This is a genomic window from Promicromonospora sp. NPDC060204, from assembly GCF_042728455.1.
Lineage (GTDB): Bacteria > Actinomycetota > Actinomycetes > Actinomycetales > Cellulomonadaceae > Promicromonospora.
On the sequence record NZ_JBHWZO010000006.1, the window covers coordinates 1 to 55,939 of the forward strand.

Annotated in this window: 52 protein-coding genes and 1 pseudogene (1 of these 53 cut by a window edge); 35 read left to right on the top strand and 18 right to left on the bottom strand. The window is 72.7% G+C overall.

The window, feature by feature from the left end; genetic code table 11:
• The 4 genes and pseudogenes from ACFWEJ_RS01455 to ACFWEJ_RS01470 form a co-directional block, all read left to right on the top strand.
• A pseudogene (locus tag ACFWEJ_RS01455) lies at positions 1 to 511 on the top strand (exodeoxyribonuclease V subunit beta); the annotation flags it as partial.
• Positions 508 to 2,352 (top strand): exodeoxyribonuclease V subunit alpha, encoded by a 1,845-nt coding sequence (gene recD, locus ACFWEJ_RS01460; protein WP_377227422.1) that lies wholly within the window; start codon positions 508 to 510, stop codon positions 2,350 to 2,352. The pseudogene ACFWEJ_RS01455 and the gene recD, both read left to right, overlap by 4 nt.
• A gap of 79 nt (positions 2,353 to 2,431) precedes the next feature.
• Entirely contained in the window at positions 2,432 to 2,737 is a 306-nt protein-coding gene (locus ACFWEJ_RS01465) for a hypothetical protein (protein WP_377227423.1), read from the top strand.
• 33 nt (positions 2,738 to 2,770) lie between these two features.
• Positions 2,771 to 3,349, top strand: a complete 579-nt coding sequence (locus tag ACFWEJ_RS01470; RefSeq protein ID WP_377227424.1) for a DinB family protein — start codon at positions 2,771 to 2,773, stop codon at positions 3,347 to 3,349.
• Between the two features lie 28 nt (positions 3,350 to 3,377).
• On the opposite strand, the gene ACFWEJ_RS01475 is transcribed toward ACFWEJ_RS01470, so the two are convergent.
• The 3 genes from ACFWEJ_RS01475 to ACFWEJ_RS01485 form a co-directional block, all read right to left on the bottom strand.
• On the bottom strand, positions 3,378 to 4,319 hold the full coding sequence (locus ACFWEJ_RS01475; protein WP_377227425.1) for a cold-shock protein: 942 nt from the start codon (positions 4,317 to 4,319) through the stop codon (positions 3,378 to 3,380).
• Positions 4,320 to 4,423: 104 nt separating this feature from the next.
• The gene (locus tag ACFWEJ_RS01480; RefSeq protein WP_377227426.1) at positions 4,424 to 7,660 is read right to left on the bottom strand and encodes a BTAD domain-containing putative transcriptional regulator; all 3,237 of its coding nucleotides are present in this window, start codon (positions 7,658 to 7,660) and stop codon (positions 4,424 to 4,426) included.
• Between the two features lie 31 nt (positions 7,661 to 7,691).
• Complete coding sequence (locus tag ACFWEJ_RS01485; protein ID WP_377227427.1) at positions 7,692 to 8,567, bottom strand: C40 family peptidase; 876 nt, start codon at positions 8,565 to 8,567, stop codon at positions 7,692 to 7,694.
• Between the two features lie 160 nt (positions 8,568 to 8,727).
• On the opposite strand from ACFWEJ_RS01485, the gene ACFWEJ_RS01490 reads away from it, so the two are divergent.
• The 5 genes from ACFWEJ_RS01490 to ACFWEJ_RS01510 all read left to right on the top strand — a co-directional run bounded on the left by ACFWEJ_RS01490 (position 8,728) and on the right by ACFWEJ_RS01510 (position 15,441).
• Positions 8,728 to 9,486, top strand: coding sequence for a YdcF family protein (locus tag ACFWEJ_RS01490; protein WP_377227428.1), 759 nt, complete (start codon positions 8,728 to 8,730; stop codon positions 9,484 to 9,486).
• 78 nt (positions 9,487 to 9,564) lie between these two features.
• Positions 9,565 to 12,279, top strand: a complete 2,715-nt coding sequence (locus ACFWEJ_RS01495) for a hypothetical protein (protein ID WP_377227429.1) — start codon at positions 9,565 to 9,567, stop codon at positions 12,277 to 12,279.
• Positions 12,280 to 12,362: 83 nt separating this feature from the next.
• Positions 12,363 to 13,199, top strand: a complete 837-nt coding sequence (locus tag ACFWEJ_RS01500; protein ID WP_377227474.1) for a carbohydrate ABC transporter permease — start codon at positions 12,363 to 12,365, stop codon at positions 13,197 to 13,199.
• A gap of 11 nt (positions 13,200 to 13,210) precedes the next feature.
• Positions 13,211 to 14,092, top strand: a complete 882-nt coding sequence (locus ACFWEJ_RS01505) for a carbohydrate ABC transporter permease (RefSeq protein WP_377227430.1) — start codon at positions 13,211 to 13,213, stop codon at positions 14,090 to 14,092.
• A 20-nt stretch (positions 14,093 to 14,112) separates the two neighbouring features.
• Entirely contained in the window at positions 14,113 to 15,441 is a 1,329-nt protein-coding gene (locus ACFWEJ_RS01510) for an ABC transporter substrate-binding protein (protein WP_377227431.1), read from the top strand.
• Here ACFWEJ_RS01510 and ACFWEJ_RS01515 read toward each other — a convergent pair.
• Entirely contained in the window at positions 15,422 to 16,279 is an 858-nt protein-coding gene (locus ACFWEJ_RS01515) for a helix-turn-helix domain-containing protein (protein WP_377227432.1), read from the bottom strand. The two genes, ACFWEJ_RS01510 and ACFWEJ_RS01515, sit on opposite strands and share 20 nt — an antisense overlap.
• A gap of 156 nt (positions 16,280 to 16,435) precedes the next feature.
• On the opposite strand from ACFWEJ_RS01515, the gene ACFWEJ_RS01520 reads away from it, so the two are divergent.
• Positions 16,436 to 17,632 (top strand): Gfo/Idh/MocA family protein, encoded by a 1,197-nt coding sequence (locus ACFWEJ_RS01520; protein WP_377227433.1) that lies wholly within the window; start codon positions 16,436 to 16,438, stop codon positions 17,630 to 17,632.
• 55 nt (positions 17,633 to 17,687) lie between these two features.
• Here the strand turns inward: ACFWEJ_RS01520 and ACFWEJ_RS01525 are convergent, their stop codons facing one another.
• From ACFWEJ_RS01525 to ACFWEJ_RS01545, 5 genes are all read right to left on the bottom strand, one after another.
• Positions 17,688 to 18,218 (bottom strand): DUF1269 domain-containing protein, encoded by a 531-nt coding sequence (locus ACFWEJ_RS01525; protein WP_377227434.1) that lies wholly within the window; start codon positions 18,216 to 18,218, stop codon positions 17,688 to 17,690.
• 156 nt (positions 18,219 to 18,374) lie between these two features.
• Positions 18,375 to 18,827, bottom strand: coding sequence for an Hsp20/alpha crystallin family protein (locus ACFWEJ_RS01530; RefSeq protein WP_377227435.1), 453 nt, complete (start codon positions 18,825 to 18,827; stop codon positions 18,375 to 18,377).
• Positions 18,828 to 18,976: 149 nt separating this feature from the next.
• Positions 18,977 to 19,912 (bottom strand): hypothetical protein, encoded by a 936-nt coding sequence (locus ACFWEJ_RS01535; RefSeq protein ID WP_377227436.1) that lies wholly within the window; start codon positions 19,910 to 19,912, stop codon positions 18,977 to 18,979.
• A 68-nt stretch (positions 19,913 to 19,980) separates the two neighbouring features.
• The gene (locus ACFWEJ_RS01540; RefSeq protein ID WP_377227437.1) at positions 19,981 to 20,244 is read right to left on the bottom strand and encodes a GlsB/YeaQ/YmgE family stress response membrane protein; all 264 of its coding nucleotides are present in this window, start codon (positions 20,242 to 20,244) and stop codon (positions 19,981 to 19,983) included.
• A gap of 120 nt (positions 20,245 to 20,364) precedes the next feature.
• Positions 20,365 to 21,255, bottom strand: a complete 891-nt coding sequence (locus ACFWEJ_RS01545; RefSeq protein WP_377227438.1) for a LysR family transcriptional regulator — start codon at positions 21,253 to 21,255, stop codon at positions 20,365 to 20,367.
• Between the two features lie 9 nt (positions 21,256 to 21,264).
• Between ACFWEJ_RS01545 and ACFWEJ_RS01550 the strand changes: the two genes are divergently transcribed.
• Positions 21,265 to 22,383, top strand: a complete 1,119-nt coding sequence (locus ACFWEJ_RS01550; RefSeq protein WP_377227439.1) for a serine hydrolase domain-containing protein — start codon at positions 21,265 to 21,267, stop codon at positions 22,381 to 22,383.
• A gap of 7 nt (positions 22,384 to 22,390) precedes the next feature.
• Here the strand turns inward: ACFWEJ_RS01550 and ACFWEJ_RS01555 are convergent, their stop codons facing one another.
• Positions 22,391 to 23,434, bottom strand: coding sequence for an iron-containing redox enzyme family protein (locus tag ACFWEJ_RS01555; protein ID WP_377227440.1), 1,044 nt, complete (start codon positions 23,432 to 23,434; stop codon positions 22,391 to 22,393).
• A 303-nt stretch (positions 23,435 to 23,737) separates the two neighbouring features.
• Between ACFWEJ_RS01555 and ACFWEJ_RS01560 the strand changes: the two genes are divergently transcribed.
• The 9 genes from ACFWEJ_RS01560 to ACFWEJ_RS01600 all read left to right on the top strand — a co-directional run bounded on the left by ACFWEJ_RS01560 (position 23,738) and on the right by ACFWEJ_RS01600 (position 30,396).
• Positions 23,738 to 23,959 carry a CDGSH iron-sulfur domain-containing protein gene (locus ACFWEJ_RS01560; RefSeq protein WP_377227441.1) on the top strand — a complete coding sequence of 74 codons (222 nt, stop codon included), beginning with the start codon at positions 23,738 to 23,740 and terminating at the stop codon, positions 23,957 to 23,959.
• A gap of 69 nt (positions 23,960 to 24,028) precedes the next feature.
• Positions 24,029 to 24,427, top strand: a complete 399-nt coding sequence (locus ACFWEJ_RS01565) for a CBS domain-containing protein (RefSeq protein WP_377227442.1) — start codon at positions 24,029 to 24,031, stop codon at positions 24,425 to 24,427.
• Positions 24,428 to 24,548: 121 nt separating this feature from the next.
• Positions 24,549 to 25,739, top strand: a complete 1,191-nt coding sequence (locus tag ACFWEJ_RS01570; protein ID WP_377227443.1) for a zinc-dependent alcohol dehydrogenase — start codon at positions 24,549 to 24,551, stop codon at positions 25,737 to 25,739.
• Positions 25,740 to 25,777: 38 nt separating this feature from the next.
• Positions 25,778 to 26,251, top strand: a complete 474-nt coding sequence (locus tag ACFWEJ_RS01575; RefSeq protein WP_377227444.1) for a hypothetical protein — start codon at positions 25,778 to 25,780, stop codon at positions 26,249 to 26,251.
• Positions 26,248 to 27,477: an NRAMP family divalent metal transporter gene (locus ACFWEJ_RS01580; protein WP_377227445.1), complete on the top strand. Its 1,230-nt coding sequence runs from the start codon at positions 26,248 to 26,250 to the stop codon at positions 27,475 to 27,477. The genes ACFWEJ_RS01575 and ACFWEJ_RS01580 overlap by 4 nt, the downstream gene beginning before the upstream one ends.
• Complete coding sequence (locus ACFWEJ_RS01585; RefSeq protein WP_377227446.1) at positions 27,474 to 27,851, top strand: hypothetical protein; 378 nt, start codon at positions 27,474 to 27,476, stop codon at positions 27,849 to 27,851. Before ACFWEJ_RS01580 ends, ACFWEJ_RS01585 begins: the two co-directional genes overlap by 4 nt.
• On the top strand, positions 27,848 to 28,270 hold the full coding sequence (locus ACFWEJ_RS01590; RefSeq protein ID WP_377227447.1) for a PRC-barrel domain containing protein: 423 nt from the start codon (positions 27,848 to 27,850) through the stop codon (positions 28,268 to 28,270). The genes ACFWEJ_RS01585 and ACFWEJ_RS01590 overlap by 4 nt, the downstream gene beginning before the upstream one ends.
• Positions 28,267 to 28,713: a DUF6098 family protein gene (locus ACFWEJ_RS01595; RefSeq protein WP_377227448.1), complete on the top strand. Its 447-nt coding sequence runs from the start codon at positions 28,267 to 28,269 to the stop codon at positions 28,711 to 28,713. Before ACFWEJ_RS01590 ends, ACFWEJ_RS01595 begins: the two co-directional genes overlap by 4 nt.
• A gap of 237 nt (positions 28,714 to 28,950) precedes the next feature.
• Positions 28,951 to 30,396, top strand: coding sequence for an MFS transporter (locus ACFWEJ_RS01600; RefSeq protein WP_377227449.1), 1,446 nt, complete (start codon positions 28,951 to 28,953; stop codon positions 30,394 to 30,396).
• A gap of 66 nt (positions 30,397 to 30,462) precedes the next feature.
• On the opposite strand, the gene ACFWEJ_RS01605 is transcribed toward ACFWEJ_RS01600, so the two are convergent.
• Entirely contained in the window at positions 30,463 to 31,263 is an 801-nt protein-coding gene (locus tag ACFWEJ_RS01605) for an alpha/beta fold hydrolase (protein WP_377227450.1), read from the bottom strand.
• A 101-nt stretch (positions 31,264 to 31,364) separates the two neighbouring features.
• Between ACFWEJ_RS01605 and ACFWEJ_RS01610 the strand changes: the two genes are divergently transcribed.
• Complete coding sequence (locus ACFWEJ_RS01610) at positions 31,365 to 31,778, top strand: MarR family winged helix-turn-helix transcriptional regulator (RefSeq protein ID WP_377227451.1); 414 nt, start codon at positions 31,365 to 31,367, stop codon at positions 31,776 to 31,778.
• A 28-nt stretch (positions 31,779 to 31,806) separates the two neighbouring features.
• Here the strand turns inward: ACFWEJ_RS01610 and metH are convergent, their stop codons facing one another.
• Positions 31,807 to 35,337, bottom strand: coding sequence for a methionine synthase (metH, locus tag ACFWEJ_RS01615; RefSeq protein WP_377227475.1), 3,531 nt, complete (start codon positions 35,335 to 35,337; stop codon positions 31,807 to 31,809).
• 142 nt (positions 35,338 to 35,479) lie between these two features.
• Here metH and ACFWEJ_RS01620 point away from each other — a divergent pair, with 142 nt between their 5' ends.
• Together ACFWEJ_RS01620 and ACFWEJ_RS01625 are read left to right on the top strand one after the other, a co-directional pair.
• Positions 35,480 to 36,259, top strand: coding sequence for an SDR family NAD(P)-dependent oxidoreductase (locus ACFWEJ_RS01620; protein WP_377227452.1), 780 nt, complete (start codon positions 35,480 to 35,482; stop codon positions 36,257 to 36,259).
• A gap of 243 nt (positions 36,260 to 36,502) precedes the next feature.
• Complete coding sequence (locus tag ACFWEJ_RS01625) at positions 36,503 to 37,342, top strand: DUF554 domain-containing protein (RefSeq protein ID WP_377227453.1); 840 nt, start codon at positions 36,503 to 36,505, stop codon at positions 37,340 to 37,342.
• A 33-nt stretch (positions 37,343 to 37,375) separates the two neighbouring features.
• On the opposite strand, the gene ACFWEJ_RS01630 is transcribed toward ACFWEJ_RS01625, so the two are convergent.
• Positions 37,376 to 38,317 (bottom strand): LacI family DNA-binding transcriptional regulator, encoded by a 942-nt coding sequence (locus ACFWEJ_RS01630; RefSeq protein ID WP_377227454.1) that lies wholly within the window; start codon positions 38,315 to 38,317, stop codon positions 37,376 to 37,378.
• 160 nt (positions 38,318 to 38,477) lie between these two features.
• Between ACFWEJ_RS01630 and ACFWEJ_RS01635 the strand changes: the two genes are divergently transcribed.
• From ACFWEJ_RS01635 to ACFWEJ_RS01655, 5 genes are read left to right on the top strand one after another with little or no spacing between them, the layout of a single operon-like run.
• Positions 38,478 to 39,299, top strand: coding sequence for an ABC transporter permease (locus tag ACFWEJ_RS01635; RefSeq protein ID WP_377227455.1), 822 nt, complete (start codon positions 38,478 to 38,480; stop codon positions 39,297 to 39,299).
• Positions 39,296 to 40,105 carry an ABC transporter permease gene (locus ACFWEJ_RS01640; RefSeq protein WP_377227456.1) on the top strand — a complete coding sequence of 270 codons (810 nt, stop codon included), beginning with the start codon at positions 39,296 to 39,298 and terminating at the stop codon, positions 40,103 to 40,105. Before ACFWEJ_RS01635 ends, ACFWEJ_RS01640 begins: the two co-directional genes overlap by 4 nt.
• Positions 40,102 to 41,169 carry an ABC transporter ATP-binding protein gene (locus tag ACFWEJ_RS01645; protein ID WP_377227457.1) on the top strand — a complete coding sequence of 356 codons (1,068 nt, stop codon included), beginning with the start codon at positions 40,102 to 40,104 and terminating at the stop codon, positions 41,167 to 41,169. The genes ACFWEJ_RS01640 and ACFWEJ_RS01645 overlap by 4 nt, the downstream gene beginning before the upstream one ends.
• Positions 41,166 to 42,257: a PotD/PotF family extracellular solute-binding protein gene (locus tag ACFWEJ_RS01650; RefSeq protein ID WP_377227458.1), complete on the top strand. Its 1,092-nt coding sequence runs from the start codon at positions 41,166 to 41,168 to the stop codon at positions 42,255 to 42,257. The genes ACFWEJ_RS01645 and ACFWEJ_RS01650 overlap by 4 nt, the downstream gene beginning before the upstream one ends.
• A 14-nt stretch (positions 42,258 to 42,271) precedes the next feature.
• The gene (locus ACFWEJ_RS01655; protein WP_377227459.1) at positions 42,272 to 43,396 is read left to right on the top strand and encodes an adenosine deaminase; all 1,125 of its coding nucleotides are present in this window, start codon (positions 42,272 to 42,274) and stop codon (positions 43,394 to 43,396) included.
• A 35-nt stretch (positions 43,397 to 43,431) separates the two neighbouring features.
• Here the strand turns inward: ACFWEJ_RS01655 and ACFWEJ_RS01660 are convergent, their stop codons facing one another.
• Positions 43,432 to 44,115 (bottom strand): SDR family NAD(P)-dependent oxidoreductase, encoded by a 684-nt coding sequence (locus tag ACFWEJ_RS01660; RefSeq protein ID WP_377227460.1) that lies wholly within the window; start codon positions 44,113 to 44,115, stop codon positions 43,432 to 43,434.
• A 46-nt stretch (positions 44,116 to 44,161) separates the two neighbouring features.
• On the opposite strand from ACFWEJ_RS01660, the gene ACFWEJ_RS01665 reads away from it, so the two are divergent.
• From ACFWEJ_RS01665 to ACFWEJ_RS01675, 3 genes are read left to right on the top strand one after another with little or no spacing between them, the layout of a single operon-like run.
• Positions 44,162 to 45,055: a helix-turn-helix domain-containing protein gene (locus tag ACFWEJ_RS01665; RefSeq protein ID WP_377227461.1), complete on the top strand. Its 894-nt coding sequence runs from the start codon at positions 44,162 to 44,164 to the stop codon at positions 45,053 to 45,055.
• Between the two features lie 41 nt (positions 45,056 to 45,096).
• Positions 45,097 to 46,197 (top strand): GNAT family N-acetyltransferase, encoded by a 1,101-nt coding sequence (locus tag ACFWEJ_RS01670; RefSeq protein WP_377227462.1) that lies wholly within the window; start codon positions 45,097 to 45,099, stop codon positions 46,195 to 46,197.
• A gap of 26 nt (positions 46,198 to 46,223) precedes the next feature.
• Entirely contained in the window at positions 46,224 to 47,384 is a 1,161-nt protein-coding gene (locus tag ACFWEJ_RS01675) for a GNAT family N-acetyltransferase (RefSeq protein WP_377227463.1), read from the top strand.
• A gap of 1 nt (position 47,385) precedes the next feature.
• Here the strand turns inward: ACFWEJ_RS01675 and ACFWEJ_RS01680 are convergent, their stop codons facing one another.
• A complete protein-coding gene (locus tag ACFWEJ_RS01680) occupies positions 47,386 to 48,198 on the bottom strand; it encodes a TrmH family RNA methyltransferase (protein WP_377227464.1) in 813 nt (270 codons plus the stop codon).
• 43 nt (positions 48,199 to 48,241) lie between these two features.
• Complete coding sequence (locus tag ACFWEJ_RS01685) at positions 48,242 to 49,024, bottom strand: enoyl-CoA hydratase-related protein (RefSeq protein WP_377227465.1); 783 nt, start codon at positions 49,022 to 49,024, stop codon at positions 48,242 to 48,244.
• Positions 49,025 to 49,084: 60 nt separating this feature from the next.
• Here ACFWEJ_RS01685 and ACFWEJ_RS01690 point away from each other — a divergent pair, with 60 nt between their 5' ends.
• Complete coding sequence (locus tag ACFWEJ_RS01690; protein ID WP_377227466.1) at positions 49,085 to 50,260, top strand: acyl-CoA dehydrogenase family protein; 1,176 nt, start codon at positions 49,085 to 49,087, stop codon at positions 50,258 to 50,260.
• On the opposite strand, the gene ACFWEJ_RS01695 is transcribed toward ACFWEJ_RS01690, so the two are convergent.
• Positions 50,226 to 50,846 (bottom strand): TetR/AcrR family transcriptional regulator, encoded by a 621-nt coding sequence (locus ACFWEJ_RS01695; RefSeq protein ID WP_377227467.1) that lies wholly within the window; start codon positions 50,844 to 50,846, stop codon positions 50,226 to 50,228. The genes ACFWEJ_RS01690 and ACFWEJ_RS01695 overlap by 35 nt on opposite strands.
• A gap of 72 nt (positions 50,847 to 50,918) precedes the next feature.
• Between ACFWEJ_RS01695 and ACFWEJ_RS01700 the strand changes: the two genes are divergently transcribed.
• The 3 genes from ACFWEJ_RS01700 to ACFWEJ_RS01710 are packed head-to-tail and all read left to right on the top strand — an operon-like array spanning position 50,919 to position 55,424.
• Positions 50,919 to 52,478 (top strand): acyl-CoA carboxylase subunit beta, encoded by a 1,560-nt coding sequence (locus ACFWEJ_RS01700; RefSeq protein WP_377227468.1) that lies wholly within the window; start codon positions 50,919 to 50,921, stop codon positions 52,476 to 52,478.
• Complete coding sequence (locus ACFWEJ_RS01705; RefSeq protein ID WP_377227469.1) at positions 52,478 to 54,448, top strand: acetyl/propionyl/methylcrotonyl-CoA carboxylase subunit alpha; 1,971 nt, start codon at positions 52,478 to 52,480, stop codon at positions 54,446 to 54,448. The genes ACFWEJ_RS01700 and ACFWEJ_RS01705 overlap by 1 nt, the downstream gene beginning before the upstream one ends.
• Entirely contained in the window at positions 54,441 to 55,424 is a 984-nt protein-coding gene (locus tag ACFWEJ_RS01710) for a hydroxymethylglutaryl-CoA lyase (protein WP_377227470.1), read from the top strand. Before ACFWEJ_RS01705 ends, ACFWEJ_RS01710 begins: the two co-directional genes overlap by 8 nt.
• On the opposite strand, the gene ACFWEJ_RS01715 is transcribed toward ACFWEJ_RS01710, so the two are convergent.
• Positions 55,421 to 55,939, bottom strand: partial view of a hypothetical protein gene (locus ACFWEJ_RS01715; RefSeq protein ID WP_377227471.1) — the 3' portion only. 78 nt of this gene lie beyond the right edge of the window; 519 of the gene's 597 nt are visible here — the last part of the coding sequence; its start codon lies beyond the right edge, outside the window; its stop codon occupies positions 55,421 to 55,423. The genes ACFWEJ_RS01710 and ACFWEJ_RS01715 overlap by 4 nt on opposite strands.

Here is a 55,939-nt window from a genome sequence, read left to right on the forward strand (position 1 = left end):
GCTGCTGCGCGCGCACCTGTCCGCCGACGACCCGCTCGCCGCGTACGCCGACCGGCTCGAACAGCCGGCCCTGGGCGGCCAGGCGCTGCGCGGCTACCTCACCGGCTCGATCGACGTCGTGCTGCGGCTGCCGACCGGCCGGTTCGTCGTCGTCGACTACAAGACGAACTTCCTCGGCCCCGCCGTCGCCGACTACTCGCGCGACCGGATGGTCGAGGCCATGCTGCACTCGCACTACCCGCTGCAGGCCCTGCTGTACGGCGCGGTGCTGCACCGCTACCTGCGCTGGCGGCTGCCCGGCTACGACCCCGGCACCCACCTGGGCGGGGTGCTCTACCTCTTCGTGCGCGGCATGGCCGGACCGGACACCCCGGCCGCGGGCGGCGGCCCCAACGCGGACGGCAGCGCGGACGGCAGCCCCGCGGGCGTGTTCTCGTGGCAGCCGCCGCCGGCGCTGCTGGTCGGCCTCTCCGACCTGCTCGCCGGCCTCGCGCACGAGGAGGCCGCATGACGCCGTCGATCGAGCGCTGGACCAGCGACGACCCCCACGACGCCCGCCGGGCGCTCGGCGCGACCGGGCTGCTGCGCACCTTCAACGACGCCGGCGTGCTCACCGCCGCCGACGTGCACGTCGCGCGCCGCACGGCCGACGTCGTCGGCGAGGACGACGACACCGTGCGGCTCGCCGTCGCGCTCGCGGTGCGCGCGGTCCGGCAGGGGTCGGTGTGCGTGGACCTGGGCGGGTTCGGCGACGGGCCCGACGACGTGCCGCTGCCCTGGCCCGCCGCCGACGGCTGGCTCGACCGGGTCGCCGCCGGCCCGCTCGCCGAGCGGTCGGTGGTGCGGGCCGACCTCGGTCTGCTCTACCTCGACCGCTACTGGCGCGAGGAGCGGCAGGTGCGCGACGACCTCGCCGCCCGGCTGGCGGTGCCCGCCCCCGCCGTCGACGACGCCCTCCTGGAGGACAGCGCAGCGCGGCTGTTCCCCGGCGCCGCGTACGCCGAGCAGCGCGTGGCCGCGCTGTCCACCGCGCGTCGCCTGACCACCGTGCTCACGGGCGGACCGGGCCGCGGCAAGACGACGACGGTCGCCGGCCTGCTCGCCCTGCTGGCGGAGCAGGCCGAGCACGCCGGCGGACGCCGCCTGCGCATCGCGCTCGCCGCGCCGACCGGCAAGGCGGCCGCCCGGATGCAGGAGGCGGTGGCCGAGTCGCTCGGTGTTCCCGCGCCGGTCGACGCACGCTCGGGGGCCTGGTCGCAGGAGGCCGGGCGGCCGGAGTTCACCGCCGACGACCGGCGCCGCCTCGACGGCCTCCAGGCGGGCACGCTGCACCGGCTGCTGGGGTGGCGGCCCGGGTCGAGCACCCGGTTCCGGCACGACCGCTCCAACCGCCTGCCGCACGACGTCGTGGTGGTCGACGAGACCTCGATGGTCTCGCTCACGCTCATGGCCCGGCTGCTGGAGGCGGTGCGCCCCGACGCGCGGCTCGTGCTCGTGGGCGACCCCGATCAGCTCGCGTCCGTGGAGGCCGGCGCCGTGCTCGCCGACCTGGTGGCCGGCCTCGGGGAGCGCCCCGACGGCGTCGTGACGGCCCTGGTGACCGACCACCGGTCGGAGAGCGCGGCGATCACCCGCCTGGCCGCCGCGATCCAGGACGGCGACCCGGAGGCGGTGCTCGCGGCGCTGACGGCGAGCGACGGCGTCGTGGAGCTCGTGCACCCGGACGACGCGGCGGCGCTGGCCGGCCTCCAGGACGAGCTGACCCGGCACGCGCTCGCCGTGCGGGACCTGGCGCTGGCCGGGGACGCCGCCGGGGCGGCCGAGCTGGCCGAGCGGCACCGCCTGCTCTGCGCCCACCGGGAGGGCCCGTGGGGCGCGGCGCACTGGAACCGGCTGGTCGAGCGCCGGCTCGGCGAGGCCTCCGGCGCCTACCTCGGCGCCGCGGTGGGCGCCGAGTGGTACGCGGGCCGGCCGGTGCTGATCACCGCGAACGACTACGGCCTGGGCCTGTTCAACGGCGACACCGGGGTGGTGGTCGCCGACGGCGACAACCTGCGCGCCCACATCGGCGGCGCTGCGTCGTTCGGAGTCTCCCGGCTGGGCGACGTCGAGACGCTGCACGCCATGACCGTGCACAAGAGCCAGGGCAGCCAGGCCGAGACCGTGACGGTGCTGCTGCCGGACGAGACGTCGCCCCTGCTCACGCGCGAGCTGGTCTACACCGCGGTGACCCGGGCGCGGCGCCGGGTGCGGGTGATCGGCACGCCGGAGGCGGTGCGCGCGGCGGTGGTCCGGCGGGCGCGACGGGCGAGCGGGCTGGCCGTGCGGCTGCGGGGCGGCCCGACGACGTAGGCCCCCAGGGGGATGCGCCGGCGCAAGATCAGCCCTCGGGGGGAGGACATGCGTGCCACGACCTGCCACCGTGGGGGACATGGCACACACCGGACCGGACGACCAGGGCGGGGACGCCGCCGGCCCGACCTCGACCGCCGGCCCGACGTCGACCGCCGGCTGGAGCTGGGGCGCCGGCGTCGCCGTCGGCCTGTGCATCGGGGTGGCGCTCGGTCTCGCGCTGGACAACCTCGCGATCGGCATCGCGCTCGGCGCGGCGTTCGTCCCGGTGTTCGCGATGATGCGGGGCACCACGGCGGCGGACGACGCCGCTCCCGGCAGTACCGCTCCGGGCAGTACCGCTCAGGGCAGCGCCGCTCCGGGCGACGACGAGAAAATCGGTTGATCGGGGCGGGGCCGCGGTAGTGCACTGAAGTGCATGACCGCCGAACGATGGAGTGTGGCGACCGTCTACCCCGACATGTGGGTGGATCCCGACGACGACCCGCGCGAGGCGCTGGCGAGTCCCGTGAGCGAGAAGGACACGCTCTGGAACTGTCTGCGGCACTACCGGCTCACCTTGGAGATGAAGTGCGACGGGCTCGACGCCGAGCAGCTGGCGCGCCGGTCGGTGCCGCCGTCGACCATGTCGCTGCTGGGTCTGGTGCGGCACCTGGCCGGGGTGGAGCGCGGCTGGTTCCAGGAGGTGCTCGCCGGCGTCGAGGGGCTGCCCGCCCTCTACGAGGAGACCCCCGAGTGGCCCGACCCGGACTTCGACGGTGCGGTGGCCGACCCGGCCGTCGTCGCGGAGGCCTGGGAGAGCTGGCGCCGCGAGGTCCGGGACGCCGACGCCTGGCTGGCGGCGCTGCCGGAGGACGACCTGGGCCGGGTGCTGCCGCGCGGTGAGGACCGCGTCGTGGTCCGGGAGGTGCTGGTGCACCTGGTGGAGGAGTACGCCCGCCACCTGGGCCACGCCGACCTGCTGCGCGAACGCATCGACGGACGGGTGGGCCAGTAGCGGGCACCCCGGTGGACGTCGAGCCGGCTCAGAGCAGCTCGACGCCGTCGGCCTGCGGCCCCCGGTCGCTCTGCCGCACCTTGAAGCGGACCCGGTCGCCCTCCTCCAGGATCTCGTCGCCGCGCACGACCGACACGTGCACGAACAGGTCCTCGCCCCCGGCGTCGGGGGTGATGAAGCCGAAACCGCGGTCCGCGTCGTAGCGCGCGACGGTGCCCTCGCCTCCGCGCACCGGCCCGCCGGATGCCGCGGGACGACTCGGCCGGCCGCGGTCCGTGGCCGGGCGCGCACTCCCGGAGCCGCGCGCCGCGCCGCGCACGAGCTGCACGTTGCGGGCGTTCGGCCCCTTGTCGCCCTCGACGACGTCGAACGTCACGCGGGCGCCCTCGGTGAGCTCGGACAGACCCCGGCCGAGCCCGCTGACGTGGACGAAGACGTCCTCGCCGCCCGAGTCGGGAGCGACGAACCCGAAGCCCTTGGTGTCGTCGTACCAGGACACCGTGCCGTCCGCGCCGTCGGACGCCGGCTGTGCAGCCGCTGCCCCGAGCGGCAGCAGGTGGTCCGCCTGCGGCCCCTTCTCCCCGTCGACGACGAGGAACGCCACCCGCTGCCCCTCGGAGATCACGCCGCCCCCGACGATGGCCGAGCTGTGCACGAAGATCTCGTCGCGACCGCCGTCGGGCGTGACGAAGCCGTAGCCCTTGGCCGGCTCGTACCAGCTGACGGTGCCGAGCACGCCCAGGGGCGCGTCGGCGGCCCGGTCGCCCGTGACCTTGACGCGGTGCGCCTGGGGGCCGCGGTTCCCCTCGGCCACCTCGAACTCGACGACCTGGCCCTCGCGGAGCAGCTTCGGTCCGTCGTCGCCGACGATCTCGGACGCGTGCACGTACAGGTCCTCGGCCTCGTTCCCGAGGTCGATGAAACCGAACCCTCGGTCGGCGTCGAACCATCGGACAGTTCCCTGGGGCACCTGGCGCTCCTTGCAGTGGCAGACATTGCTGTCGTCCATTGTCCCTGACGAACCGCACTGACGACGCCGGACCGGCAGCCGGCCGGCGCCGGGGCGCCCGGGAATTAGGCGTGCTTCTGGGCGGCCAGCCCGTGCACCCGCCGTGCCTCGACGACGACGGGCGTCGCGTCGCACGTCTCCGCGAGGACGGCGGCGCGCGCCGCCTCGTCCGTCGCCTCCCGGACGTTGCCGAGCTGAAGGTGCGCGGTCGCCAGGTGGGCACGTGCCCGGGCCTCCCACGACCGGTAGCCGTGCGCGGTCGCGAGCGCTGCGGCGTCGGCGAGGGCGGCCGCTGCCTCGGCGGTGTGCCCGCTCGCCAGGAGGCTCACGCCCAGGCCCTCGCCGGTCATGACCTGCGCCCGGGGGTCGTTCAGCCGGGACGCGGCGGCGTGCGCCTCGCGGGCGGTCTCGACCGCCTCGGTGGGCCGGCCGGTCTGGGCGAGGAGCCGGCCGAGCTCGTCCAGCGTGGACAGCTCCCCGCGGGTGTGGCCGCGCTGGCGGAACCCGCGGCGGACGTCGTGGAGCTGGGTCTCCGCGGCCCCGGTGTCGCCGAGGAGCCGGAGCGCGCTGGCGAGGTTGCCGCGGATCGTCAGGTCGGCCACCTCGCGCTTGTTGCCCTCGCTGATGCGGATCGCGGCACGGAACGAGTCCGCGGAGCGGACGAGCTCGCCCTGTTCCAGGCAGGTCATGCCGAGCCCGTTCAGGGCGAGCGCGCGGGCCTGGCTCGTGGGCCCGGTCTGGGACAGCATCTGCTCGAAACAGGCCCCGGCCTCGACGAGGCGGCCGGCCTCGTAGTGCTCCCAGCCCACGTTGTGCGCCAGGTAGGCGACGGCGTCGGTCCAGCCGCAGAGCTCGGCGAGGCGGGTCGCCTCGACGGTGTCCGCGTGCGAGTCGTCGATGCGTCCGTGGGCCCAGTGGGCGTAGCTGCGCGAGACGTACATCGCCGCACGCGCCCGGTCGTCGCCGGTGCGGACGGCCGCCCCGAGCCCGGCCTCGGCCAGGTGCTCCCAGCTGTCGAAGCGCCGGAGCAGCAGGTATCCGCGGAGCTGGTCGACGAGCCGCCAGACGTCGGGACCGTGGTCGGGATCGTCGGTCGACGAGGTAGCCAGGGCAAGCATCGACGGGTACTCCAGGTCCAGCCAGCGCATGGCGGCGTCCTCGTCGCCGAACACCGCGGCGCGGTCCGGGTGGCCGGTCAGCCGGAGCAGGTGCGGGTGGATCCAGTCGACGGCCGCCGTGGCCCGGTCGAGGTACCAGCGCCGGAGGCGGCGCTCGGCGTCGGAGACGCCGTCGGCCGCGGTGAGCTTGCGCCGGGCGAACAGCCGCAGCAGGTCGTGGCTGCGGAACCGGTCGGCGGCGTGCTCGGTCAGCATGTTCGCGTCGAGCAGCTCGTCCAGCGCACGGGCCGCCGTCCCGTCGCCCACCAGCACCTCCGTCGCCTCCGTGCCGAAGTCGATGCCGGGGTGCAGGGACGACATCCGGAACACGCGTCGCGCGGTGGGGGAGAGCTCCGTGTAGCTGAGCTCGAAGCTGTTCCAGAGGCTCGACGTCCCCACGGCGAGGTGGTCCAGCCGGCCCTGCCCGTCCCGGAGCCGGTGGACCAGGTCCGCCGGCACGAGCTGTCGCCGGCTCCGCAGCTGCGCGGCCGTGATCTGCAGGGCGAGCGGGAGGTCGCTGCACAGACGGGCCAGCTCGTCGAGGACCGCCGCGTCGTCCCCGTCCGACGTCGCCGTGGCGGCTGCCAGCAGCCGGACCGAGTCGGTGCGGTCGAGCACGTCCAGGCGGACCAGGACGGCGCTGTCGAGCTCGGGCAGCAGGTTTCTGCTGGTCACGAGCACGTCGCTGTCGCCGAGACCCGGGATGAGCGGGCGTACCTGGGCCGCGTCCCGGGCGTTGTCGAGCACGATCAGCATCGTCCGGTCCGCGAGCCGGCTGCGGAACAGCGAGGCCGCCTCGGGCAGGTCCGCGGGCGGCGTCCCCGGGCCCGTGGCGCGCAGGAAGCGCTGCAGGATCTCCAGGGGCGGGACGGGGGCGCCCGCGGCGTCCTGGAGGTCGGCGAACAGCTGACCGTCGGGATACCGGTCATGCATCTCGTGCGCGACGGACAGGCACAGGGCGGTCTTCCCGACACCCGCGGCGCCGCTGACCACGACGGGCACGTTCCCGCCCGCGGGGCCGCGGTCGAGCGCCGCCGTGATGTCCGAGCGCTCCGCCGTCCGTCCCACCAGGCGTGGCGGAGCCGCGGGAACCTGCCAGGGCACCGAGGCCGCGGCGGCCGACTCGTCCGTCCAGCGCTGCCGCAGCGCGTCCAGGTGCGCGGTGCGCAGCCGTTCCCCGGGGTCCACGCCGAGCTCGGCGGCGAGGGCCCTCCGGGTGGACTCGAACCGGCTGAACGCCTCCGCCTGGCGTCCCGCCGCGGCGAGCGTCTGGATCAGCGACGCCTGGACGACCTCGTCGAGCGGGCGCCGGACCGCCATCGTCGTCAGCGGCACGACGGCGTCCTCCGGCACGCCGAGCTCGCGGGTGATCCTCGCGTACGACAGCAGCGCCGCGACGTACTCCTCCTCGACCGCCGCGACCCGGTCGGGCGACGTCACGAGGTCCGGGTCCGGACCACCGCGCCAGAGCGCGACGGCGGCGGCGAGGGCCTCCTTCGCGCCGCTCGTCGCCCCCGAGCGGTGCGCGTGCGCGGCGAGCTCGCGAAACCTGAGCAGGTCGAGCCGGTCGGCCGGGACGAGGAGCCGGATACCGGCGCGGTCCAGCTCCACCACGGGCTGCCGGTCGTCGGAGTCCTCCAGCAGGCGCCGCAGGCGGGTGACGTGGATGTTCAGGGCCGCCGTCGTGGGCTGGGCCTCGCCCGGCCAGAGCGCGGCCACGAGCACCTCGCGGGGTACGGGCGACCCCGCGGCGACCGCCAGCTCGGCGAGCAGCACCTGCTGCATCCGGGACCGCAGGGGGATCCGCACGTCACCCCGATGCAGCAGCAACGGCCCGAGAACACTGATGTCCACGGCTCCGGGACCCGCCGTCGCGCCGTCGGACCGCGGGCGTACGAGCGCCTGGTCGAACCGCTCGCGCAGCCGGTCGGCCTCCCGGCCGGTGAGTCCGAGGGCGGCGATCAGGGCGGCGACGGACTCCCGCCGGGGACGGTGGCTACGGCCCTGCTCGATGTCCCGGACCGAGGCGAGACTCACCCCGGAGGCCTCGGCGAGCTCGCGCTGGGTCAGCCCGCCGGCCTCGCGATGCCGGCGGACCAGATCACCTGCTGAGTCCGGGACCCCCTCGACATCGGACGACGGCACGCCGTGATCATAGGCGACGGCGTGCGGCGGATCAGGCGGTCCACCCCGTGGCACCGAGGATGCGGTACGCGCCCACGCGGAAGTTCACCCAGTCGGCGTGCCGGCCGACCGGTGTTCCCAGCTGGGCGTCGAAGACGGTCCCGTCGCCGGCGTAGAACGCGACATACGTGATGTTGCCGTCGTCCCCGCCGTCGGTGTCGTAGAAGACGAGGTCACCATCCTCGAGCTCGGAGTACGGCACCTGCTGGGCGTAGACCCTGTCCTGGCCGGTGTGGGTCCGGGCCCAGTCGTACATCGCCTGCGCCGAGCGCACCGGCCACCCGGGAAAGCCGGCCACCTCGTCGTAGGACGCGTACACGAGTCCCGAGCAGTCGTATCCCGGGCCTTCCCCGCCCCACGCGTACGGCGCACCTTCCTTCTCGTACGCGTTCCGGAGCCCGAGGCGGGACCAGTTGTACAGGTTCGCGTGCTGCGTGCACAGGGCGCCCTCGGCCGTCGTGCCGTTGGAGACCTTGATGGTCAGGGAGGCGACGGCGCCGATGGTCCCCGGGTTCCAGTCGTCCTCGCCGCCCCAGGGGCCGAAGCCCTCGCCGGCCGTGCGGGCGGAGGCGACCGTGCCGTCGTCGAAGACGTGGTCGGCGGTCGTGCCGTCGGCGGCCACCGCGGAGATCCTCAGGACGGGGCTCCGGCCGTCCGCGGCGGTGTCGCGCAGCCGGTACCGGAGCGACAGGCTGCCCACGCCCCAGGCGACCTGGACCGCCGCCTCGGCGTGCCCGCAGCCGACCACGACCTCCTGGCCGGGGACGGAGAAAGGGACCGCCTCGGACGCCTGCGCTGCCGGCGCCACGGCCGCCAGGCCCCAGAAAGCGGTCACGAAGGCCACGATCGCGCTCACCATCCTGCGCATGGTTTGTTTGTCCGTCCCGGTTCTCGAGTGGGAGTCCTCGCGGTTCCCCTGACACCGATGACGGTAGGAACCTGACTCGACAACCGGCTTTCCGTACCCCGCCCGTACCTGCGCGGTGACGCCCCGGACGCCCCCAGATCTCCTCCGCTATCGTTCCGCCGTGCCCCTCCTCTGGATCGTCGTCGGAGCGGTCCTCATCCTCGATGCCCTGGTCGTGTGGTTCACGAGCAGCCTCAACTCCGGCGTCGTCGCGACGTTCGTGCTCGGCGCCCTCTACCTGCTCCACGGTCTCCACCTGCTCCACGGTTCCCGCCGGGACCGCACCCGGGCCGGAACAGAGAACGGCCTGTTCCGGTGGCTGAAGGTGTTCGTCCCGGCAGCCACGGCACTGCTGCTCGTCCTCTTCGCCTCCCTCGCGGTTCTCGGCAGGACGGACACCGTCTCGTATCGCGAGGGTGCCGTCGTCGTCCTCGGGGCCGGGCTGCGGGGCGAGGAGGTGACGCCGTCGCTGCGCTCCCGGCTGGACGTGGCCGTCGAGTACTCCGTCGCGAACCCGGACGCCGTCGTCGTGGTCGCCGGAGGGCAGGGGCCTGGCGAGACCATCACCGAGGCGCTCGCGATGGAGCGGTACCTGGTCGCGCACGGGGTCCCGGAGGACCGGATCCTCCGGGAGGACCGGTCGACCAGCACCCACGAGAACTTCGTCCTCGCGAAGAGCCTCCTGGACGCGCGCCTCGGTGCCGACTACACGACGGCCTTCGTCACCAGCGACTACCACGTGTTCCGGGCAGGCGGCATCGCCGAGAAAGCCGGGATCGACAGCACCCACCTGCACGCGGACACGCCCTGGTACGAGATCCCCGTCGACTACGTGCGGGAAGCCATGGCGATCACGAAGTTCGTCCTGACGGGGCGGTGAGCACCTCAGCAGTTAATTGACAGTGACAAAAAAAGACGGTTGAGTGTCCGCACCAGCAACGACGCCGGAGGGGCACTCATGTCAGTCAGATCCGCATCCGACCAGGTCCGGAGAGTCGACCGTGCCTGGCTCGCCGCCGGCCTGGCGCTCGGCGTCGTGGTCGCCATCGGGGCGGCGCCCGCTCCCGCGGCCACCGCGGCCGACCCGGGCGGGGCCACCATCGAGGCCGAGGCCACCCAGGTGGTCCTCGACGGCGCGAGCCGCAGCGGCTGCTCCGCCTGCTCGGGCGGGAGCAAGGTCGGCAGCATCGATCCGTCCGCCACGGCGAACGTCCCCGGCGTCATCGCGCCCGAGGACGGCACCTACGAGGTGACGCTGCACTACCTGAGCGGCGACGACTCGCGTGCGCTCACGATCACGCCCGACGGCGGCTCGACGGTCACCGTGCCGGTCGCCTCGACCGGCGGCTGGGACCGCGTCGGCACCCTCGCGGTGGACCTGCCCCTGCACGCGGGCGAGAACAGCCTGACGTTCAGCGCCCCGGCGGGCGCGCTCGGCCCCGACCTCGACCGGGTCGACGTCGCCGGCGCGACCGGGAAGGACTACGCGCTCACCGATCCCGACGCGGCCGACCCGGTGCCCGTCGACTCCACCCGCGCCACACCGGGCGGTGAGCGGACGGTGCTCCGCGGCGGCGACGTCGTCATCGACTACTCGCTCCGCAGCGGCACCGCCGACGCCCGCTGGGGCGGCCGCGAGGCCGTGACCGGCTTCTACAGCGGCGTGCGCCTGGGCGACGAGTTCGTCACCACCAAGCAGTACGGCGGCGCCTGCCGGCTCACCGCCCGCACCACGGTCACCTGCGCCAAGCCCGGGCTGCCCACGCTCCGGCAGGTCTTCGCGTTCGACGGCGACCACTCGTTCTCGGTGCGGCTCGACGTGACGGGCACCGACGGCCCGGTCACGACCTCCATGATGGTGCCGGTCATGACCGACCGGCGCGGCTCGGTCGACCTCGGGCGCACGGGCGACAACCGCATGGTGCTCGTGCCCTTCGACAACGACCACTGGGTCCGCTACGAGACCCCGGCGATCAAGGACGTGACGCCGGCCCGGCGCAGCTTCGAGGTCACCGCGTTCATCGACGACGCCTCACGCCGGGGCCTCGTCGTCGGCTCCCTGGACCGCGACACCTGGAAGTCCGGCGTGGTGGCCGACGGCAACACGCGCGGCGGCCTGGACCGGCTGCAGGCCGCGGCCGGCCTGACGGACTGGAGCTACGACTACGGCGACGGTTTGAACAAGTACCAGTTCAACCGCGAGCTCAAGCCGCACGCCGAGGTCAGCGGGGCCACGGTCCGCTCCCCGCGCATGTTCGTGGGCCTGTTCCCGGACTGGCGCGAGGGCATGGAGACCTTCGGCAAGGCCGCCGCGCAGGCCGCGAAGTCCCGCACCTGGGACGAGGGCACGCCCTTCGGCTTCAACAGCTGGGGCGGCCTCGGCGCCCGCGGTGGTGACGCCGCCGTCATGGACGAGGTCTCGGAGTTCCTGGCCGAGGAGACCCCCGGGTTCCGGAACGCCGGCTCGGCCAAGGGCCTCTACGTGGGCGTCGACTCCTACTGGGACAAGATGCTCGCTCCCGAGTACGCGTTCGAGGACCCGAACACCTCCTGGGCTGAGCTCGAGCAGTACGTCGCCGACGTCAAGGCGCGCGGCCAGGAGCCGGCCCTGTACTTCCAGCCGTTCGCCAACTTCTGGCGCGAGGGCCTGGACGAGCGCATCGGCGGGACCGCGCTGTGCGACACCTGCGAGAACCAGACCTACCGCCAGATGGCGCTCAAGGTGAACGGCATCCCCGTGAACATCGACGGCGCCTGGGCGCTCGACCCGACCAACCCCGGCGTGCAGAACCGCGCCCGGATCGCCCTGGGCAAGTTCCGCGAGCTCGGCGTGCGCTACGTCAAGCTCGACTTCCTGACCCACGGCTACGTCGAGGCCGACGACTGGTACGACGCCGACGTCCACACCGGCCAGCAGGCGTTCCGCCAGGGCATGGCGCAGGTGGTCGACGTCGTCGGCGACGACATGTTCGTCGACCTCGCCATCTCGCCCCTGTTCGCCTCCGAGTTCGCCCACGCCCGGCGCATCTCGTGCGACGTGCACGGCGCCCTGAACAACTGGCACCCCACGCAGCCCGACCGCTACCAGAAGAGCACCGAGTACCTGCTCAACTCCCTGACGTACGGCTGGTGGCTCGACGAGGTCTACGCCTTCAACGACGGCGACCACGTCCAGTTCGGCAACTACGAGTACGACGGCAACGCGAACGCCTACCTGCTGGACGACCCCTACCCGAGCATCTGGCCCGAGGGCCAGAACCGGGCACGCGTCACCTCCGCCGCCATCACGGGGATCTACCAGGTCAGCGAGGACCTCACCGCCACGGGCCACCCCGTCATCAAGCAGCGGGCCCGCGACCTGCTGCAGAACCCCGGCATCAACCACCTCGCCGAGCTCGGGCGGTCGTTCGCCCCGGTGCAGGCCGGCCCGGACGCCTTCACGGCGTCGGACACGTTCGTGCTGCACGACGGCGCGACCACCTACCTGGCGCTGTTCAACTACGGGTCCTCGCCGCGTCGGGCCGACCTCGCGCTGCGCGACCTGGGCCTGGGCGGCGGGCGGTACGACGTCACCGAGCTGTGGACGGGCCAGGAGAGCCACGCCGCGGGCCGCCTGCGCGCCGTCGTCCCGGGCGAGGACGTGCGGGTCTACGCGATCGAGGCGGGCCGGTGACCGCCACCGTCACGGCGACCGCCACCCGCGCCGCGACCGCCGTCGCCCGCCGGCCCCGCAACCAGCTCTGGCCCGCCCTCGGGATGATCGCCCCCGCGGCCCTCGGGTTCCTGGTCTTCTACCTCTACCCGACGCTGCGCGGCGCCTACCTGTCGTTCACCGAGTACAACGTGCTGGGCAGCCCCGTCTTCGTGGGCCTGCGCAACTACGTCGACATGGCCCAGGACGACGTCTTCTGGAACGCCGTCCGCGTCACGTTCCTCTACGTGGTGCTGAACATCGGGTTCCAGACCGTCCTCGCCGTCGGGCTGGCGGTGCTCATGCACCGCCTCACCAAGTCGGTGCTCATCCGCGGCAGCCTGCTGCTGCCGTACCTCATCGCCAACGTCGTCGTGGCCCTGCTGTGGTTCTGGATGCTCGACTACAACATCGGCATCGTCAACGCCGTGATCGACGCGATCGGGCTGCCCAAGGTCGCCTTCTTCGGCGACGAGGCCTGGACCGTCGCGACCATCGCGGGCGTCAACACCTGGCGGCACCTGGGCTACACGGCCCTCCTGGTGTTCGCCGGCCTGCAGATGATCCCGGCGAGCGTCTACGAGGCCGCCGCCGTCGACGGGGCGGGGGAGTGGCGCACCTTCTGGCGCATCACCCTGCCGCTGCTGCGCCCCGTGCTCGTGCTCGTGCTGGTCATCACCGTCACCGGGGCCTTCCAGGTCTTCGACACGGTGGCCGTGACCACCGCCGGCGGGCCCGGCAACGCCTCCCGCGTGCTCCAGCTCTACATCTACGAGCAGGCGTTCGCCCGCGGGCACTTCGGCTACGCGTCGGCCATGTCCGTGGTCCTGTTCCTCATCCTCGCCGGGGCCGCCTTCGCGCAGATGCGACTGCTGCGCGCCGGCGAGTCCGACCTCTCCTGATGGGAGCGCACATGCGTACACGGATCACCTGGGGCCGGGCGCTCGCCTGGGTCGTGCTGTGGTTCTTCGTGCTGGCCACCGTGCTGCCGTTCTACTGGATGCTGCGCACCGCCTTCTCGGACAACCAGGCGCTCGCCGCCCAGTCCTTCTCGCTGCTGCCCGCCGACTTCACGCTCGGCCCGTTCAAGCGGGTGTTCGGCCTGGCCACCCCGGAGGAGGCGATGGCGGAGGGCGGTTCCGGCGCGTCGCTGAGCTTCTGGCTCTACCTGCGCAACTCGCTCGTGGTCGCCACCGCCGTGACGGTGGGCCAGGTGCTGTTCTCGTCGATGGCGGCCTACGCCTTCGCCCGGCTCAGCTGGCCGGGGCGGGACGCCTGGTTCGCCGTCTTCCTCGGGGCGCTCCTGGTGCCGCCGATCTTCACCTCGCTGCCGAACTTCCTGACGATCAAGTCGCTCGGCCTGCTCAACACGCTGCCCGGGATCATGCTGCCGAGCCTGTTCATGACGCCGTTCGCGATCTTCTTCATGCGGCAGTTCTTCCTCGGCATCCCGAAGGAGATCGACGAGGCGGCGATGATCGACGGCGCCCAGCCCTGGCGCATCTTCTTCCGGATCATCCTGCCGATCTCGGCGGCGCCGGTCACCACGCTCGGCATCCTCACGTTCATCAACACCTGGAACGACTACTTCTGGCCGCTCCTGGTGGGCCAGACGGAGGAGTCCAAGGTGCTCACCGTGGCCCTGGGGGTCTTCCGCTCGCAGACTCCGCAGGGCGCGCCCGACTGGGCCGGGCTCATGGCCGCGTCCCTCGTCGCGGCCCTGCCCATCGTGATCCTCTACGCCGTCTTCGGCCGCCGGGTCATCAACTCCATCGGTTTCTCCGGCATCAAGTAGCCGGGCCAGAAAGGAACACCATGAAGCGAAAGATGCTCGCGGGCGCCGTCGCCCTCGCGTCCCTGTCCCTGACCGCCTGCGCGGGCGGGTCGTCCGGCGCCGAGGCGGAGGGCCAGATCGACTACTGGCTCTGGGACTCGAACCAGCAGCCCGCCTACCAGCAGTGCGCCGACGCCTTCCACGAGGCCAACCCCGACCTGACGGTCAAGATCACGCAGCGCGGGTGGGACGACTACTGGTCGGCGCTGACCACCGCGTTCTCGTCGGGCACCGGCCCGGACGTGTTCACCGACCACGTGTCCAAGTACCCCGAGTTCGTGGCGAACGGGCAGCTCCTGGCCCTGGACGACCACATCGCCGACGTCGACCTCGACCAGTACTCGGCCGGCCTCGCGGACCTGTGGGTCGCGCAGGACGGCAAGCGCTACGGCCTGCCCAAGGACTGGGACACCGTCGCGATCTTCTACAACCAGGAGATGGTCAAGGACGCCGGGCTGACCGAGAAGGACATGCAGGACCTCGACTGGAACCCGGACGACGGCGGCAGCTACGAGGAGGCCGTCGCGCGCCTGACCGTCGACGCGAACGGCGTGCGCGGCGACGAGCCGGGCTTCGACAAGGAGAACGTCGCGGTCTACGGCCTGGGCATCCCCGGCGCCGGGTACGAGAACGGCCAGACCGAGTGGAGCATGTACACCGCCACCACGGGCTGGACCCACACGGACGAGAACCCCTGGGGCACGCACTACAACTACGACGACCCGCGCTTCCAGGACACCATCGCCTGGTGGTACTCCCTGATCGAGAAGGGTTACGCCCCGCCGCTGGAGACCACGATCGGCGCGTCGGTGAACGACAACTTCGGCGCGGGCAAGTCCGCGATCAACATCAGTGGCGACTGGATGCTCTCGACCTACTTCGGCTACGACGGCGTCGACGTCGGCCTGGCGCCCACGCCCACCGGTCCGAACGGGAAGCGCGCGAGCATGTTCAACGGCCTGGCCGACTCCGTCTGGGCGGGCACGGACAACCCCGAGGGCGCGGCCAAGTGGGTCGCGTTCCTGGGCTCGACCGACTGCCAGGACCTCGTGGGCGCCGCCGGCATCGTGTTCCCGGCGATCACCAGCTCGGCCGAGATCGCCACGGAGGCGTTCGCCGAGAAGGGGATCGACGTCTCGCCGTTCACCACCCACGTCGAGGACGGCACCACGTTCCTCTTCCCGGTGACCGACCACGCCTCGGACGTGCACGCGATCATGACCCCTGCGATGGACGAGGTGCTGGGCGGCAAGGCCGACGTCAGCTCGCTGACCGAGGCCAACGAGCAGGTCAACGCCCTGTTCGACTGACCGGGAGGCGCGGCTGGTCGTGCTGGTTCTCGCGCCGGTACGCCGCCGGAGGCATGCCGCAGACGTCGCCGAACGCGGTGTAGAACCGGCTCACGGAGCTGAAGCCGGACTCTGCAGCGACGTCGGCGACCGGCAGGCCGGTGGTCACCAGCAGCCGCCGCGCCTCGGCCAGCCGGCACCGGGTCAGGTAGTCGACCATGGTGGTGTGCACGACCTTGCGGAACTGGGCCATGGCGTAGTTGGGGTGCAGCCGCACGGTCCGTGCGACGTCCGCGATGGTGAGCGGTTCGCGGAAGTGCTCGGCGATGTGGCGCACCATCGCCAGCACCTGGCGCAGGGCCGGGTCGCCGGCCGCGAACTGCCGCACCGGCTGCCCCGGTGTGGCCAGTCCGAGCCGGCGCACCCGGGCCTCGATCTCCAGCATCGCGATGCGACGCAGCTCGGGCTGGTCACCCGACAGGTCGGCGGCCCACTGTGTGAAGTTCGCCGGGTCGGTCGTCAGCGCCGCCTCCGGCGGTGAGATCAGCGGCATGCCGGACAGCAGGCGGCCGACCAGGGCGGCGGGCAGTCCCCAGCCGAGGAAGGTCGAGAACGGCACGTGCACCCAGTGCGCCCGGGTCGCCGTGCTGGCGATGAGCTGGTGGGGCACCGCCGCCCAGAACGCCGCCACCGACCCGGGGCCGATCTCGACCGGCACGCCACCGAACAGGTAGAGCATCGTGCCGCCCTCGGTGACGAGGTTGATCTCCAGGTCGTCGTGCTGATGGGCTGTGCCCATCAGGGTGGGGCGGCCCGACCAGCTCAGGAGAGCGGACGGCTCGATCTCGATCTGCGACATCATCTGCCCCCGAGTGCCTGAGGATCCTGGAAGAACCGGCTTGGATCCGTGAAGAGTTCGCCGATCGTAGGTACGTAGGGTCGATGCCGTCAACGCGGCCGCCGGCCGTCGTCGCGCCCCCGGCCGCATCGCCGCGGCCCAGGACAAGGAGCATCTGTGTTCACACTTGGCATCGTCGGAGCCGGGCAGTTCGCCGGGCAGTTCGTCAAGCTCTGGAACCTCCACCCCGGCGTCGGGGACATCTACGTCACCGACCTGCTGCCCGAGCGCGCCGAGAAGCTCGTCGGCGAGTACGACCTCGCCGGGACCGTCCCGTCCTTCGAGGCCCTGCTCGCCTCCGACGTCGACGCCATCGCGATCTTCACGCAGCGCTGGACGCACGGGCCCCTGGTGGTCCAGGCGCTGCGCGCCGGCAAGCACGTCTACTCCTCGGTGCCGATGGCCATCTCCGAGCCGGAGATCGAGGCGATCGTCGAGGCGGTCCGGGAGACCGGGCTGACCTACATGATGGGCGAGACGAGCTACTACAACCCGGCGACCGTCCACGCCCGTGACCAGGCCGCGAAGGGCGCCTTCGGCCGGCTGTTCTACGCCGAGGGCGACTACCTGCACGACATGGACCTCGGCTTCTACGACGCGTACCGGTACAGCGGCGGTGAGAACTGGAAGTCCACCGCGAGCTACCCGCCCCTGATGTACCCCACGCACTCCCTGGGCGGGATCCTCGGCGCCTGGCAGACGCACGCGACCAGCGTCTCGGCGATCGGCGTGCTCGACGACCGCGGGGACGGGGTGTTCGACAAGGACGTGAGCCAGTTCGCCAACGACTTCTCCAACGCCACCGCGCTGTTCGAGGCCGCCGGGGGCGGCGCGTTCCGCATCAACGAGTTCCGCCGGGTCGGGTTCCCCTCGCACTTCCGCGAGTCGCGGTTCCGGTTCTTCGGCACCGAGGCCAGCATGGAGCAGCTCGTCAACGTCAGCCTCTGGCAGGACAAGCAGGAGGTCGTGGACATCACGGAGCACCTGGCTCCCAAGCCGACGCTGTCACCCGACGACCCGTCGCTGGAGCACGTCTCGCCCGCGCTGCGGGACGCCTTCACCTCGGGCTCCGCGCCGGTGCACGACCGCTCGCGGCTGCCGAAGGAGTTCGCGAACGTCTCCAACGGCCACGAGGGCAGTCACCACTTCCTGGCCGACGACTTCGTCACGGCCGTCACGACCGGCGCCCTCCCGCCGGTGAACGCCTGGGTCGCCGCGCGGTACACGATGCCCGGCATCGTGGCGCACGAGTCGGCGCTCAAGGGCGGCGTCCGCCTGGACATCCGCGACTTCGGGGACGCGCCGCAGAGCTGACGGGCCGGGGCGCTGGGGCGACCCGCGACGCCGCGTTCGGATCGCCCCCGCGGACTCACCTCGCGGTGGCCTCGTCGATCGCGGCCTCCAGCGCCTTCTCGTCGGCCTTCAGCTCCTTCTTCTCCAGCCTGGCCGCGCGGGCGATCGCGCTCTCCACGTGTGCTGCCACGTCCGACGCGGCGATGACGACCAGGCCGCTCTGCCCCTCGTCGAGGAGCTCGCCCAGGTCCTTCAGGTCGCCGCGGCTCATCCCGCCGGCGACGTGCCCGGCGAGCGCGCCGATGGCGCTGCCCCCGGCGCCGCCCGCGAGCAGGGCGCCACCCAGACCGATCGCGGGGAAGAGGGCCACGAGTGCGCCCCCGGCCAGGCCGAGACCCAGGCCGCCCCAGGCGCCGTGCCGGGTCGGCTGCTCGTGCTTCTTGACGATCTTGACCTTGCCGTCGGCGTGCCGCGAGACCACCGCCGCGTCGTAGGTGTCGATGAGACCGCTGACCTGGTAGAACTCCTTCACCGCCTCGTAGTCGGTCACCGCGTCGTCCTCGCTGCCGTAGCTGGCCGCGAAGGCCACCAGGGTGTCGAGCGCCATGTCGTCTCTCCTCGATAGCGTGGCCCGCCGTCCGCGGGGCACTCGTTCGATGGTTCGCCCGCGACGCTAGGCCGGGGTGCGCCTCGTCGAGTCACATGATTCGGGTGACCCGCCCCTTACGCCGTCGAGCCGGCGTGAGGGGCGGGTCGACGGCGGTCAGGACTCGATGGTCTGCCGGTCGCCGGATCCTCGGCCGATGGGCGTGGTGCCGGCGGTGTGGGCGACCTCGATCTTCCGCGGCTTGGCTTCCTCGCTGACGGGGATGGTCAGCGACAGGACGCCGTCGGTGTACGACGCGGAGATCCGGTCCAGTGCGAGCCCGCGGCCTACCGTGAGCTGCCGGGCGAAGGTGCCGGTGGGACGCTCCCGGACCAGCCACTGCGCGTCGTCACCCGAACGCTGCGTGCGTTCGGCGCGGACGGTCAGCGTGCGGTCCTCGACCGAGACGTCGATGGTCCCTGGATCGACTCCGGGCAGGTCCATGGACAGCACGTAGTGGTCGCCGGTGCGGAACAGGTCCATCGGCAGGGTGCCCGACTGTCGTGCGTTGCTCGCGAACGAGCCGAACAGCCGGTCCATCTCCTGGAACGGGTCCCAATAGGTAGCCATTGCGCATCACCTCCCATGCTGATGCGGTCCTGGCCCCTCCAGGACCGCGGCGCTCGACGGCGGTGGGTGCCGCCGTCCGGCTACATTCATTTTTTAGCACTCTTGATGCGAGAGTGCCAAGGGTCTGGAGCCGCAAGCGAGAAGAAGTGCTACTTGCCCTGCCGGTCGCGCGCGAGGCGCTCGCGCCGGTCCTCCTCGCGCTTGGAGTAGGCGGCGGCGCGAATCGCCTCGTCCGACTCCAGGCCAGAACCAAGGCCACCACCGACGGTTGCCGCTGATGCGACGAACCAGGCCAGGACCACCAGGTCGCCGTACCCGAGCGTCGCCCCGACGTAGCTGCCCATCAGGTCGGGGTCCAGGACGAACAGCGCCCACGCCAGGTTCACGACGTAGAGAGCGCAGTAACAGATGACCACGCCGGTCACGAGTGTCAGCACCGTTGACGCGTTGTAGAGGCGGGATCGCTCCCGTGCCTGTGGCGAGTCGCCCTCGGGGCGGTCCCACAGCTCGCCGTCGATCACGAGCCAGGCCACGACGAGGGTGACCGAGGCGACGGACGCGATCACCAGGCGCCACCACGACAGCGAGTCCGCCAGTACCCAGACCGTCGAGTTGACCGTGGCCACGGCGCCGGTCGCCAACGCCGCCACGAGCGCCGACTTCAGCCCGGGCACCAGCAGCCAGGGACGGTTCGCGAGCACCATGCCGAGCAGAAGGCGCCACCGACCCCGCAGGCGGGGCAGGACGACGCGGTGCCTGTCCTCCCCGCTCGGCTCGGCCATCGTGCTGACCAGCGAGCGCACTGCGCGCCGCGCCCGGGCGTGGACCCGCAGCCCACCGAGCGCGGGCAGAGAGAGCACCGCGGTGCGTCGGTCGGGGTCGGTATCGGCCAGCAGGTGCCGGCCGTTCCCGTCGTGAAGAGGAAGCTCGGTCAGGCCGACGACGAGGTCCCAGTCCCGCTCGCGAGCCTGGTCCTGCAGCCTGTCCAGCGCGGTCCGGAGGTCCTCGGACCCGGTCGTGAACGGCTCGCTCACCACGGTGATGTCCCATGCGACGCCACCATCGGGCGGGCGCAGATCAGCCAAGCCTTGCGCGATCACGGTCGGCGCGGCTGGGTCGGCCACGAGTCCTACGCGGACGGACTCCATCTGGTTCAGGCCCGTCGGCGTGCGACGGCTCCCCAGATGACGAGCACGAGGAGCGAGCCGACGAGGGCCCAGAACCACGTGGTCAGTGAGAAGAAGGAGTCGTTGACCTGGACGTCGAAGAGCGCCCCACCGATCCAGCCGCCCAGCAGCGCGCCGAGAACTCCGACGACGAGCGTGATGAACCATCCTCCGGCGGCTTTGCCGGGAAGGATCGCTCGGGCGATGGCGCCCATGATGAGTCCGATCAGGATCCAGCCGATGATGCCCATGGAAGCTCCGTTCGAGGATGCGTCCCCTGACGCGTGCGGACGCTCTGGCTCAAGCCCTGGAAGACGATCTGTTGCTCATCCACTTTCACCCGGTTGGCCGGCGCTCGCCACGGGAAGTCGTCAGAGCTCTCGCGGGCCGAGGTCGCTCAGCACCGCGGTGAGGTTGCGGATGCCCGCGTTGTCGTTGTCTGCCTTCCAGATCGGGCCCCAGCTGATCCTCCAGTCCTGGCGGAACGGCCGGTAGGTGAGATCGGGGCGCTGGTAGTAGCGGGCCGCGTGGCCGCCGAGCGGTTGGGCGACCTCACCGTTCGCGGTGGCGCTGAAGGCCTGTTCCAGGTCCGCGATCACCGGACCGCGCGTGATGGTGCGCCCGCCCGGTGTCTGGAACGGGTTGAAGACGTCCATGTACTCGTCCGCGAAGGCGCCGGCGGTGTCGATCACCTCGAAGGCGGCGAGATCCTCCAGGCTGACCGCGTCGGCGCGGGCCAGATCGTGGTCGAGCGCGAGGGCCACGACCATCGGCTCGGTGAACATCACCGGCCCGCTCGTGAGGTCGGGCTCCGTGATGGGGAGCCACCCGACGTACACGTCGATGTCACCCTGCCGCAGAACGGCCATGGCGTTGCTGAACGGCTGGTAGCGCACCCGAAGGTCCCAGGTGGGGTGGGCGGCGCGAAACGCGTCCCAGTACGGCCGCAGCTCCAGGGTGTTGCCGGCGGCGGTCCCGACGCGCAGCACGCCGGACCGTCCGCTCGCTGCCACGCGTGCGCGTTCGGTGCTGTCGGTGATGGCCCGGAGCAGGGGCCGCAGATCGTCCCGGAGCCGCTCACCGATCGGCGTCAGGCGCACGACACGGCTGGTGCGGTGGAACAGCGGTGCTCCGATGCTGCGCTCCTGCTTCTTGATCGCCTGGCTGACCGCCGCCTGGGACAGGTGCAGGCGCTGCGCGGTCCGGCCGAAGTGGAGTTCCTCGGTGAGGGTCAGAAAGATCTCGATCTCGCGAAGCTCCACGTCGTTCCTGTGACCGCGCCATCTCTCCCCACCCTGCGGACGGCGGACCGCGACCAGCTGCAGCGAGACATCGAGACCATGGTCGAGGCCGGGTTCACCGGGGTGCAGCTGCGCGTGCACGACGAGCAGGGCGACTGGACCGGCGTCGCCGGCCGGCAGGCGCTGGACGACGACACCCCGCCCTCGACCGACGGGCACGTCCGGATCGGCAGCAACACCAAGACGTTCGCCGCGACCGTGGCGCTGGCGCTGGTCGGCGAGAACGTGCTCAGCCTGGACGCGCCGGTGCACGACCACCTGCCTGAGCTCCGGCTGGACCCGCGCATCACCCTGCGCATGCTGCTCCAGCACACCAGCGGCGTCTTCAACTTCACCGGTGAGTACTACGACGACGGGACGTTCGTGCCCGGCATCCCCGCGACGCAGTCGGGCAAGGAGTGGGTCGACAACCGGTTCCGCACCTACGCCCCGGAGGAGCTCGTCGGGATCGCGCTGTCCAACCCGGCCCGGTTCGAGCCGGGCACGGACTGGAGCTACTCCAACACCAACTACGTGCTGGTCCGGCTGCTGATCGAGCGGGTGACCGGCCGCTCGCTCGCCGAGGAGACGCAGCGGCTGGTCCTGGGGCCGCTCGGCCTGACCGGCACGGTGCTGCCGGGCACCTCGCAGGAGATCCCCGCCCCGTACACCCATGCCTACTACCGGTACGACGACGGCGGCGAGGAGAGGACGGTCGACGTCACGCGGCACAACCCGTCCTGGATCGCCACCGGCGGAGACATGATCTCGACCACCCAGGACCTGCAGACCTTCATCGTCGGGCTGCTCACCGGCAAGCTGCTGCCCGACGCCCTGCTGACCGAGATGCTGACGCCGCACCCCAAGGCGGGCTACGGCCTGGGCGTGTTCGTGCAGCCGACCGACGCGGGCGGGACCGTCATCACCCACAACGGCGGCATCGCGGGGCACGCCGCGCTCATGTACAGCACCCCCGACGGCGGCCGCACCCTGACCGCGGCCCTGCACTACGTGGACGACCCCACGATGTCGATGGGCGCCACCTTCCAGCAGGCCAACCAGGCGCTAGTCCGGGCGGTGTTCGGCGGCGAGGAGGCGTCCGACCGGTAGACCGGCTTCAGGTACGGCTGGCGTCCCGGTGCTCCGGCACGTCGTTCACCGGAGCCAGCAGCGCGGAGGCGCCTCTCTTCCACTGGTCGAGTGCGAAGGCGGCGACGTCGCCCTCGACCGCCAGGCACGCGGTGGCACCGAGGAGGATGTCGTCCCGCAGCCCCGGATCCTGCTCGGCCAGCCGACCGGCGAGGTCATGACCGGCGATCTGCTCGTGGACGGCGTCCGCCTCGACGTGCTCGTCGAAGTATCGAGTCGTGCCGGCATCGTGACCGAGGCGTCTGAAGCCGTTGCCGTACAGCCTGCTGGGGATCGACGACGTCATCTCGTACGCGGCCAGGTGACCGACGATCGCGCCTCGGAGCCGGCGGTGCAGCCCGAACAGCGACATCGTGTTGAGCGCGACGAGCACCGGGGTGGGCACGACATCGACGTACCAGCCGTAGCTGTCGTCGAGCCCGGCGCCACGCATGGCACGCGCGAAGAGCTCCGCGTGCATGTGGCCCGACTGTCCGCCGCCGTACTCATCGGCCTGGATCTCGACCAGTGCGGCCTTCGGCGCCCCGGTCAGCCGTGGTATGGCCCACGTGTGCGGGTCGGCCTCCTTGAGCTGGTAGAGCGACTTGAGCACGAGGTACTCACGTGCCTGCTCGGCGTCGGCATGCTTGGCGACGTAACGAGCCATGCCTGGTCCGTCGTCGGCGGCGATCTCGAAGAGGCGGCGGGCGACACCTGCGGCGTCCGTCGCTGCGCAGGTCGGATGGCCCGCGCGCGAGCGCAAGGCCGCTTCGAACGGACGCTCCAAGGTTTGTCGGACTGCCAGCAGCGCGGGCTCCCACTCCCAGGTGTCGTCGACCTGGTCGACGCCTCGGTAGTGCAGCTCGTACAGCAGGCAGAGCGCGAGCTGCAGGTCCGCACCCTGCAGGACGTCCGTGGCGTCGTCGCACCCGGCGACGACATCCGCTGCGGCCTCGCGCACCCGGGCAAGACGGATGTGCGTGTCGTCGGACGGAGGCCCCGCGACGAGCACCGCGAGCAGCTCGGTGCTCAACCGGCCACGGGGTCGCGGAAGCGGTAACCGCTGGGTCCGGCGTGCGTCTCCCCGCGCCACGTCGTCCGACAAGTCATGCGTCTCCGGGGAAGTCCTGGTGCTCGTGGAAGTCATCGAAGTGTCCCGTCGGTGGTGAGGTGCGAAGTTGCCCAACGCGATGGTCGGCTCATCGTGTGCACGGAGTCGTCAGCTCGCAAGGCGTTGCACTCCTGGTCGCGCCAAGGTTGCGAGTGGCAGCGACCCCCTTATGTTGGGCGGATCAAGAGGGTGAAGCTGGAGCATCTCCGGAGGGAAGGAGGCGACGTGTCGACGCCAGACTCGCGTCCGGTCACGAATGAGGTCACTGTCCGCGCGTGCCCCGACGGCCCACTCCTGCTGCGGGGCCCGGCCACGATCGTGGACGAGGCCGGCGACGCGGTACCCCGGAGCCGCGCCACCGTGGCCTTGTGTCGCTGCGGCGGCACCGCCATCGCGCCCTGGTGCGACGGAACGCACAAGGTGAACGGCTACCGGTCCGACGACTGACCGGGCGTCCCGCACGGCAGCTCGACGACCTCGGTAGGCGGCGCCACCGCGACAAGGAGGAGACGCGCCATGGATCATCCGTCCGTCGCCGATTTCATGACCCCTGCACCGCCCGCGGTGGACGTGACCGACACGCTGCGCTCAGCCGCCCGGACGATGGCCGAGCAGGACCTGAGAGCGCTGGTGGTTCAGGACGGCACCAGAGCGGTCGGAGTCGTCACCGACCGAGACATCGTGGTGCGCGGTCTTGCCGCCGGACTCGGCGCAGAGGCCACCGTGGAGCTGGTCATCGGCGACAGCACCGTCACGGTCGGACAGTCCGACTCGGTCGAGGCCGCGTTCGACGTGATGCGCGCCGCCAGGGTTCGCCGAGTCCCGGTCCTGGACAGAGACACGGTCGTAGGACTCCTCACCTTCGGAGACCTCAATGTCGAGCGCGACATCATGTCCGTACCCACTACGTGGTGAGAAACCGCACTTCCGGCCGGCGGGAGGGGCCGGGTGGGGCGCGCGATGGCGAGTGGTGCGGGAACGCGCGAGGGTCAAGGTTCAGACCGGCAGTGCACGCGACACCGAGAGGACGGCGGCCATGCGAGCACTCACGTGGCAGGGGCAGCAGAAGGTCAGCATCGAGGACGTGCCGGACCCCCGGATCGAACAGCCGAACGACGCGATCGTCCGGGTGACCTCCACGGCCATCTGCGGGTCGGACCTGCACCTGTACGGCGTCCTGGGCGCGTTCCTCGACGCGGGGGACGTGCTGGGGCACGAGACGATGGGCGTGGTCGAGGAGGTCGGGCCGGAGGCCGGCGACCTGCGGGTCGGCGACCGGGTCGTGGTCCCGTTCGGGATCGCGTGCGGGCGGTGCTGGATGTGTCAGCACGGCTTGCAGTCCCAGTGCGAGACCACCCAGGTCACGGACCAGGGGAGCGGTGCGGCGCTGTTCGGGTACACCAAGCTGTACGGCCAGGTGCCTGGCGGGCAGGCGGAGTACCTGCGGGTGCCGCAGGCGCAGTACGGTCCGGTCGTCGTACCGGACGACGGGGAGCCCGACGAGCGGTACCTGTACCTGTCCGACGTGCTGCCCACGGCCTGGCAGGCGGTCGAGTACGCCCAGGTGCCTCCGGGCGGGTCGGTCGTCGTGCTGGGCCTTGGCCCCCTCGGCCAGATGGCGACTCGGATCGCCGCGCACCGCGGCGCGGGACTGGTCGTCGGCGTCGACCTGGTTCCGGAGCGGCTGGCGATGGCGGCCCGGCACGGCGTCAGCGTGCTCGACCAGAGGCGGACCGACGTCGCCGAGGCGGTCCGCGACCTCACCGGAGGACGCGGCCCCGACGCGGTGATCGACGCCGTGGGCATGGAGGCGCACGGCTCACCCGTCGCCGAGGCCCTGCAGAAGGCGGCCGGCGTGCTCCCCGACGTCGTGGGGCGGCCGCTGGTCGAGCACGCGAGCACCGACCGGCTGGCCGCCTTGCTCACCGCCATCGAGCTCGTCCGCCGCGGTGGGACGCTCTCCCTGGCCGGCGTCTACGGCGGCGCCAAGGACCCGCTGCCCATGCTCACGCTCTTCGACAAGCAGGTCACGATCCGGCAGGGGCAGGCCAACGTCCGGCGCTGGATCGGCGACCTGATGCCGCTCGTCCAGGACTCCGCCGACCCGCTCGGCGTGCTGGACCTGCGCACCCACCGCTGGCCGCTCGACCGGGCACCGGAGGCGTACGAGATGTTCCAGCGCAAGGACGACGGCTGCGTCAAGGTCGTGCTCGACCCGGCGGCCTGACGGTGGTGCGGGCGCCAGGACGATTCCGGCTGTGGGCGGTGCGCGGCGCGGTCGCCGCGACCGTGCTCGCCGGGACCGCCGCGTGCACCGTCGCCAGCCACCAGGAGCCGGGGCAGGCGAGCGCGGCGGTCGCCGACGCCCTGTCCCAGGCGGGCTCGGCGGCCGAGACCACGCGGATCGTCGTCGAGCAGCTCTCGCGCGGCAGCCTGACCGCCCCCATGGCAGACACGGCTCTGCTCGACCAGCTCCGCGTGCTGGACGACGCAGAGACCGCGCTGACCACCCTCGTCCCGCCCGACACCACGACGTCCGACCAGCGGGCCGCGGCGCTCGCAGCCGTCGGCGACGTGACGGACGTCGTCGTGGGCGCGCGGGAGTGGGACGCGGCCCGCGCCGGTGGCGACCTCGACGGAGCGGACGCCGTGCCGCCGACGGCCGACGCGTTGCTCGCGGACCTGGCGACGGCCACCGACGCCGTCGAGAAGGCACTGGCCGAGGCGGGTGGCCCGTGAAGAAGGTCCTGGGAGTCGCCCTCGGTGTCCTGACGGCCATCGGCGGTTTCGTCGACATCGGTGATCTGGTCACCAACGCCGTCGTCGGGTCCCGGTTCGGGCTCTCGCTCGTCTGGGTGGTGGCGCTCGGCGTGGTCGGGATCTGTCTGTTCGCGAGCATGGCGGGTCGCGTGGCCGCCGTGAGCGGCCGCGCGACGTTCGAGATCATCCGCGAGCGCCTCGGCCCGAAGGCGGCCGGCGCCAATCTCGTCGCGTCGTTCGCCATCAACCTCCTCACGCTCACGGCGGAGATCGGTGGTATCGCCCTCGCGCTCCACCTCGTCAGCAGCGTCGAGCCACGCCTCTGGATCCCGGTTGCCGCGCTGGCCGTGTGGCTGGTGCTGTGGCGCGTGAAGTTCCAGGTGATGGAGAACGTCGCGGGTCTGATGGGGTTGCTGCTGGTGGGCTTCGGCGTCGCGCTGTTCCTGCTCGGCCCTGACTGGGGTGAGCTGATGCGGCAGGCCGTGCCGCCTTCTCCGCCGTCCACGGAGCACCCGGCGGCGTACTGGTACTACGCCGTCGCGCTGTTCGGTGCCGCGATGACACCGTACGAGGTGTTCTTCTTCTCCTCGGGCGCGGTCGAGGAGCGCTGGACGGCGAAGGACCTGACGATGAACCGTGCGAACGTCCTGATCGGGTTCCCGCTCGGCGGGCTCCTCTCGGTGGCGATCGCGGCGTGCGCGGCCGTGGTGCTGTTGCCCGCGGGGATCGAGGTCTCGTCGCTGTCCCAGATCGTCCTTCCGGTGGCGCAGGCCGGGGGAGTGCTCCTGCTGGCCCTGGTCATCGTCGGCATCGTCGCGGCGACGTTCGGCGCCGCGCTGGAGACCGCGCTGTCCAGCGGGTACTCCTTGGCCCAGTACCTCGGCTGGTCGTGGGGCAAGTTCCGCAGGCCGGCCCGCGCGGCGCGGTTCCACCTCACGATGATCGTGGCGATCCTGCTCGGCGTCGGCATCCTCATGACGAGCGTGGACCCGATCGCCGTGACCGAGATGTCGGTGGTCTTCTCGGCCGTCGCCCTGCCCCTGACCTACGTGCCGATCCTGGTGGTGGCGAACGACCCGCAGTACATGGGCCGCCACGTCAACGGCCGGGTGGTGAACGCCCTGGGCACGGTGTACCTGGTGATCGTGGTCGTGGCGGCCGTCGCCGCGATACCCCTGATGATCGCGACGGGAGCCGGGTCATGACACGCGAGCGGATCGTCGACGCCCGGCTGCACCTGCTCAGCCGGCAGGTGCTCGACGTGGACGGCGAGCCCATCCGCGCCGTCGACGACCTGGAGCTGACGGGGCCCGACGGTGCGCCGGCCCGGGCCGGCGCGGAGGTCCGCGTCGGGGCGATCCTGGTCGGCCCGGTCCTGTTCGTCCGGCTCTTCGGCGGGGCGGTCCCCGTCTCCCAGCAGCCCCGGATCGCGTGGCAGGACGTCGGCCACATCGGCACGGCGATCCAGCTCACCGTGCCGTCCGACCGCCTCGACGCCGACTGGGTGGAGCACTGGCTGCGCGACCACGTCATCGGCCGCATCCCCGGGGGACGCCACGACCCGGAGGCGGGCCGATGAACGTGGGCGACCTGCTTGACGCGAGCGTCGTGGGGCCCGACGGTGCGACGCTCGGCGTCGTCGTGGACGTGCGGTTGGCGCTGGAGCTTGTCGACGAGCCGGACGACCAGCGGCGGGACCGGGAGGACCCCGAACCCCCGCTGAGCGCCCACGTCGCACCCGACGCGGTCGGTAGCGCCCGGTTGGTCGGGCTGCTGGTGAGCCCGCACAGCGGGGGATCGTTCCTGGGCTACGAGCGGACGAAGGTGCGCTCACCCTGGCCGATCGCCCAGCTGGTCCGCCGTCGCCACCGCGGCACGTTCCTCGTCGACTGGGCTGATGTCGCCGAGGTGCGTACGAGCGGCTCGCCAGTGGTCGTGCGCCTCGTCGCCGGCTTCACGAAAGGATCGCCCGAGCTGGGGGGGGTGAGCGCGTCGTGACCAACCATCCCGCTGAGCACTTCACGCTGCTCGCGGACATGCCTCGCCTCCAGACCCTGACGGAGGTCGCCGAGCTCGTCCAGCTCCTGGCTCCGGTGTACGTGCGCTTCAGCGCCGGACCCGAGGCCGACCGTGCGGCGGTCAGCCGCGACCACGAGAGCGGATGCCTGATGCCGGGGCTGAGCGTCAACCCCCTCACACCGGAACCCTGGTGGACGCGGCCCGTCGAGCACTGGATTGCCCGCCAGCTCTATCAGTACGCCCATCTCATGGTCCAGGACCGCTTTCCTTGGCTGCTGACCGGCGAGGTCTCCGCTCGCGGCCCCGACTGTGAGCCCCTGCTCGTGGCGATCACACCGGTCGCGTCGGTCGCCCCGTCGACCCTCGACCAAGCGGTGTCGCTCTACAAGCAGGCTTTCGCCCCGGGAGCCGACGGCACCTGATGCGAGCTCGGCCGGCCCCGTCCACCCAGGCGTGCGCGACCCGCTGCCGGCGACCGTGGACCACCTGGGACTGCGCTTCCGTGACGGTCGCCACAGCCGTCCGCGCTTACCGATCGGGCCTCGCGTCGTCTAGGTTGTCCTCCGTCTGACCGACGACAGCGTCGGGTCTGGTCGAGTGCCGATGAGCGCCGATCGGGGCTGGAAACCCCGGACGTCCCCTCGTCGAAGGACACTCCCATGACCTCGCCTGCCTCGCCCGCGCCTGCGTGGCGCTGGTGGATCCTCGCCACCGTCTCCCTGACCCAGCTGCTCGTCGTCCTCGACGGCACGATCGTCAACGTCGCGCTGCCGAGCGCGCAGACCCACCTCGGGCTGTCCGACACCGCGCGTCAGTGGGTCGTCACCGGCTACGCCCTCGCCTTCGGTGCGTTCCTGCTGCTCGGCGGGCGCATCGCCGACTTCTGGGGCCGCCGCCGCACCTTCGTCCTGGGCCTCGTGCTGTTCGGCGCCGCCTCCGCGTGGGGCGGCCTGGCGCAGTCCGGCGCCGAGCTGCTCGTCGCCCGCGGCGTCCAGGGCGTCGCCGCGGCGCTCATGGCGCCCGCGGCGCTGGCGATCATGACCGTCACGTTCCCGCACGGGCGTGAGCGCAACACGGCCTTCGCGATCTTCGGCGCGGTCGCCGGCGCAGGGTCCGCCGTCGGACTGCTGCTGGGCGGAGTGCTCACCGAGTTCCTCAGCTGGCGGTGGTGCCTGCTGGTCAACGTGCCGTTCGTCGTGGCCGGCGTCGTCGCGGCGCTCGTGCTGCTGACCGAGAGCCGTGCCGAGGGCGACCGCCGTTATGACGTGCTGGGCGCGGTGACGGTCAGTACCGGCCTGGCCGCGCTCGTGTACGGCCTGACGCTCGCCGAGGAGTCGTGGACGTCGGGGGCGACGCTGGGCATGCTCGCGCTGGGTCTGGTCCTGCTGGCGGCGTTCGTGCTCGTCGAGTCCCGGTCGAACCACCCGCTGCTGCCGCTGCGGGTGGTTCGGCACAGAGCCCGCGCCGCGGCGTTCCTGCTCCAGGCGATCACCGGCGCCGTGATGATCGGCGCGATGCTGTACCTGACCTTCCACCTGCAGATCGTGCTGGGCCTCAGCCCGCTGCTCGCCGGACTGGCGAGCCTGCCGATCACCGGCGGCATCATGGTCACTGTCCCGTTCGCGACGAAGCTGCTCAACCAGATCGGCCCGCGTCGGCAGCTCATCTTCGGCCCGCTCATCAGCGCCCTTGGCGTCGCGTACCTCAGTTTCATCACCGTCGACGGCAGCTACTGGGCCCAGGTGTTCCCCGGCGTCCTGGTCATGGGCATCGGCATGGGCTTCACCTTCGTCCCGCTGCAGAACCTCTCCCTGCTCGGCGTCGCCCCGCACGACGCGGGCGCCGCTGCGGCCGCCGCCAACGCCTCCAACCAGGTGGGTGGGTCGATCGGTCTCGCGGTCGTGACGGCCCTGTACGTCGCGGTCACGGCGAACGCCGCCGACCCGGGCTCGGCCCAGGCCACGGTCGACGGGTACTCCGCCGTCTTCCTCGCCGCGGCGGGCATCCTCGTTGCGGCCGCTGTGGTCGCCGCGGCGCTGATCGGCAAGGACGCCATGAAGGAGGCGGCTGCCTCCGAGAAGGCGCCGCTCCTGCACGTGGGCTGACGGCAGTGATCACACCGCCCCGCCGCGCCGCGCCGGGGCGGTGCCGCGGTACTCATGTCGGGGTGCTCAATTCCGGGAAGGGACGTGGTCGGCGACTGCGTCGAGGAGTTCTTCGGGCGTCTCGACCTGCGGCAGGTGGCCGGAGCGGGGGAGCACGGTGAACTTCGCCGTCGGGATCGCCGCGGCGTAGGCCTGGCCGTACCCGGTGCTGACGATCCCGTCGCTCTCGCCCCAGACGACGTGGACGGGCAGGTCGTCGAGCGCGCGGAGCCGCTCCAGCAGGGTGGGATCCGACATGGTCGGGCCGGCATACGAGACCAGGGCCTGGAGGTCCGGGCCCGGCCCGGTCCCTGCGGTGGTGGGCGGGGCGGGGGCCTTGCTCGGGTCATGGAAGGACAGCTTGCTCAGGTCGGCGGGCGTGAGGCCGGCGACGCTGGTCGGGGGGTACTGCTCGACCTCGATACCGATGCCGTCGATGATCACTGCACCGCTGACCCGGGGGCTGCCCAGCAGTGCGATCTCGGCGGCCAGCCAGCCGCCGAACGAGTTGCCGATCACCGTGACGTCGCCGAGGCCGAGCTCGTCGAGCAGGGCGACGTAGGCCGCCGCGAGCGTCCGGGTGGAGTCCACCCCGGGCACCCGCGGGGTGCCCGCGAAGCCGGGGTGGGTCGGGGTCAGCACGCGGGAGTGCGTGCGCTGGGCGAGCAGGGCGGCGAAGCCAGTCATCGTCGCCGGTCCGCCGCCGCCGTGCAGGAGGAGGTAAGGCTGGGTGTGGTCGCGGTCGTCGAGGGTGATCACACCGCCGGCGGCGGACGCGCTGAGAGTGCGGGCGGGCCGCGGGCTGAGGGCGGGGACGGTGTCGCTCATGGCGTGCTCCTTGTGGACGAGGCTGTCTAAGGAACCTTATATAAGTATCTTTAGTTTGCCTAGGGAGAGGAGCGTCGCCAGTGGTGGGTTACGCTGCGTCGGTGTCACCGTCGCTCCAGGAGATCGGCCTCGCCGTGAAGCGGCTGCAGTGGCGCCACCACCGCGAGGCCAACCGTCGGCTGGCCGAGCACGGACTCTCCCTGGTGCAGTGGGACGTTCTCCGGCATCTGCACCAGCACCCGGACGCCACGCTGCACACGCTGGCGAACCTGACCTTCCAGACCGACCAGTCGATGGGCACCCTCGCCAGGCGCATGATCGAGCGAGGCCTGCTGAGACGGGCCGAGGGGCCCGGCCGGGCCACCCGCCACGAGCTGACCGGCGACGGCGAGCGCGCCTTCGAGGCCGGATCGCTCGTCGTCGAATCCGTCCTCGCCGAGACCATCGGCACGCTGACCGAGGCCGAGCAGGCCGTCCTGCACGGGCTCTTGACCAGGGCCGCCGGTCCGCGGTGACGGTGCCGGACGGCCACTACCGCGGCCGTCACACCGAGAAGTACTTCGCCTCCGGGTGGTGGAACACGAACGCGTCCGTGGACTGCTCGGGGTGCAGCTGCAGCTCGTCCGACAGCGTCACCCCGACCCGCTCGGGCCGCAGCAGCTCCACGACCTTGTGCCGGTCCTCCATGTCGGGGCACGCCGGGTACCCGAGCGACATCCGCGCCCCGCGGTACTCCAGCTTGAACATGCCCTCCACGCTCTTCGGGTCCTCGTCGCCGAAGCCCAGCTCCGAGCGCACCCGGGAGTGCCAGAACTCCGCCAGCGCCTCCGTGAGCTGCACCGACAGGCCGTGCAGCTCCATGTACTCGCGGTACTTGTTCGCCTCGAACAGCTTCGCGGTGTGCGTCGAGACCGTGTCGCCCACGGTCACGAGCTGCACCGGCAGCACGTCGAACCGCCCGGTCTCCTCGACGAAGGACCGCGGCCGGACGAAGTCCGCCAGGCACAGGTGCCGGTCGCGCCGCTGCCGCGGGAAGTGGAACCGCAGCCGCTCGGTGCCGACCTCGCCGCCGGAGCCGCCGTCGGGCGCCCCGGTCCCGTCGAAGTCCCCGTGGTGTGCGACGACGACGTCGTCCCCCTCGGACCACACCGGGAAGTACCCGTACACCACGGTCGGGTCCATGATCTGGTCGGTGCGGATGCGGTCCATCCACTCCGCGAGCCGCGGGCGGCCCTCGGTCTCGACGAGCTCCTCGTACGAGGCGCCGTCCTCCGACCGGCCGGGCTTGAGACCCCACTGACCCATGAACGTCGCGCGCTCGTCCAGGAACGCCGCGTACTCCGAGAGCTGCACGCCCTTGACGATCCGCGTGCCCCAGAACGGCGGCTCCGGCACGGGGTTGTCGGCGGCCACGTCGGAGCGGGCGGGCAGGTTCTCGGGCGCCGTCTGCGTCACCGTCACCACGCCGTGCCGCCGCTTGCGCAGCGCGGGCAGGCCGACGTCGTCCGGCGAGGCGCCGCGCGCGACCCGCACCAGGGGCTCCATCAGCCGCAGCCCCTCGAAGGCGTCCTTGGCATACCGCACGGTGCCGGGGAACTGCGAGGCCAGGTCGTCCTCGACGTACGTGCGCGTCAGCGCGGCCCCGCCGAGCAGCACCGGCCAGCGCTTCTCGAACCCGCGGGAGGCCAGCTCCTCCAGGTTCTCCTTCATCACCACGGTCGACTTCACGAGCAGCCCCGACATGCCGATCACGTCGGCGTCGTGCTCGATCGCGGCGTCGATCATGGCGCTCACCGGCTGCTTGATGCCGATGTTGACCACCGTGTAGCCGTTGTTCGTCAGGATGATGTCCACGAGGTTCTTGCCGATGTCGTGCACGTCGCCGCGCACGGTCGCCAGCACGATCGTGCCCTTGGACCCGTTGTCGCCCTCCAGGCGCTCCATGTGCGGCTCCAGCAGCGCGACGGCGGCCTTCATCACCTCCGCCGACTGGAGCACGAACGGGAGCTGCATCTCGCCCTTGCCGAACAGCTCGCCCACCACCTTCATGCCTTCCAGCAGGTGGTCGTTGACGATGTCCAGCGCCTTCATCCCGGCGCCGAGCGCCTCCTCGATGTCCGGCTCCAGGCCCTTCCGGGCGCCGTCGATGATGCGCCGCGCCAGCCGCTCGCCCACGGGCAGGGCCAGCAGCTCCGCGGCACGCTGGTCCCGGATCGCCCCGGCGTCCACGCCCTCGAACAGGTCCAGCAGCTTGGACAGCGGGTCGTAGGTCAGGTTCCCGTCGGCGTCCCACTCGCGCTTGTCCCACACCAGGTCGAGCGCCGTCTGCCGCTGCTCGTCCGGGATGGAGGACAGCGGCAGGATCTTGGCCGCGTGCACGATCGCCGAGTCCAGCCCCGCCTCGGTCGCCTCGTGCAGGAACACCGAGTTCAGCACCGCGCGCGCGGCCGGGTTCAGGCCGAAAGACACGTTCGAGACGCCGAGCGTCGTGTGCACGCCGGGGTACTTGTGCGTGATGCGCCGGATCGCCTCGATGGTCTCGATCGCGTCGCGCCGCGTCTCCTCCTGGCCCGTGGCGATGGGGAAGGTCAGGGCGTCGACGATGATGTCGTCCACCCGCATGCCCCAGTCGCCCACCAGGGTGTCGATCAGCCGCGACGCGATGGCGACCTTGCCGTCGGCGGTGCGCGCCTGCCCCTCCTCGTCGATCGTCAGGGCGACGACGGCGGCGCCGTGCTCCACCACCGCCGGCATGATCCGCCCGAACCGCGACGTCGGCCCGTCGCCGTCCTCGAAGTTGACCGAGTTGACCACGCCGCGGCCGCCCAGCAGCTCCAGGCCCGCGCGGATCACGGCGGGCTCCGTGGAGTCGATCACCAGCGGCAGCGTGCTTGCCGACGCGAGGCGGGAGACGACGTCCCGCACGTCCGCTACGCCGTCGCGCCCCACGTAGTCCACGCACACGTCGAGCAGGTGCGCGCCGTCGCGGGTCTGGGCGCGGGCGATGTCCACGACGTCGTCCCAGCGGGCCTCCAGCATCGCCTCGCGGAACGCCTTGGACCCGTTGGCGTTGGTGCGCTCGCCGATCGCCAGGAAGCTCGTCTCCTGGCGCAGGTCCGTGGCCGAGTACAGCGAGGCGACGGCGTTCTCGCGCACCGGCTCGCGCGGCGCCACGGGCTGCCCGCCCACAGCCTCGACCACCAGGCGCATGTGCTCCGGGGTGGTGCCGCAGCAGCCGCCCACCAGGCCCAGGCCGAACTCCCGCGCGAACTGCGTGTGCGCGGCGGCCAGCTCCTGCGGCGTCAGCGGGTAGGACGCGCCGTGCGGCCCCAGCACCGGCAGGCCCGCGTTCGGCATGCACGCCACCGGCATCTGGGCGTGCTGCGACAGGTGCCGCAGGTGCTCGCTCATCTGCTCCGGACCCGTGGCGCAGTTCATGCCGATCGCGTCGATGTCCAGCGCCTGCAGCGCCACCAGCGCCGCACCGATCTCCGAGCCCATCAGCATGGTCCCGGTGGTCTCCACCGTCACCGACACGATGACCGCGACCCGCTGCCCGGTCTCCGCCATCGCCTGCCGGCAGCCCGTCACCGCGGCCTTGGCCTGCAGCAGGTCCTGGCTGGTCTCGATCAGCAGCGCGTCCGCGCCGCCCTCGATCAGGCCCGCCGCCTGCTCCGCGAACGTGTCGCGCAGGTGCTCGTACGTGGTGTGCCCCAGCGACGGCAGCTTGGTGCCCGGTCCCATCGAGCCCAGCACCCATCGCGGCCGGTCCGGCGTCGCGTGGGCGTCGGCCCGCTCGCGCGCGATCCGGGCGCCCTCGCGGGCCAGCTCGCGGATCCGGTCGTCGATGCCGTAGTCCGACAGGTTCGACCAGTTGGCCCCGAACGTGTTCGACTCGATCGCGTCGACGCCCACCGCGAGGAACGCGTCGTGCACCCCGGCGATCAGGTCGGGCCGCGAGACCGTCAGGATCTCGTTGCAGCCCTCCAGCCCCTGGTAGTCGTCCAGGGTCGGGTTCGCCTCCTGGATCATCGTGCCCATCGCGCCGTCGGCCACGACCACGCGCGTGCGCATCGCCTCCAGCAGGGCGGCGGAACGCTCGGCGAGCGAGGGCGGGGCGGCGGGCAGTGCGGTCACCCGGGCAGCGTAAGCCTTGGCCGGACGACGACGCCGTACGTGCCCGGCAGGCGGTCTCCCCGCGGGTATCGTCCCCGACATGACGACGCACGACTACCTGACCACCCTCTTCTCCCTGGAGGGTCGCACCGCCGTGGTGACCGGCGGCAGCTCCGGCATCGGCCGGGCCATCGCCGAGGCCCTCGCCCAGGCCGGGGCACGCACCGTGCTCCTGGCGCGCGGCGCCGACAGGCTCGACGAGGTCGCCGCCGGCCTGCGCGAACGGGGCTGCGCCGTGGAGACCGTCGTCGCCGACCTCTCCAGCCGCGACGGCATCCGCGCCGCCGCCGACGGGATCGTCGCGGCCGCCGGCGAGCCCGACATCCTCGTCAACAGCGCGGGCATCAACCTGCGCCCCCACCTCGGCCAGGTCGACCAGGAGACCTGGGAGGTCACCATGACCGTCAACCTGGAGGCGCCGTTCATGCTCGGGCAGCGGTTCGCGCCCGGCATGGCGGCCCGCGGCTTCGGCCGGCTCATCCACATCTCCTCGCAGCAGGCCCACCGGTCGTTCGTCGACAGCGGCGTCTACGGCGTCTCCAAGGGCGCCCTCGAGTCGCTGGCCCGCTCCCAGTCCGAGGCCTGGTCCGCGCGCGGCGTCACCGCCAACACCCTCGTGCCCGGCTTCGTCCTCACGCCGCTGAACCAGCACCTGCAGGACGACGCCGAGAAGGTCACGGCGCTCGCCGCCCGCACCACCGTGGGCCGCAACGGCGTGCCCGAGGACTTCGAGGGCGCCGCCGTCTTCCTCGCCAGCGCTGCCTCGGGCTACGTCACAGGGCACTCGCTGTTCGTCGACGGCGGCTTCTCGGTCCACTGAGCCCGGGCCACGGTGCCACGCCGTGACGGCCCTCCCCGGCGCACGGCGTCGGACGACATCGCCGGTCCGGGGAAAGACCTACGCGGCCGGTGGGGTAACGGAGAGGTAGCACTGCTACCTGCTCGTTACCCTCCCGGCTGCGAAGGCTTCCTCCCGGAGGCGTGCCTGCCCGGCCGCGCCGGCGGACGCCGACTGCTGGGACGGTCGAGCGGCGGGATCGCCGTGCCGCAGTAGGCTCGCGCGGTGAACGTCGACTTCCCGGGCCTGGGCACTCTTGTCAACGTCGGGACGATCGTCGTCGGGTCGCTGCTCGGCATGGCGGTGGGGCACCGGCTGCCCCAGCGCACCCATGCGGTCGTGACCGACATCCTCGGCCTCGTGACCCTGCTGGTCGCCGCGCTGTCGGCGTTCGCGGTCACCGACGCGGCCTTCGTCTCCGCCACGGGGTCGGGCGCGCCCGTGCTGATCGTGCTCGGGTCCCTGCTGATCGGCGGCATCGCCGGCTCGTTGCTGCGGATCGAGGACCGCCTCGAAGGGCTGGCCGGCACGATCCAGGGCTGGCTGGCCCGCCGCTCCGACGCCCGGCGCTCCGACAGCCGCTCGGGCGGCCGGCGCACCGCGCACCGTCCCGTGCTGATCGACGCGACCGAGACCGGCCAGGACCCCGCGGCGCGCGAGCGCTTCATCGAGGGCTGGCTCACCGCGTCCCTGCTGTTCTGCGTCGGGCCGCTCGCGATCCTGGGGTCGCTGTCCGACGGCCTGGGCCGCGGCATCGACCAGCTCCTGCTCAAGTCGGTGCTCGACGGCTTCGCGGCGCTCGCGTTCGCGTCGTCGTTCGGCGTCGGCGTGCTGCTCTCCGCGGTGTCCGTCGGCGTGGTCCAGGGTCTGGTGACGCTGGCCGGGGTGCTGCTCGGGTCCGTGCTGCCGGACGCGCACATCGCCGCGCTCACGGCCACGGGCGGCCTCATGCTGGTGGGCATCGGCCTGCGGCTGCTGCACCTCAAGCAGATCCCGGTCGGCGACCTGCTGCCGGCCCTCGTCGTGGCGCCGCTGCTCACGCAGCTCGTGATCGTGCTGCGCTGAGCGCGCGCGGGCCCGAGCACCGGGCGACCGGCGTCAGCCCCGCACCGGCACCGGCAGCCGCACCTGACGGCCCGGCTCGTCCTGCCCGTCGAGCTGCCGCGCCAGCAGGTCCATCGCGGTGCGGCCCAGCTCCTCGCCGTCCACGTCGATGGCGGGCGTGTGCTCCAGGCCGAGCGCCTCGATGACCGTGGGCTCCGTGCTCACCACCAGGTCGCGCGGCACCTCGACGCCGCGCGGGCCCAGCGCCAGCAGCAGCCCCAGCCCGATGGAGGTCGCGTACGGCACGACGGCGGTGGCGCCCGTCTCCAGCACGGCCGGCGTCACCTCGACCCCCGCGACGAACGTGGCCGGGCGCGGGCCGAGCACGGTGAGCTCGGCGCCGGCCTGCTCCGCGGCGTCGCGCACGGCGGCGGTGCGCTGCCGGTCCTGCCAGGACCCCTCGGGGCCGCCCACGTAGACGATGCGCCGGTGTCCCTCGGCGGCGAGCCGCTCGGTCAGGGCGCCGAACGCCGTGGCGGTGTCGGCCACGACCGACGTCATCCCGTCGATCTCGCGGTCCACCAGGACGGCGGGCTTGGCCGCGCCGATCCCCGCCACGAGCGTGTCGGTGCCCCGCGGCGCGACGACGAGGAACCCGTCGACCTGCCGGGACAGCCGCTCGACGGCGTCCGCGGAGTCCAGGGCGTGCACGGCCACGGTGAGCTGGAGGCCCGCCTCCTCGGCGCGCGCCTGGGCGCCCGCGATGATCGGGGTGAAAAAGGTGTTGTCCAGGGTGGGGACGACGATGGCGATGATGCCGGTGCGCCCGCGCGCGAGCTCGCGCGCCGCGCGGTTGGGCACGTAGCCGAGCCGGGCGGCCGCGGCCACCACGCGCACCGCGGTCTCGGGGGCCACCAGGCCGCTCCCGTTCAGCGCGCGCGACGCGGTCGCCTTGGAGACGCCGGCCACCGCGGCGACGTCGGACAGATCAGGCACCGTTCCTCCTTGGTCGTTGCGCACACTCTAGACGGCCGATGCAACCGTTTCCGCCCGCTCTGCCCGTGCGCGTAACAGGAAGTTAACGCGCGATTGCAGGAGCACGGCCGCACATGCCTTAGGGTCCGATGGAACCGGTTCCATCAACGAAAGACGGCTCGTGCGAGCACGTTCCACACTTCTGCTGCTCCTGCCGGGGCTGGCGTTCCTGCTCGTCGGGTTCCTGCTGCCGGCGGTCGCGATGCTCTTCGCCCCGCCCGGCGTGACGTTCGCCGAGGTGATCGAGCGCATGGGCGCGATGCTCACCGACCCCTACGACCTCGGGATCATCTGGCGCACCGTGCGCATCGGCCTGATCGTCACCGCGCTGTGCGTGGTGCTCGGGTTCCCGATCGCCTCGCTGCTGGCCCGGTCGCAGTCCCGGTGGGCGGGCGTGCTGCTCGCGCTGGCGATCTTCCCGCTGCTGCTGAGCAACGTGGTGCGCACCTTCGGCTGGCTGGTGGTGCTCGGCTCCAACGGCGTCATCGGGCAGCTCCTGACCGGCCTGGGCCTCGTGGAGAAGGCGCCCCAGCTCCTGTACACGGAGCTGGCGATCGTGCTGGGCCTGGTCCAGCTCTTCCTGCCGCTGGCGGTCATCACCTGCTACTCCGCCGTCGCGCAGGTCGATCCCGGCCTCGACGAGGCGGCCCGGGGCCTGGGCGCCAGCCGTACCCGCTCCTTCTGGACGATCCTGGTGCCGCTCTCGCTGCCCGGGATCGTGGTCGCGGCCACGCTCGTGTTCGCGGGCTCCGTCACCGCGTACACCACCCCGTACCTGCTCGGCGGGTCGAGCCAGCGCATGCTCTCGACCCAGCTCTTCTCCTACGCGAGCGTCACGGTCGACTGGGCGGCGGCGTCGGCCACGGCGATCGTGATGACGGTGCTGGTCTTCCTGGTCTCCGGGATCTCGGCGTTCGTCGGCCGGAAGGGAGCCACCTCATGAGCCGGACCCCAGGTCTGCGCCACCCCGTGGCCGGCGCGCTCGCCGTGGCGGGCTACGTGATCATGATCGTGCCCATCCTGTTCGTCGTGGCCACGGCGTTCACCGCCGGCAGCACGCTGCGCTTCCCGCCCGAGGGGCTGTCGCTCAAGTGGTTCGGCGAGGCGGTGGCGTATTCGCCGTTCACGGAGGCCGTGGTCTCCAGCCTGGAGCTGGCGGTGCTGTCCACCGCGCTGGCCCTGGTGCTGGGTGTGCCGGTCACGCTCGCGATCCACCGCGGCCGGATCCCGGGCAAGGGGCTGCTGGAGGGCCTGTTCCTGTCGCCGCTCGTGGTGCCGGAGCTGGTGGTGGGCCTCGCGCTGTACCAGCAGCTCATGATCGGCCTGCACCTGGACAACTTCACCACCCTGCTGCTGGGCCACACGGCGCTCCTGCTGCCCTACGCGGTGCGCGTCACCGGGGCGTCCCTGGCGCTGGCGGACCCGGCCCTGGAGGAGGCGGCGCGCGGCCTGGGCGCCTCGCCGCTGCGCGCGTTCGTCACCGTGACGCTGCCGATGCTGCGTCCCGGCCTCATCTCGGCGGGCCTGCTCGGCTTCGTCACCTCGTTCAACAACGTGCCGCTGTCGCTGCTGCTGCAGACCCGCGACTTCCGGACGCTGCCCGTCACGATGCTCGACTACGTCCAGCAGAGCTACGACCCGATGGTCGCCGCCGCGTCCACGCTCGTGCTGGCCGCGACCGTCGTGGTGGCCGTCGTCGCGGAGCGCACGGTCGGCTTCGCCAAGATCTTCGGAGGAATCAACCGATGACCACCCCCGCCGCCGAGCTCGTCGGCGTCTCCCAGCGGTTCGGCAGCTTCACCGCCGTCGACCAGATCGACCTCCGCATCCCGCGCGGCCGGCTGACCACGCTGCTGGGCCCCAGCGGCTGCGGCAAGACGACGACGCTGCGCATGCTCGCCGGGTACGCCTCTCCGACGTCGGGCCGCATCCTGATCGACGGCCAGGACGCGACCCGTACCCCGCCGGAGAAGCGCGACCTGGGCATGGTCTTCCAGTCCTACGCGCTGTTCCCGCACCTCACGGTCGCCGACAACGTGGCCTACGGCCTGACGATGCGCAAGGTGCCCGCGGCCGAGCGGCGGCGCCGGGCCGGGGAGGCCCTGGAGCTCGTGGGCCTGGGGCACCTGGGCGACCGCAAGCCCAAGCAGCTCTCCGGCGGCCAGCAGCAGCGGGTCGCCCTGGCCCGCGCCATCGCCATCCGGCCGCGCCTGCTTCTGCTCGACGAGCCGCTGTCCAACCTGGACGCGCGGCTGCGCGTGCAGATGCGCGCCGAGATCCGCCGCATCCAGTCGGAGACCGGGCTGACGGTCGTGCTCGTGACGCACGACCAGGACGAGGCCCTGGAGATGTCCGACGAGATGGTGCTCATGCGCGCGGGGAAGGTCGTGCAGACGGGCGCGCCCCGCGACGTCTTCCCCGCGCCGGCCGACCGGTTCGTCGCCGAGTTCCTCGGCTACGAGAACTTCCTGACGCTGGCCGACGGCCGGGAGGCCGCCGTCCGCCCCGAGCACCTGCGGATCGTCCCCGCCAACACGCCCCTGGACGGCGTTGCCGGCGGCACCGCCGACGGCGACGTCGTGCTCGACGCCGTCGTGGCCGACGTCGCCTACCGCGGCGTCGACCTGCTCGTGACCCTCGACGCCACCGATCCGGCGGGCGCGCCCGTGCGCCTGCTGGCCGACCACCGGGCCGACCACGCCGCTACCGCGACCGGGCCGGCGCCGTCGGCCGGCGACCGGGTCCGCCTCCTCGCGCCCCGCGCGCGCCTGGCCCTGCTGACTGCCGAACCCGCAACCGAAGGAATCTCATGACGCACCACCTCCCCGCCCGCCGCGGCGCTGCCGCCCGCCGCGCCACGGCGCTCGCCTCCGGCCTCGCGGCCACCGCCCTGCTGGTCGCCGGCTGCTCCGCCGGGGACGACGCCGCGGCCGAGGACACGATCGTCGTCTCCACGTTCCCGTTCGGCGTGGAGGAGTTCCAGGAGGCGGTGATCGACCCGTTCACCGCGAAGACCGGGATCAAGGTCGAGGTGGAGACGGGCTCGAACGCCGACCGGCTCTCCCAGCTCCAGGTGGCGGGCGACGACTCCGGCATCGACGTCATGCTGATCTCCGACTACTACGCCGCGCTCGGCCAGGAGACCGACCTGTTCCAGGAGGTCGACGCCGCGAAGGTGCCGTCCCTGGACGAGGTGGCCGACTTCGCGCTGGAGGACGGCTACGCCGGCCCCGCCTACAGCTACCAGCTCAACGGGACCATCTACTCGACCGAGGCGCTGTCGGCGAAGGAGGCCGCGCAGTGGGACCTGTACGGCGACGACGAGTTCGCCGGGCGCCTCGCGCTGCCGGACATCTCGGTCACGGCCGGGCAGCTCATGGTCTCGGGCGTGGGGGAGACCTACGGCGACGGGCCGTACGACATCGACACCGCGCTGGAGACGCTGGGCGGCTGGGCCCCCGGGATCCTGCAGTTCTACTCGTCGTCCACCGAGGTGACGAACCTGCTGACCCAGGGCGAGATCGTGGCCGCCGACTCCCTGAGCGGCTTCGCGACCGACCTGGTCGCCTCGGGCGAGCCCTACGCGTGGACGCCGCCGGCCACGGGCCGGTACATGGCCACCAACCGCGCGATGATCCCCGCCGGCGCCCCGAACGTGGACGGCGCGCACCAGTTCATCGACTACCTGCTCTCGGCCGAGGCGCAGACCAAGTCCGCCGAGCTCGTGGGCGACCTGCCCGTCAACCCCGCCGCGACCGTGCCGGACTCGATCGCGGCGGTCGTGGGCGACATCGCGGCCGACCCGGTCGCGGCCGGCTACTCGACGCTCGACCCCGCGGAGCTCGTGCCCACCCGGGGCGAGTGGGTGGACCGGTTCGCCCGTGAGGTGACGGCCGGCTGACCGGGCCCGACACCATGACGAGCACTGACACGAACACTGACCCGACAAGCACCGGGACGACCGGCACCGCGCTCGACCGCATGCCCAAGGTCGACCTGCACTGCCACCTCATCGGCACGGTCCGGGCGAGCACCTTCGCGGAGCTTGCCCGGCGGGAGGGCCTCGACCTGCCCGCCGAGCCCGAGCGCATCTACGCGGACATCAACTCCCTGCCTCCGGACCCGGAGCTGTACCGCGACACCCGCATCCCGGTGCCGCAGGGCCGCAGCGCGGACGAGCCCGAGGTCTCGTACTCGCTCTTCCAGGCCTCCCGCTGGGTCACGCAGGTGCTGCGCGACGCCGACGACCTCACCAGGATCACGTACGAGGCCTTCGAGGCGGCGCACCGCACGAGCGCGACGCGCCACCTCGAGGTGTCGTTCGACGCCGTGCCCGAGCACCTGGCCTCCCTGGGCTACCTCGGCTCCGTCGAGGCGTACGCCGAGGGCATCCGGATGGCGGAGCGCGACTTCGGCATGTCGGGCCGGCTCATCGCCGCGATCGACCGGTCGGGCTCGGGCGAGGACGCGCTGGAGCGCGTGCGCACCGTCGTCGACCACCCGCACGAGTACGTGGCGGGCATCGGCCTGGACAACCTGGAGACGGCGGGCCCGCCGGAGCGGTTCGCCGCGGCCTACCGGCTCGCCGGCGAGGCGGGCCTGGGCCGCACGGCGCACTCGTCCGAGCACGCCCCGGTCGCGGTCAACACGATCACCTGCCTGGACGTGCTCGGCTGCGACCGCATCGACCACGGCTACTTCGTCCTGCAGGACGACGACGTCGTGGCGCGGGTGCGCGACGAGCAGGTGCCGTTCACGGTCATCTCCACGACGTCGCGCCGCTCCTGGCGGCCGTGGCGCCGGGCCTCCATCGCCGCGATGCTGGACGCGGGGCTCAACGTGATCCCGGCGTCCGACGACCCGGGCATGTTCCCCACCACGCTCGCGGGGGAGTACCGGATCCTGGCCGACGACCTCGCGGTGCCCGACGACCGGCTGCGCCAGATGGCGCTGGCCGGCGTCGAGGCCGCGTGGCTGCCGCCCGTCGAGAAGGCGGCGCTGCGCACGCGGTTCGAGAAGGAGCTCGCGGACCTCGCCTGAGGCCGTCGGCCCGGCCCGGCCGCCCGCACCAGGACCTAGAAGGGCAGCGTCCCGTTCTCGTCCTGGAGCGTGCCGGTCGGGCCGTCCGGCCCGAGCGTCGCCAGCTGCACGACGGCGGCGGCGCTCTGTTCGGGCGACCGGCCGATGCCGAACGACGCCGTCATGTCGGTCGCGGCCGTCCCGGGCTCCAGGGCGTTGAACCGGATGCCGGGGTGCGCCTTGGCGTACTGCACGGTCAGCATGGTGGCCGCCGCCTTCGACGCCGCGTACAGGGCGATCGGCAGGCTGTACTCCGGTCGCTCGGGGTTGGTCACGGCCCAGAAGGACCCGGCGCTGCTGGAGACGGTCACCACGTTCGGGCTCGCGGAGCGGCGCAGCAGGGGGAGCGCCGCCTCGGTGACCCGCACGATCCCCACCGCGTTGGTGTCGAAGGACCGCAGCGCGGTAGGGCCGTCCAGTGTGGTGTCCAGGACGCCCGCGTTGTGCACCAGCACGTCGAGCCGGCCCGCCTCCGCGTCGATCGCGGCCAGCGCGGCGGCGACCGAGGCGTCGTCGGTCACGTCGAGCTGGACGAACCGCGCGCCGAGCTCCGCGGCGGCCTTCGCGCCGCGCCCGGCGTCCCGGGCGCCGAGCCAGACGTCGTGGCCCCGGGCCAGCAGCAGCCGGGCGGTCTCGAACCCGATGCCCTTGTTGGCCCCGGTGATCAGCGTGACGGTCATGCGTTCCTCCAGAAATAGGCGGCCCGGTCGGGCCGTTGGGAACGTTATGAGCGGCGACACCGACCAGCCAGGACCCGGACGAGACCGGGGTCTGCCAGGACCCCCTCTCCGCGATCGGACCAACCCGCTGGGCGCGTACCTGCGGGCCCGGCGCGAGTTGGTCACGCCCCGGCAGGCGGGCCTCCCGGAGGCGGGCCGACGGCGCGTGCCGGGGCTGCGGCGCGAGGAGGTCGCGCTGCTCGCGGGCATCAGCGCCGACTACTACCTGCGGCTGGAGCGCGGGCGCGACCGCAATCCGTCCGCGCAGGTCCTGGAGTCGCTGGCGCGCGTGCTGCGCCTCGACGACGCCCACGTCGCCCACCTGCGCACGCTCGTCGCCGACGCCCCCGGGCAGCACGCCCGGCCGCGCGAGCGCCGCCCTGCGGAGGAGACCCTGCCCGACGGCGCGCGCAAGCTCCTGGACTCGCTGGTGCAGCCGGCGTTCGTCGAGGGACGGTACTTCGACGTCGTGGCCTCGAACGCCCTGGCCCGCGCCGTCGACCCGCGCCTGGACGTGGGCGGCAACCAGCTCCGCGACCTGTTCCTCGACCCGGCCGCCCAGGCGCTCTACCCGGACTGGGCGAACGTCACGGAGTGCTTCGTGGCCAGCCTGCGGCAGTCGGCGGGCACCGACCTGGACGACCCGCGGTTCGTCGAGCTCGTCGGACAGCTCTCCGCCAGCACGCGGTTCCGCGAGCTCTGGGCGCGCCACGAGGTGCGCGGGCAGCGCGGCACCCCGCTGCGGATCGACCACCCGCAGGTCGGGGAGCTGACCGTCAACCGGGAACGGCTCGGCATCGGCGGCGCCGAGCACCTGATGCTCGTCGTCTACCACCCGGACACCGGGTCCGCCGACGCCGACAAGCTCGCCCGCCTGGCCCCGGCCGGCGCCCCGGCATAAATCCCGTGGCCGACCGCACGCCGGTCGCCTAGCGTGGCGGCATGTCACCCGTGCGCGCCACCATCGCCGACCGCGCCGCCGCGCCGGCCGTCCTGACGCACCCGACGGCGGGCGGCCTCACCTGGCGCCCCTGGACGCGGGCCGACGTGCCCTCGCTCGCGACGCTCGTCCGCGCCGTCCAGGAGGCCGACGGCCGCGACTGGTTCACCCCGGCCGACGAGATCGCGGAGAGCTTCGACGGCCCCGCGTACGACCCGGCCGACACGCTGCTCGGCCTCGACGCCGACGGCACGCCGCTCGCGTACACGTACGCCGAGCAGTTCCCCACCGAGGGCGCCACCATCCTGCGCGCCTGGATCCTCGGCGGCGTCCACCCGAGCCGCCGCGGCGAGGGCATCGGCACGCAGCTGCTCGCCTGGGCCACCGGCCGCGCGCGGCAGGCGCTCGCGACGCACGACGGCGCCCCCCGGCTGGCCGGGCTGCCCGCGCGGATCGCCGTGGACCTCGTGGACGGCGACCCGGCGGAGCGGCGCGACCTGCTGCGCGCGGGCGGTTTCGAGCCCGTGCGCTACTACGCCAACCTGCTCCGTGACCTGAGCGCGCCCGTGCCCGCGATCGGCCTGGAACCCCCGCTGCGCCTGGTGCCGTGGACCGACGCCCTGGAGGACGCCACGCGGCTGGCCCGCAACGACGCGTTCCGGGACCACTGGGGCAGCCAGCCGCGCACCCCGGAGTCCTGGCGGGCGCACCGCAGCTCGTTCGCGCCGCACTGGTCGTTCCTCGTGGTCGACGAGTCGGTGCGCTACCCGGGCTCCGAGCACGAGCAGCCCGGCGACACGACCGTCGCGCCCGGCACCCCGTACGTCGTCGGGCTGCACCGGGCCAGCAGGCACGAGCACGACTGGGCGACGCAGGGCTACACCGCGGGCTACACCGACCTGCTGGGCGTGCGCCGCGCCTACCGCGGACGTCGCATCGCCGCCGCGCTGCTGACCCACGCCATGCGCGTCTTCGCCGACGAGGGCATGCAGCACGCCGAGCTCGACGTCGACACCGACAACCCCACCGGCGCCCCGGCGCTGTACGCGCGGCTGGGCTACGCCAAGAGCGACGGCTCCACCCTGTACGCCATCGAGCTGTGAACCACACCGAACCTGAAGGACGCACCATGACCACCGAGACCGAAGGTTCCGGGCCGACCACCCCGGCCCCGACCAACCCGGCCCCCACCACTCTTGCCCCGATCGCCGAGCGCGCCGCCGCCCCCGCGGCCGTGACCGTGCCCACTGCGGGCAACCTCACCTGGCGCCCCGCCACCCGCGAGGACGTGCCCGTGTGGCTCGCCCTGCGCAACCACATCGCCCGCGCCGACGCCGAGCCGTACGTCGAGACCGCCGAGGAGATCGAGGAGATCTTCGACGGCACCTGGCGCGACATGACCCGCGACTCCCTGCTCGGCTTCGACGCCGACGGCGCCCTCGTGGCCTGGGGCTACGTCGTCAGCCCGCCCGGTGACGTCACCACGGTGCGCGCCTTCACCTGGGGTGGCGTGCACCCCGACCGCCGCGGCGAGGGCATCGGCCGCGAGGTGCTGGCCTGGTCGATCGGCCGCGCCCGGCAGCTCCTGGCGGCGTCGGGCAAGGACGTGCCCGCCCGCATCGCCGTGTTCGCCGAGGACAACGGCCCGGCGAGCAAGCAGCGCCTGTACGAGCGGGCCGGCATGGAGGTGCGCCGCTACTACTCCGACCTCGCGCGCCCCCTGACCGGCCCCGACGCCGCGCCCGTGCCCGACGTGGCCCTGTCCGGGTCGCTGCGGCTCGCCCCGTGGTCCGACGCGCTCGACGACGCCACGCGCCTCGCCCACAACGACGCCTTCCGCGACCACTGGGGCAGCCAGCCGCAGACCCGCGAGCAGTGGGCCGAGCGCGCGGGCTTCGCCCCCCAGTGGTCCTTCGTCGTGGTCGACGACGCCCCCGACGTCGACGCGCTGCTGGCTTCGCCCGACACCGAGCCCGAGACCGCCGCCGCGCTGCGCGCCGGCGAGCCGCTCGTCGTGGGCTACTCGCTGGCCGGGCACTACCCCGAGGACTTCGCGGTGCGCGGGTACTCGTTCGGGTACATCGACATCCTCGGCGCGCGCCGCGCCTACCGGGGCCGCAAGGCCGCGCTCGCGGCGCTCGCGGCGGGCATGCGGGCGTTCGCCGCCGACGGCATGGAGTACGCCGCCCTCGACGTCGACACGGCCAACCCGAGCGGCGCCCACGGGCTGTACGCGAGCCTGGGCTACGTCAAGACGACGGGCAGCCGCATGCTCTCCATCGAGCTCTGAGCTACCGGGCCAGCCGCTGTCGGCGGGCCTCGTAGAGCACCACCGTGGCCGCGTTCGCGGCGTTGAGCGAGCTCGCCGAGCCCGTCATCGGGATGCTCAGCGTCACGTCCGCGGCGTCGCGCCACGACTGGGTCAGGCCCGTGGTCTCGTTGCCGACCAGCAGCAGGACGGGCTGGGTCAGGTCGTAGGCGGAGACGTCGGCGTCGCCGTGCTCGTCCGTGGCCACGACCACCACGGGCAGGCCGGCGGCCCGGCGCGCCGTCACCCAGTCCATGACCTCGGCCGTGGACGGGGTCCGTACCACCGGCATCGCGAAGAACGACCCCGTGCTGGCCCGCACCGACTTGGGGTCGTAGGCGTCGGCGGCGTGCCCCGTGGTGATCACGCCGTGGGCGCCGAACGCGTCGGCCGACCGCACGATCGCGCCGATGTTGCCCGGCTGGGTGGGCCGGTCGAACACCACCCCGAGGAAGTCGGGTCCGGCCTCGATGCGGTCCAGGTCGTCGGGCCGCATCGCGATGACCGCCAGCAGCTCGGGGTCCTCCTTCTCCGCGAGCTCCGCCAGCAGGTCGGGCGCCATCTTCACGTGCTCGGTGTGCGGGTGCGCCGCGAGCAGGTCCCGGGCCCACTGCGAGAGCCGGCGCTCGGCGTCGTACAGCAGGGCGCGGACCTCCCAGCCGTGCTCGACGGCCATGGTGAGGGGCCGCACGCCCTGCACCAGGAACTCGCCCGCGCGGTGCCGCTTGTTGCGGTTCGTCACGAGGGTCTGGAGCTGCTGGAAGCGTGCGTTGCGCTGGGAGATCCGGGTGGCCACGGAGCCATCCAATCAGCCCGCGCCCGATCGGGCCTCATCCGGGTCAGCGCGCCAGCAGCCTCGCCATCGCGGCCCGGGCGCGCTCCGAGCCGAACAGCTCGGCCGAGACCGTCACCGCCTCGTCCACGTGCGTGTCGAAGCGGGCCAGGGTGTCCGCGTTGAGCAGCTCCTTGGTGGCGGCCAGCCCCGCCGGGTCGCCCGCCGCGAGGCCGGCCAGGACGGCGTCGACCTCCGCGTCGAGGTCCGCGAGCGGCACGGTGCTGGTCACCAGGCCCCAGGCCGCGGCCTCCGCCGCGGTGAACGGCGCCCCGGTGAGGAAGGTGCGCGACGCCGCGCGCGGCGTCATCCGCGGCAGCACCGCGAGCGAGATGACGGCGGGGGCGAGCGCCAGGCGGGCCTCGGTGAAGGCGTAGGTGAGCTGGTCGGCGCTGACCGCGACGTCGCACGCGGCGACCAGCCCGATGCCGCCGGCCCGGACCGGCCCGTGCACGCGCGCCACGACGGGCTTGGGCAGGGCGAGCAGGTCGCGCAGCACGTCGGCCAGCCGGCGCGCGGAGACGGTCATGCCCTCGGCCAGGGCCTCGGTGAGGTCGGCGCCGGAGCAGAACGCGGGGCCGTTGGCCGCGAGCACGACGGCCCGTACGTCGTCGTGCGCGGCGCGGTCCAGGGCGGCCCGCAGCTCGTCGAGCAGGGCGAGGGACAGGGCGTTGCGCCGCCGGGGCGAATCGAGCGTGATCCGGGCGTACGCGACGGGCTCGGCGGCGGGCTGGGCGTCGGGTCGGTCGAGCGCTACGACGTCGTAGGCGACCTGACTGAGGGTGGTCATCGAGAAGTCCTCCGGGTGGGGCCTGGCGCTGTGAGGTTAATGGTGGTTAACCTCTGTGACATGCGCAACATGCATACACCAGAGAACCCGGAGCACACCAAGCTCCGGGACGCGGTACGTGACTATGCCGACCGCGAGATCGCGCCCCACATCGCCCGATGGGACAGGGAGAGTCGCCTGCCCGTCGAGGTGGTGCACCAGATGGGTGAGCTGGGCCTGTTCGGCCTGACCGCCCCGGAGGAGTACGGCGGGTCCGACCTCGGGCTCACCGGCCTCTGCATCGCCGTCGAGGAGATCGGCCGTGTCGACCAGTCCGTCGGCATCACGCTCGGGGCCGGTGTCGGCCTCGGCGTCGGCACGCTCCTGGCCTTCGGCACCGAGGAGCAGAAGAAGACCTGGCTGCCCGACCTGGTCGCCGGACGGCAGCTGGGCGCGTTCGGCCTGACCGAACCCGGCGCGGGCAGCGACGCCAACGCCATGACCACCACCGCGGAGCTGACTGACGGCCAGTGGGTCGTCAACGGCGCCAAGCAGTTCATCACCAACTCCGGCACGCCCATCACCAGCGTCTGCACCGTCGCGGCGCGCACCGGCACCCGGCCGGACGGCAGCCCGGAGCTCAGCGCCATCATCGTCCCCACCGACACCCCGGGGTACGTCGTCGAACCCCTGCACGACAAGATGAGCTGGCGCTCCTGCGACACCCACGCGCTGCGGTTCGAGGACGTGCGCGTGCCCGAGGCCAACCTCCTGGGGGAGCGCGGCAACGGGTTCAAGCAGCTCATGATCTGCCTGAACACGGGGCGGGTGGCCGTCGCGGCGCTCGCGACCGGCTGCATCCAGGCCATGCTGGAGCTCGCGGTGGAGCACGCTGGCGTGCGCCCCACGTTCGGCGGGCCGATCGGCCGCAAGCAGGGTGTCGCGTTCCAGATCGCCGACGTCGAGGTCATGCTCCAGGCGAGCCGCGCGCTCACCTACCGGGCCGCGGCGCTGAAGGACTCGGGGGCGCCGCTCGACGAGTTCCGGCGGGCCTCCTCGGTCGCCAAGCTCTACGCCACGGAGTCCGCCGTGACGGCCACGCGCATCGCGGCGCAGGTCTTCGGCGGCTACGGCGTCATGGAGGACGGGCCGATCGCCCGCTTCTACCGGGACGCGAAGGTGCTGGAGATCGGCGAGGGGACGTCCGAGCTGCAGCGCATGCTCATCGCGCGGGGGCTGGGCCTGCCGGTGGAGTGAGCTCCACCGCCGGGGTCAGCAGGGCGGCGTGGGCCATGCGGGTCAGGAGGGCCCGCATGGCCGCGCGTCCGATACGGGCGCTGTGCGGCGTCGAGTTGAGCAGGCCGAACGCTGCCTGCACGGCGGCCCGGGCCTCGGTGCCGCCGAGGTCCGGGCGCAGGGGGCGCAGCGCGTCGGTCCAGACGTCGATGTACGCGAGCTGGTGCTCCCGCACCTGCGCGCGGGCGTCGGCGCCCAGCGCGCCCCACTCGCGTTCCTGGATCACGATGAGGGCGGGGTTGTCGAGGGCGAAGTCGGCGTGCCGGGCGATCAGGGCGGCGAGGGCGCCGTCGGGTCCGCTCGGCTCGTGCGGTCCGGCGGGCGCGCCGTCGTCGGACAGCAGCTCCCGCGCACCGGCCAGGAGCTGGTCGGAGGCGTGCAGGAGGCACTGCCCGAGGATGTCCTCCTTGCCGGCGAAATGTTTGTAGAGGGCGGGGCCGGACACACCGACGGCCGCGCCGATGTCTCCCATGGAGACGCCGTGGAAGCCACGGGCGGCGAACAGGTTCGCCGCCGTGCTCAGGATCTGCTGCCTGCGCGGGGTCACCGGAGCAGTCTAGGAGTGACCTGCCGGAACGGGGGGTTAACGATCATTAACCGGAAGGATAGGCTGCGGCACATGACCACCGACGTCGGCGTTGGACCGGATCTGCGCACCCTGACCGCGCAGCTGCGCGAGCGGCTGGCGCGCGTGCGCCAGGGCGGCTCGCCCGAGGCGCGCGCCCGCCACACCGGGCGCGGCAAGCTGCTCGCCCGCGACCGGGTGGACCGGCTGCTCGACCCGGGCAGCCCGTTCCTCGAGATCGGGGCCCTGGCGGCCTACGACATGTACGGGGGCGAGTGGGCGGTGCCCAGCGCGGGCATCGTCACCGGGATCGGGCGCATCGCCGGGCGGCAGTGCGTGGTCGTCGCCAACGATGCGACCGTCAAGGGCGGCACGTACTACCCGGTCACCGTCAAGAAGCACCTGCGCGCGCAGCAGGTCGCGGCCGAGAACCACCTGCCGTGCGTCTACCTCGTGGACTCCGGCGGCGCCTTCCTGCCGATGCAGGACGAGGTGTTCCCCGACCGGGAGCACTTCGGGCGCATCTTCTACAACCAGGCCAACCTCTCGGCCCGCGGCATCCCGCAGGTCGCCGCCGTCATGGGGTCGTGCACCGCGGGCGGCGCGTACGTGCCCGCGATGAGCGACGAGGCCGTCATCGTGCGGGACCAGGGCACGATCTTCCTGGGCGGCCCGCCCCTGGTGCAGGCCGCCACGGGCGAGGTCGTCACCGCCGAGGAGCTGGGCGGCGGCGTCGTGCACACCACCACGTCCGGCGTCGCGGACCACCTGGCCGACGACGACGCCCACGCCCTCCGCATCGTGCGCGAGATCATCGCCACGACCCCGGCGCCCGCGCAGGTGCTGGACCGCGTGCCGCCCGAGGAGCCAGAGCTGGACCCCGACGGGCTGTACGACGTGCCCGCCGACCCGCGCACCCCGTACGACGTGCGCGACGTGATCCGCCGGATCGTCGACGGCTCCCAGCTCGCCGAGTTCAAGGCCCGCTACGGCGAGACCCTCGTGTGCGGGTTCGCGCGGATCGACGGCTACCAGGTCGGGATCGTCGCCAACAACGGCATCCTGTTCTCCGAGTCAGCGCTCAAGGGCGCGCACTTCGTGCAGCTCTGCGACCAGCGGCGCATCCCGCTGGTGTTCCTGCAGAACATCGCCGGGTTCATGGTCGGCAAGGAGTACGAGCACCGCGGCATCGCCAAGGACGGCGCCAAGCTGGTCACCGCCGTGGCCTGCACCTCCGTGCCCCGGTTCACCGTGGTGCTCGGCGGCTCGTTCGGCGCCGGCAACTACGGCATGAGCGGCCGCGCGTACGACCCCCGGTTCCTGTGGATGTGGCCCGGCGCCCGCATCTCCGTGATGGGCGGCGAGCAGGCGGCCTCCGTCCTGGCCACGGTCCGCAAGGACCTCGCCGATGCCCCCGCCGCCGACGTCGAGGCGTTCAAGGCCCCGATCCGCGCGCAGTACGAGACCCAGGGCAACCCCTACTACGCCACGGCGCGCCTGTGGGACGACGGCGTGATCGACCCCGCCGACACCCGCCGCGTCCTGGCCCTCGGGCTGGCCGCCACGGCCGCCGCGCCGATCCCCGAACCTTCCTACGGCATCTTCCGGATGTGATGACGATGCACACCCTCCTGATCGCCAACCGCGGCGAGATCGCCCTGCGGATCATCCGCACCGCCCGCCGGCTCGGGCTGCGCACCGTCGCCGTCCACTCCGACGCGGACACCGGCGCCCCGCACACCCGCGCCGCCGACGTCGCCGTCCGCATCGGCCCCACGCCCGCCGCCGAGTCCTACCTGTCGATCCCCGCGCTGCTCGCCGCCGCGAAGGAGACCGGCGCCGACGCCGTCCACCCCGGCTACGGGTTCCTGTCCGAGCAGGCAGAGCTCGCCCGCGCAGTGATCGGCGCCGGGCTGACCTGGGTCGGCCCGCCGCCCGAGGCGATGGACGCCATGGCACGCAAGGACACCGCACGCGAGATCGCGCGGAAAGCCGGCGTGCCGGTGCTCCAGTCGCTCGGCAAGGTCACCGGGGGTGGCTGGTTCGCCATGCAGGGGAACCCGACCTATCCCCTCCTGGTCAAGGCCGCCGCCGGCGGCGGCGGCAAGGGCATGCGCATCGTGCGCGCCGAGCCCGAGCTCGCCCCGGCGATCGCGGCGGCCGGGCGCGAGGCCGCCGCCGCGTTCGGCGACGACACCCTGCTGCTGGAGCGCTACGTCGAGCACGGCCGGCACATCGAGGTGCAGGTCCTCGCCGACGAGCACGGCACCGTGCTGCACCTGCACGAACGCGACTGCTCCGCCCAGCGCCGCCACCAGAAGGTCCTGGAAGAAGCACCCGCGCCCGACCTCGACCCGGCCCTGCGCGACGCGCTGCACCGGTGGTCCGTGAACCTGGCCCGCCAGGTCGGCTACACCGGCGTCGGCACCGCCGAGTTCCTGGTCGACACCCGGCTGGGCATCGAGGGCGCCTGGTTCCTCGAGATGAACACCCGCCTCCAGGTCGAGCACCCCGTCACCGAGGAGGTCGTCCGCGTCCGCGGGCAGCGCATCGACCTCGTCGAGCAGCAGCTCCGCGTCGCCGACGGCGCCGAGCTGGGCTTCACGCAGGACGACGTCACCGTCACCGGGCACGCCATCGAGGCCCGGATCTACGCCGAGGACGCCTTCGGCGGGTTCCTGCCCCAGGCCGGCACCGCCACCCGCGTGCGCTGGCCCGTCTCGACCGGCCCCACCACCGTGCGCGTCGAGGCCGGGCTCGAGGACGGCACCGTCGTCCCCGCCGCCTACGACCCCATGGTCGGCAAGATCATCGCGCGTGGCCCCGACCGCGAGGCCGCCCGGCACGCCCTCGTCGACGCCCTCGACGACACCGCGATCGGCGGCCTCGTCACCAACACCGGTTTCGTGCGGGCGCTCGCGGACTCCGGCGCGTTCCGCGACGGCGAGGTGCACACCGCCTGGCTGGACACCCACCCGCTGCCCGCGCCGGACCCGGGACCCGCCCTGGTGGCGGCCGCCTGGGCGGTGGCCTCCGCCGCGGCGCTCGGCGGAGGCGACGGCTGGCGGCTCGGCGGCCCGCCCGCCGACACGTGGGTCGAGCTCGACGACGTGGTGCTCCGCGTGGGCGTCTCCCGGGGCGAGGTGCGGCGCGACGGCGAGCCGCCGACGTCGTGCCGGGCCATGGGTGGTGCTGCTGGTGCTGCCGGCGGGGCCGGCGGCTTGGAGCTGCTGGAGCTGGACGGCGTGACCGCCCGGTTCGTGGTGGACGTGAAGCCCCGGTCCGTGGAGGTGAGCACGCGCGGGCACACCTTCCGGTTCGCCCGGCCGGGCGGCTCCCGCGCGGCCGAGGCCGACCTGTCCGACGGCGTCGTCGTGGCCGCGATGCCCGGTGCGCTGGCCCGCGTGGAGGTGCGCGACGGCGACATCGTGACCGCCGGGCAGGCGCTCGGCGTGCTGGAGGCGATGAAGATGGAGGTGGCGCTCGTGGCGCCGTCCGACGGCGTGGTCCGGGTCCGCGCCGCTGCCGGGGAGCAGGTCGCGGCCCGGCAGGTGCTGTTCGTCATGGAGGTGGCTGATGCCTGAGCCGACGACTGAGCCGACGCCTGAGCCCCGGGAGTTCCGCCGGCCCCAGGTGGTGCGCGACCCGGCCCTGCCCGAGCGCGTGACCGTCTACGAGGTGGGTCCGCGCGACGGGCTGCAGAACGAGAAGGCAGTGGTCCCGACCGCGGTCAAGGTGGACCTGGTCGAGCGGCTGCTCGACGCCGGCCTGCCGTACGTGGAGGCCACGAGCCTGGTGCACCCGCGCTGGGTGCCGCAGCTCGCCGACGCCGCCGAGGTGCTCGGGGCGCTGGTCGACCGGCTCGGTGACCGCGCCCGCGACCTGCCGGTGCTGGTGCCGAACGAGCGCGGCCTGGAGCGCGCCTACGACCTGGGGCTGCGGCACATCGCGGTCTTCGCCAGCGCCACCGACTCGTTCGCGCGCCGGAACCTGAACCGGTCCCTGGACGAGCAGTACGCGATGTTCGAGCCGGTGATGACGCGGGCGCGCGCCGCGGGGATGCGCGTGCGGGCGTACGTGTCCATGTGCTTCGGCGACCCGTGGGAGGGCGACGTGCCGGTGTCGCAGGTGGTGGCTGCCGGCAAGCGGCTCATGGACCTGGGCGCGGAGCAGCTCTCCCTGGGGGACACGATCGGTGTCGGGACGCCGGGGCACGTCGTCGCCCTGCTGGACGCGCTGAACGCCGCCGGCCTGCCCGACGACGTGCTTGCCCTGCACGCCCACGACACCTACGGGCAGGCGCTGGGCAACGTCGCCGCCGCGCTGCGGCACGGGGTCACCACGTTCGACACGTCGGCCGGGGGCCTGGGCGGGTGCCCGTACGCGGAGTCCGCCACGGGCAACCTCGCCACGGAGGACCTGCTGTGGATGCTGGACGGGCTGGGGATCACCACGGGGGTGTCCCTGCCGCGGGTGGTGGAGACCAGCGCGTGGCTGGAGCCGAACCTCGACCACGAGCTGACGAGCCGGACGTACCGGGCGCTGGGTGGCGGGGGCTAGCCGGCGGTCTCCACGACGTCGCGCACGTAGAACTTGTACCAGAGCCGGACGGGGGTGCCCGTGCCCTGCCCGATGGCCATGCTGGGCCTGATCGCCGTGGAGACCTCGCCGTTCGCGCCGTTGTAGTTGTCCTTGGCGCGCGTCTCGTTGACGTCGGCGGTCTCGGCCCAGCGTGACGTCTCGGCCCATTCGGCGACCCGGGCGCCGTCCACGCCGAGGAGGTCCGCGTCGGCCACCATGCGGTCGGCGGCGGCCTGCCCGTCCGCCTCCGTCCAGTACAGGTCGACCTGGTCCACGTAGCCGTGCCGGGTGGTCACCGTCATCTCCTCGGTGCGTCCCGACCAGGTGCCGGTGGGGAGGGTCAGGCTCACGGTGGCGTCGTCGGGCACCGAGACGATCACCATCTGGTCCGACGGCAGCCCCAGCGTCTCCGCCTCGAGCGGCCGTGTCAGGTCCCACTGCATGCTGTTCCCCTCTCCGAAGAGCTCCACACCGCCGTCGTCGTCCCCGTCGCC

Excerpts from the sequence above, each read along its gene's own strand:
- recD (WP_377227422.1), top strand. The coding sequence starts at position 508 with ATGACGCCGTCGATCGAGCGCTGGACCAGCGACGACCCCCACGACGCC.
- ACFWEJ_RS01465 (WP_377227423.1), top strand. The coding sequence starts at position 2,432 with ATGGCACACACCGGACCGGACGACCAGGGCGGGGACGCCGCCGGCCCG.
- ACFWEJ_RS01470 (WP_377227424.1), top strand. The coding sequence starts at position 2,771 with ATGACCGCCGAACGATGGAGTGTGGCGACCGTCTACCCCGACATGTGG.
- ACFWEJ_RS01485 (WP_377227427.1), bottom strand. The coding sequence starts at position 8,567 with ATGCGCAGGATGGTGAGCGCGATCGTGGCCTTCGTGACCGCTTTCTGG.
- ACFWEJ_RS01495 (WP_377227429.1), top strand. The coding sequence starts at position 9,565 with ATGTCAGTCAGATCCGCATCCGACCAGGTCCGGAGAGTCGACCGTGCC.
- ACFWEJ_RS01500 (WP_377227474.1), top strand. The coding sequence starts at position 12,363 with ATGATCGCCCCCGCGGCCCTCGGGTTCCTGGTCTTCTACCTCTACCCG.
- ACFWEJ_RS01505 (WP_377227430.1), top strand. The coding sequence starts at position 13,211 with ATGCGTACACGGATCACCTGGGGCCGGGCGCTCGCCTGGGTCGTGCTG.
- ACFWEJ_RS01510 (WP_377227431.1), top strand. The coding sequence starts at position 14,113 with ATGAAGCGAAAGATGCTCGCGGGCGCCGTCGCCCTCGCGTCCCTGTCC.
- ACFWEJ_RS01515 (WP_377227432.1), bottom strand. The coding sequence starts at position 16,279 with ATGTCGCAGATCGAGATCGAGCCGTCCGCTCTCCTGAGCTGGTCGGGC.
- ACFWEJ_RS01525 (WP_377227434.1), bottom strand. The coding sequence starts at position 18,218 with ATGGCGCTCGACACCCTGGTGGCCTTCGCGGCCAGCTACGGCAGCGAG.
- ACFWEJ_RS01530 (WP_377227435.1), bottom strand. The coding sequence starts at position 18,827 with ATGGCTACCTATTGGGACCCGTTCCAGGAGATGGACCGGCTGTTCGGC.
- ACFWEJ_RS01540 (WP_377227437.1), bottom strand. The coding sequence starts at position 20,244 with ATGGGCATCATCGGCTGGATCCTGATCGGACTCATCATGGGCGCCATC.
- ACFWEJ_RS01565 (WP_377227442.1), top strand. The coding sequence starts at position 24,029 with ATGGATCATCCGTCCGTCGCCGATTTCATGACCCCTGCACCGCCCGCG.
- ACFWEJ_RS01570 (WP_377227443.1), top strand. The coding sequence starts at position 24,549 with ATGCGAGCACTCACGTGGCAGGGGCAGCAGAAGGTCAGCATCGAGGAC.
- ACFWEJ_RS01585 (WP_377227446.1), top strand. The coding sequence starts at position 27,474 with ATGACACGCGAGCGGATCGTCGACGCCCGGCTGCACCTGCTCAGCCGG.
- ACFWEJ_RS01590 (WP_377227447.1), top strand. The coding sequence starts at position 27,848 with ATGAACGTGGGCGACCTGCTTGACGCGAGCGTCGTGGGGCCCGACGGT.
- ACFWEJ_RS01600 (WP_377227449.1), top strand. The coding sequence starts at position 28,951 with ATGACCTCGCCTGCCTCGCCCGCGCCTGCGTGGCGCTGGTGGATCCTC.
- ACFWEJ_RS01605 (WP_377227450.1), bottom strand. The coding sequence starts at position 31,263 with ATGAGCGACACCGTCCCCGCCCTCAGCCCGCGGCCCGCCCGCACTCTC.
- metH (WP_377227475.1), bottom strand. The coding sequence starts at position 35,337 with ATGCGCACGCGCGTGGTCGTGGCCGACGGCGCGATGGGCACGATGATC.
- ACFWEJ_RS01620 (WP_377227452.1), top strand. The coding sequence starts at position 35,480 with ATGACGACGCACGACTACCTGACCACCCTCTTCTCCCTGGAGGGTCGC.
- ACFWEJ_RS01640 (WP_377227456.1), top strand. The coding sequence starts at position 39,296 with ATGAGCCGGACCCCAGGTCTGCGCCACCCCGTGGCCGGCGCGCTCGCC.
- ACFWEJ_RS01645 (WP_377227457.1), top strand. The coding sequence starts at position 40,102 with ATGACCACCCCCGCCGCCGAGCTCGTCGGCGTCTCCCAGCGGTTCGGC.
- ACFWEJ_RS01650 (WP_377227458.1), top strand. The coding sequence starts at position 41,166 with ATGACGCACCACCTCCCCGCCCGCCGCGGCGCTGCCGCCCGCCGCGCC.
- ACFWEJ_RS01655 (WP_377227459.1), top strand. The coding sequence starts at position 42,272 with ATGACGAGCACTGACACGAACACTGACCCGACAAGCACCGGGACGACC.
- ACFWEJ_RS01660 (WP_377227460.1), bottom strand. The coding sequence starts at position 44,115 with ATGACCGTCACGCTGATCACCGGGGCCAACAAGGGCATCGGGTTCGAG.
- ACFWEJ_RS01665 (WP_377227461.1), top strand. The coding sequence starts at position 44,162 with ATGAGCGGCGACACCGACCAGCCAGGACCCGGACGAGACCGGGGTCTG.
- ACFWEJ_RS01670 (WP_377227462.1), top strand. The coding sequence starts at position 45,097 with ATGTCACCCGTGCGCGCCACCATCGCCGACCGCGCCGCCGCGCCGGCC.
- ACFWEJ_RS01675 (WP_377227463.1), top strand. The coding sequence starts at position 46,224 with ATGACCACCGAGACCGAAGGTTCCGGGCCGACCACCCCGGCCCCGACC.
- ACFWEJ_RS01685 (WP_377227465.1), bottom strand. The coding sequence starts at position 49,024 with ATGACCACCCTCAGTCAGGTCGCCTACGACGTCGTAGCGCTCGACCGA.
- ACFWEJ_RS01690 (WP_377227466.1), top strand. The coding sequence starts at position 49,085 with ATGCGCAACATGCATACACCAGAGAACCCGGAGCACACCAAGCTCCGG.
- ACFWEJ_RS01700 (WP_377227468.1), top strand. The coding sequence starts at position 50,919 with ATGACCACCGACGTCGGCGTTGGACCGGATCTGCGCACCCTGACCGCG.
- ACFWEJ_RS01705 (WP_377227469.1), top strand. The coding sequence starts at position 52,478 with ATGACGATGCACACCCTCCTGATCGCCAACCGCGGCGAGATCGCCCTG.
- ACFWEJ_RS01710 (WP_377227470.1), top strand. The coding sequence starts at position 54,441 with ATGCCTGAGCCGACGACTGAGCCGACGCCTGAGCCCCGGGAGTTCCGC.